The sequence below is a fragment of the Duganella alba genome (assembly GCF_009674495.1).
Classification (GTDB): Bacteria; Pseudomonadota; Gammaproteobacteria; order Burkholderiales; family Burkholderiaceae_D; genus Rugamonas; species Rugamonas alba.
The window spans coordinates 1-56,271 of record NZ_WKJN01000022.1; the positions used below are offsets into that span (position 1 = coordinate 1).

At 64.7% G+C, this 56,271-nt stretch carries 54 protein-coding genes and 1 pseudogene (1 of these 55 only partly in view); 33 read left to right on the forward strand and 22 right to left on the reverse strand.

The genetic code is table 11. The features are described from left to right. The 6 genes and pseudogenes from GJ695_RS29675 to GJ695_RS19910 form a co-directional block, all read left to right on the forward strand. A pseudogene (locus GJ695_RS29675) lies at window positions 1-246 on the forward strand (hypothetical protein); the annotation flags it as partial. Window positions 247-296: 50 nt separating this feature from the next. Further along, window positions 297-629: a hypothetical protein gene (locus tag GJ695_RS19890; protein ID WP_154367770.1), complete on the forward strand. Its 333-nt coding sequence runs from the start codon at window positions 297-299 to the stop codon at window positions 627-629. Continuing rightward, window positions 626-1,294: a C39 family peptidase gene (locus GJ695_RS19895; RefSeq protein WP_154367771.1), complete on the forward strand. Its 669-nt coding sequence runs from the start codon at window positions 626-628 to the stop codon at window positions 1,292-1,294. Before GJ695_RS19890 ends, GJ695_RS19895 begins: the two co-directional genes overlap by 4 nt. A 13-nt stretch (window positions 1,295-1,307) precedes the next feature. Continuing rightward, window positions 1,308-1,724 (forward strand): hypothetical protein, encoded by a 417-nt coding sequence (locus GJ695_RS19900; protein ID WP_154367773.1) that lies wholly within the window; start codon window positions 1,308-1,310, stop codon window positions 1,722-1,724. Window positions 1,725-1,732: 8 nt separating this feature from the next. Next, window positions 1,733-2,797: an acetate kinase gene (locus GJ695_RS19905; protein WP_308493107.1), complete on the forward strand. Its 1,065-nt coding sequence runs from the start codon at window positions 1,733-1,735 to the stop codon at window positions 2,795-2,797. A gap of 62 nt (window positions 2,798-2,859) precedes the next feature. After that, the gene (locus GJ695_RS19910) at window positions 2,860-3,813 is read left to right on the forward strand and encodes an MBL fold metallo-hydrolase (protein ID WP_154367775.1); all 954 of its coding nucleotides are present in this window, start codon (window positions 2,860-2,862) and stop codon (window positions 3,811-3,813) included. 43 nt (window positions 3,814-3,856) lie between these two features. Here GJ695_RS19910 and GJ695_RS19915 read toward each other — a convergent pair whose 3' ends face one another. Next, window positions 3,857-4,912, reverse strand: coding sequence for an alkene reductase (locus GJ695_RS19915; RefSeq protein ID WP_154367777.1), 1,056 nt, complete (start codon window positions 4,910-4,912; stop codon window positions 3,857-3,859). Between the two features lie 17 nt (window positions 4,913-4,929). Then, window positions 4,930-5,220, reverse strand: a complete 291-nt coding sequence (locus tag GJ695_RS19920; protein WP_154367779.1) for an ArsR/SmtB family transcription factor — start codon at window positions 5,218-5,220, stop codon at window positions 4,930-4,932. Window positions 5,221-5,347: 127 nt separating this feature from the next. Between GJ695_RS19920 and GJ695_RS19925 the strand changes: the two genes are divergently transcribed. Next, the gene (locus tag GJ695_RS19925) at window positions 5,348-6,355 is read left to right on the forward strand and encodes a hypothetical protein (RefSeq protein WP_154367781.1); all 1,008 of its coding nucleotides are present in this window, start codon (window positions 5,348-5,350) and stop codon (window positions 6,353-6,355) included. Between the two features lies 1 nt (window position 6,356). Here GJ695_RS19925 and GJ695_RS19930 read toward each other — a convergent pair whose 3' ends face one another. The 5 genes from GJ695_RS19930 to GJ695_RS19950 all read right to left on the reverse strand — a co-directional run bounded on the left by GJ695_RS19930 (window position 6,357) and on the right by GJ695_RS19950 (window position 11,638). Next, entirely contained in the window at window positions 6,357-6,560 is a 204-nt protein-coding gene (locus tag GJ695_RS19930; RefSeq protein ID WP_154367783.1) for a hypothetical protein, read from the reverse strand. Further along, the gene (locus GJ695_RS19935) at window positions 6,557-6,916 is read right to left on the reverse strand and encodes a DUF1304 domain-containing protein (RefSeq protein ID WP_154367785.1); all 360 of its coding nucleotides are present in this window, start codon (window positions 6,914-6,916) and stop codon (window positions 6,557-6,559) included. Before GJ695_RS19935 ends, GJ695_RS19930 begins: the two co-directional genes overlap by 4 nt. Before the next feature lie 75 nt (window positions 6,917-6,991). Beyond that, window positions 6,992-7,951, reverse strand: a complete 960-nt coding sequence (locus GJ695_RS19940) for a M14 family metallopeptidase (protein WP_371866581.1) — start codon at window positions 7,949-7,951, stop codon at window positions 6,992-6,994. A gap of 43 nt (window positions 7,952-7,994) precedes the next feature. After that, window positions 7,995-8,366, reverse strand: coding sequence for a DP-EP family protein (locus tag GJ695_RS19945; RefSeq protein WP_154367789.1), 372 nt, complete (start codon window positions 8,364-8,366; stop codon window positions 7,995-7,997). Next, a complete protein-coding gene (locus tag GJ695_RS19950) occupies window positions 8,366-11,638 on the reverse strand; it encodes an nSTAND1 domain-containing NTPase (RefSeq protein WP_166455257.1) in 3,273 nt (1,090 codons plus the stop codon). Before GJ695_RS19950 ends, GJ695_RS19945 begins: the two co-directional genes overlap by 1 nt. 180 nt (window positions 11,639-11,818) lie before the next feature. Here GJ695_RS19950 and GJ695_RS19955 point away from each other — a divergent pair, with 180 nt between their 5' ends. Both GJ695_RS19955 and GJ695_RS19960 read left to right on the forward strand, forming a co-directional pair. Further along, entirely contained in the window at window positions 11,819-12,442 is a 624-nt protein-coding gene (locus GJ695_RS19955) for a glycoside hydrolase domain-containing protein (RefSeq protein WP_154367793.1), read from the forward strand. A 2-nt stretch (window positions 12,443-12,444) separates the two neighbouring features. Next, window positions 12,445-12,732 (forward strand): hypothetical protein, encoded by a 288-nt coding sequence (locus GJ695_RS19960; RefSeq protein ID WP_154367795.1) that lies wholly within the window; start codon window positions 12,445-12,447, stop codon window positions 12,730-12,732. Here GJ695_RS19960 and GJ695_RS19965 read toward each other — a convergent pair. Continuing rightward, complete coding sequence (locus tag GJ695_RS19965; protein ID WP_154367797.1) at window positions 12,729-13,196, reverse strand: hypothetical protein; 468 nt, start codon at window positions 13,194-13,196, stop codon at window positions 12,729-12,731. The genes GJ695_RS19960 and GJ695_RS19965 overlap by 4 nt on opposite strands. 149 nt (window positions 13,197-13,345) lie before the next feature. On the opposite strand from GJ695_RS19965, the gene GJ695_RS30510 reads away from it, so the two are divergent. Continuing rightward, window positions 13,346-14,935, forward strand: coding sequence for a methyl-accepting chemotaxis protein (locus tag GJ695_RS30510; protein ID WP_308493112.1), 1,590 nt, complete (start codon window positions 13,346-13,348; stop codon window positions 14,933-14,935). A gap of 57 nt (window positions 14,936-14,992) precedes the next feature. Here GJ695_RS30510 and GJ695_RS19975 read toward each other — a convergent pair whose 3' ends face one another. Both GJ695_RS19975 and GJ695_RS19980 read right to left on the reverse strand, forming a co-directional pair. Further along, window positions 14,993-15,862: a pirin family protein gene (locus tag GJ695_RS19975; RefSeq protein WP_154367801.1), complete on the reverse strand. Its 870-nt coding sequence runs from the start codon at window positions 15,860-15,862 to the stop codon at window positions 14,993-14,995. Between the two features lie 48 nt (window positions 15,863-15,910). Further along, on the reverse strand, window positions 15,911-16,510 hold the full coding sequence (locus GJ695_RS19980; protein WP_154367803.1) for an FMN-dependent NADH-azoreductase: 600 nt from the start codon (window positions 16,508-16,510) through the stop codon (window positions 15,911-15,913). 115 nt (window positions 16,511-16,625) lie between these two features. Here GJ695_RS19980 and GJ695_RS19985 point away from each other — a divergent pair, with 115 nt between their 5' ends. After that, entirely contained in the window at window positions 16,626-17,537 is a 912-nt protein-coding gene (locus GJ695_RS19985) for a LysR family transcriptional regulator (RefSeq protein WP_154367805.1), read from the forward strand. On the opposite strand, the gene asd is transcribed toward GJ695_RS19985, so the two are convergent. After that, on the reverse strand, window positions 17,538-18,383 hold the full coding sequence (gene asd, locus GJ695_RS19990) for an archaetidylserine decarboxylase (protein ID WP_371866582.1): 846 nt from the start codon (window positions 18,381-18,383) through the stop codon (window positions 17,538-17,540). A gap of 232 nt (window positions 18,384-18,615) precedes the next feature. Between asd and GJ695_RS19995 the strand changes: the two genes are divergently transcribed. The 5 genes from GJ695_RS19995 (at window position 18,616) to GJ695_RS20015 (ending at window position 24,259) form a co-directional block, all read left to right on the forward strand. Next, window positions 18,616-20,814, forward strand: a complete 2,199-nt coding sequence (locus tag GJ695_RS19995; protein WP_154367809.1) for a TonB-dependent receptor plug domain-containing protein — start codon at window positions 18,616-18,618, stop codon at window positions 20,812-20,814. Between the two features lie 38 nt (window positions 20,815-20,852). Further along, window positions 20,853-21,773 carry a LysR family transcriptional regulator gene (locus GJ695_RS20000; protein ID WP_229260563.1) on the forward strand — a complete coding sequence of 307 codons (921 nt, stop codon included), beginning with the start codon at window positions 20,853-20,855 and terminating at the stop codon, window positions 21,771-21,773. Between the two features lie 179 nt (window positions 21,774-21,952). Further along, the gene (locus GJ695_RS20005; RefSeq protein WP_154357011.1) at window positions 21,953-22,243 is read left to right on the forward strand and encodes an H-NS histone family protein; all 291 of its coding nucleotides are present in this window, start codon (window positions 21,953-21,955) and stop codon (window positions 22,241-22,243) included. 77 nt (window positions 22,244-22,320) lie between these two features. Beyond that, window positions 22,321-23,610, forward strand: coding sequence for a metal-dependent hydrolase family protein (locus GJ695_RS20010; RefSeq protein WP_154367813.1), 1,290 nt, complete (start codon window positions 22,321-22,323; stop codon window positions 23,608-23,610). 34 nt (window positions 23,611-23,644) lie between these two features. Further along, a complete protein-coding gene (locus GJ695_RS20015; protein ID WP_154367814.1) occupies window positions 23,645-24,259 on the forward strand; it encodes an LON peptidase substrate-binding domain-containing protein in 615 nt (204 codons plus the stop codon). Here GJ695_RS20015 and GJ695_RS20020 read toward each other — a convergent pair. Then, window positions 24,256-25,215 (reverse strand): DMT family transporter, encoded by a 960-nt coding sequence (locus GJ695_RS20020; protein WP_154367816.1) that lies wholly within the window; start codon window positions 25,213-25,215, stop codon window positions 24,256-24,258. The genes GJ695_RS20015 and GJ695_RS20020 overlap by 4 nt on opposite strands. A 78-nt stretch (window positions 25,216-25,293) precedes the next feature. Between GJ695_RS20020 and GJ695_RS20025 the strand changes: the two genes are divergently transcribed. After that, entirely contained in the window at window positions 25,294-26,652 is a 1,359-nt protein-coding gene (locus GJ695_RS20025; RefSeq protein ID WP_154367818.1) for an erythromycin esterase family protein, read from the forward strand. Here GJ695_RS20025 and GJ695_RS20030 read toward each other — a convergent pair. Then, a complete protein-coding gene (locus tag GJ695_RS20030) occupies window positions 26,582-26,866 on the reverse strand; it encodes a DUF1294 domain-containing protein (protein WP_371866583.1) in 285 nt (94 codons plus the stop codon). The genes GJ695_RS20025 and GJ695_RS20030 overlap by 71 nt on opposite strands. Before the next feature lie 47 nt (window positions 26,867-26,913). After that, window positions 26,914-27,963 (reverse strand): tryptophan--tRNA ligase, encoded by a 1,050-nt coding sequence (gene trpS / locus GJ695_RS20035; protein WP_154367820.1) that lies wholly within the window; start codon window positions 27,961-27,963, stop codon window positions 26,914-26,916. Window positions 27,964-28,243: 280 nt separating this feature from the next. On the opposite strand from trpS, the gene GJ695_RS20040 reads away from it, so the two are divergent. Continuing rightward, window positions 28,244-28,486 carry a hypothetical protein gene (locus tag GJ695_RS20040; protein ID WP_154367821.1) on the forward strand — a complete coding sequence of 81 codons (243 nt, stop codon included), beginning with the start codon at window positions 28,244-28,246 and terminating at the stop codon, window positions 28,484-28,486. Here the strand turns inward: GJ695_RS20040 and GJ695_RS20045 are convergent, their stop codons facing one another. The 3 genes from GJ695_RS20045 to GJ695_RS20055 are packed head-to-tail and all read right to left on the reverse strand — an operon-like array spanning window position 28,487 to window position 31,209. Beyond that, window positions 28,487-29,296: a substrate-binding periplasmic protein gene (locus GJ695_RS20045; RefSeq protein WP_154367822.1), complete on the reverse strand. Its 810-nt coding sequence runs from the start codon at window positions 29,294-29,296 to the stop codon at window positions 28,487-28,489. It abuts the gene before it with no gap. After that, entirely contained in the window at window positions 29,293-30,531 is a 1,239-nt protein-coding gene (locus tag GJ695_RS20050) for a TCR/Tet family MFS transporter (RefSeq protein WP_154367823.1), read from the reverse strand. Before GJ695_RS20050 ends, GJ695_RS20045 begins: the two co-directional genes overlap by 4 nt. 18 nt (window positions 30,532-30,549) lie before the next feature. Then, window positions 30,550-31,209: an HD domain-containing protein gene (locus GJ695_RS20055; RefSeq protein ID WP_154367825.1), complete on the reverse strand. Its 660-nt coding sequence runs from the start codon at window positions 31,207-31,209 to the stop codon at window positions 30,550-30,552. Window positions 31,210-31,408: 199 nt separating this feature from the next. On the opposite strand from GJ695_RS20055, the gene GJ695_RS20060 reads away from it, so the two are divergent. The 5 genes from GJ695_RS20060 to GJ695_RS20080 all read left to right on the forward strand — a co-directional run bounded on the left by GJ695_RS20060 (window position 31,409) and on the right by GJ695_RS20080 (window position 36,421). Next, complete coding sequence (locus GJ695_RS20060) at window positions 31,409-31,900, forward strand: chemotaxis protein CheW (protein ID WP_154357000.1); 492 nt, start codon at window positions 31,409-31,411, stop codon at window positions 31,898-31,900. Window positions 31,901-31,984: 84 nt separating this feature from the next. Next, window positions 31,985-33,586 carry a methyl-accepting chemotaxis protein gene (locus GJ695_RS20065; RefSeq protein ID WP_154367827.1) on the forward strand — a complete coding sequence of 534 codons (1,602 nt, stop codon included), beginning with the start codon at window positions 31,985-31,987 and terminating at the stop codon, window positions 33,584-33,586. Between the two features lie 46 nt (window positions 33,587-33,632). After that, window positions 33,633-35,150, forward strand: coding sequence for a prolyl oligopeptidase family serine peptidase (locus tag GJ695_RS20070; protein WP_154367829.1), 1,518 nt, complete (start codon window positions 33,633-33,635; stop codon window positions 35,148-35,150). After that, on the forward strand, window positions 35,147-36,166 hold the full coding sequence (locus tag GJ695_RS20075; RefSeq protein ID WP_154367831.1) for a lysozyme inhibitor LprI family protein: 1,020 nt from the start codon (window positions 35,147-35,149) through the stop codon (window positions 36,164-36,166). The genes GJ695_RS20070 and GJ695_RS20075 overlap by 4 nt, the downstream gene beginning before the upstream one ends. A 54-nt stretch (window positions 36,167-36,220) precedes the next feature. After that, window positions 36,221-36,421, forward strand: coding sequence for a hypothetical protein (locus tag GJ695_RS20080; protein WP_154367833.1), 201 nt, complete (start codon window positions 36,221-36,223; stop codon window positions 36,419-36,421). Here GJ695_RS20080 and GJ695_RS20085 read toward each other — a convergent pair. From GJ695_RS20085 to GJ695_RS20100, 4 genes are all read right to left on the reverse strand, one after another. After that, a complete protein-coding gene (locus GJ695_RS20085) occupies window positions 36,418-37,083 on the reverse strand; it encodes a ribonuclease HI family protein (protein WP_154367835.1) in 666 nt (221 codons plus the stop codon). The two genes, GJ695_RS20080 and GJ695_RS20085, sit on opposite strands and share 4 nt — an antisense overlap. Beyond that, window positions 37,083-37,820 carry a YXWGXW repeat-containing protein gene (locus tag GJ695_RS20090; RefSeq protein ID WP_154367837.1) on the reverse strand — a complete coding sequence of 246 codons (738 nt, stop codon included), beginning with the start codon at window positions 37,818-37,820 and terminating at the stop codon, window positions 37,083-37,085. Before GJ695_RS20090 ends, GJ695_RS20085 begins: the two co-directional genes overlap by 1 nt. A 207-nt stretch (window positions 37,821-38,027) precedes the next feature. Then, on the reverse strand, window positions 38,028-38,255 hold the full coding sequence (locus tag GJ695_RS20095; protein ID WP_154367839.1) for a hypothetical protein: 228 nt from the start codon (window positions 38,253-38,255) through the stop codon (window positions 38,028-38,030). Between the two features lie 132 nt (window positions 38,256-38,387). Further along, a complete protein-coding gene (locus GJ695_RS20100) occupies window positions 38,388-38,999 on the reverse strand; it encodes a response regulator transcription factor (protein ID WP_166455258.1) in 612 nt (203 codons plus the stop codon). Window positions 39,000-39,185: 186 nt separating this feature from the next. On the opposite strand from GJ695_RS20100, the gene GJ695_RS20105 reads away from it, so the two are divergent. The 10 genes from GJ695_RS20105 (at window position 39,186) to GJ695_RS20150 (ending at window position 55,632) form a co-directional block, all read left to right on the forward strand. Then, the gene (locus tag GJ695_RS20105) at window positions 39,186-42,482 is read left to right on the forward strand and encodes a penicillin-binding transpeptidase domain-containing protein (protein ID WP_154367843.1); all 3,297 of its coding nucleotides are present in this window, start codon (window positions 39,186-39,188) and stop codon (window positions 42,480-42,482) included. A gap of 82 nt (window positions 42,483-42,564) precedes the next feature. After that, window positions 42,565-43,881: a hypothetical protein gene (locus tag GJ695_RS20110; RefSeq protein ID WP_154367845.1), complete on the forward strand. Its 1,317-nt coding sequence runs from the start codon at window positions 42,565-42,567 to the stop codon at window positions 43,879-43,881. An 11-nt stretch (window positions 43,882-43,892) separates the two neighbouring features. Beyond that, on the forward strand, window positions 43,893-44,474 hold the full coding sequence (locus GJ695_RS20115; RefSeq protein WP_308493121.1) for a hypothetical protein: 582 nt from the start codon (window positions 43,893-43,895) through the stop codon (window positions 44,472-44,474). Further along, window positions 44,475-45,770: a hypothetical protein gene (locus GJ695_RS20120; RefSeq protein ID WP_371866584.1), complete on the forward strand. Its 1,296-nt coding sequence runs from the start codon at window positions 44,475-44,477 to the stop codon at window positions 45,768-45,770. Next, on the forward strand, window positions 45,767-46,903 hold the full coding sequence (locus GJ695_RS20125) for a hypothetical protein (protein WP_154367849.1): 1,137 nt from the start codon (window positions 45,767-45,769) through the stop codon (window positions 46,901-46,903). The genes GJ695_RS20120 and GJ695_RS20125 overlap by 4 nt, the downstream gene beginning before the upstream one ends. 89 nt (window positions 46,904-46,992) lie before the next feature. Next, a complete protein-coding gene (locus GJ695_RS20130; protein WP_154367851.1) occupies window positions 46,993-49,251 on the forward strand; it encodes an SPFH domain-containing protein in 2,259 nt (752 codons plus the stop codon). A 20-nt stretch (window positions 49,252-49,271) separates the two neighbouring features. Continuing rightward, window positions 49,272-51,566 (forward strand): SUMF1/EgtB/PvdO family nonheme iron enzyme, encoded by a 2,295-nt coding sequence (locus GJ695_RS20135; RefSeq protein ID WP_154367854.1) that lies wholly within the window; start codon window positions 49,272-49,274, stop codon window positions 51,564-51,566. Window positions 51,567-51,602: 36 nt separating this feature from the next. Then, a complete protein-coding gene (locus tag GJ695_RS20140; RefSeq protein WP_154367856.1) occupies window positions 51,603-51,944 on the forward strand; it encodes a zinc ribbon domain-containing protein YjdM in 342 nt (113 codons plus the stop codon). Continuing rightward, a complete protein-coding gene (locus GJ695_RS20145) occupies window positions 51,941-52,627 on the forward strand; it encodes a YjjG family noncanonical pyrimidine nucleotidase (protein ID WP_154367857.1) in 687 nt (228 codons plus the stop codon). The genes GJ695_RS20140 and GJ695_RS20145 overlap by 4 nt, the downstream gene beginning before the upstream one ends. A 29-nt stretch (window positions 52,628-52,656) precedes the next feature. Then, window positions 52,657-55,632: a sensor histidine kinase gene (locus GJ695_RS20150; RefSeq protein ID WP_154367860.1), complete on the forward strand. Its 2,976-nt coding sequence runs from the start codon at window positions 52,657-52,659 to the stop codon at window positions 55,630-55,632. Here the strand turns inward: GJ695_RS20150 and GJ695_RS20155 are convergent. Beyond that, window positions 55,614-56,271 carry the 3' portion of an MBL fold metallo-hydrolase gene (locus GJ695_RS20155; protein WP_154367861.1) on the reverse strand. It continues 302 nt past the right edge of the window, so 658 of the gene's 960 nt are visible here — the last part of the coding sequence; its start codon lies beyond the right edge, outside the window — the gene reads right to left on this strand; its stop codon occupies window positions 55,614-55,616. The genes GJ695_RS20150 and GJ695_RS20155 overlap by 19 nt on opposite strands.

A 56,271-nucleotide genomic window follows, 5' to 3' on the forward strand; every position in this document is an offset into this window, starting at 1 on the left:
GGTGGCGCTGGCGGCACGGCGGGCAGCAATACGGCCGGCACGGCCACCGGCGGCGTGGGCGGCGCCGGCACCGGCGGCAATGGCGGGGCGGCGACGGTCGATGCCGGAACGTTCAACCTGTCCAACACCATGACCAGTGTCGGCCAGTCGGCCGCCGGCATCATGACGGCGGCACAGAACAGCGGCATTTCCGCGCTGATCCAGCAAAGCGTGAACGTGCAGTCCAACCTGGCGTTGGGCCAATAAGCAGGAGGGCGGGGCGCCTGCGTCCCGCCTGTTATCCAGGGAGGACAACCATGCACGCATCACCATCCAGATATGCCGCAGCACTGCTGCTGGCCATGTGCGGCGGCGCTGTCGCGGCGCCGGCCGATACATCCGTGTTCGACGGCCCGCCGGTGAGCGACGAACGGCTGGCGGCGCTGCACGCGGGCGCCGATACGGTTAGCAACGACATGCGCGTCAACGGCACGGTCAGCGGCAACAGCACGACGGACGTCGTCAGCGGCGCCAACATCATCAGCAGCGGCGCGTTCAGCAATGCGTCCGGGCTGCCGGTGGCGATCCAGAATTCCGGCTCCAATGTGCTGATCCAGAACGCCACCATCATCAACATCCACATGCAATGAAGACCCTCTTGTTACTGATGCTGGCCGCCGGCGCGGCCACGGCGGCGGACCTGCCGGCGCTGAACGGCGGCGGCAACTACGCGCTGCATGTCACCAGCCTGAAGGAAGCGCGCTTCCGCTCGACGGTGCACCAGCGCTTCGATTTCAGTTGCGGTTCGGCGGCGGTGGCAACGCTGTTGAGCTACCACTACGACCGCCCGGTGACCGAGGAACAGGTGTTCAGCGCCATGTACCAGCAGGGCGACCAGAAGAAAATCCAGCGCGAAGGCTTTTCGCTGCTGGACATCAAGCGCTACCTGGCGCAGCAGGGCTTTACCGCCGACGGCTTTTTCCAGCCGCTGCACAAGCTGGCCGAGGCGGGCCTGCCCGCCATCGTCCGCATCGTCGAGAACGGCTATATGCACTTTGTCGTCATCAAGGGCGTGGATGCGCAGCGCGTGCTGATTGGCGATCCGGCTGGCGGCACGCGCGCCATGCGCCGCGATGCGTTCGACGCGGCCTGGGTCGACAAGCTGCTGTTCGTCATCTACAAGTGGCCGGGCAAGCCGCATTTCAATCAGCAGGTCGACTGGAGCGTCGCGCCGCGCGCGCCGCTGGGCGAGGCCATCAACCGCTCCAGCCTGACCGACATCACCTTACCGAAAAACGGCAGCGGCAACTTCTGAAGGAGGCGCTGCCATGCGCAAGTTTGTATGCACCGCATTCGCCTTGCTGGCCTGCGGCACGGCGGTGCACGCCGATCCCACCGATGACTGGATCGCCGTCGACGACAGCCAGCTGGAGCAGGCGCGCGGCGGTTTCGACGCTGGCAACGGCATGCTGGTGTCATTAGGTGTCGAACGTTTGGTTTCGATCAATGGCACTGTTGTAGCAAATACCCATTTTTCCATCCCCGATATGACACAGTTGAGCGCTGCGGAAGCACAGATGGCCAGCGACACGCTGGCAGCCGTGCTGGTGCAGAACAGTCTCAACGACCAGGCCATCCGCAGCCAGACCACGATCAACACCACGGTCGCCAATCTGGCCTTGCTGAAGGCCGTTAATTTCGAAAGCAGCCTGCGTGACGCACTCAACAGCGCAGTCGGCAGATAGGGGGAACGATGCAACTCAAGATGAGCTGGCTGGCCGCAGCGATGCTGGCCGGCGGAGCCGCGGCGGCCGATGTGCCGGAGCAGGCGGTGGGGACGGCGCCGCCGCAGGATGGCCGGCCGCCGGCGGTGGCGCCGCTGTTCGAGCAGCCGGGCGTGCTGACGCCGCGCGGCAAGATGGTGCTGGAGCCGTCGCTGCAGTTCGGCTATTCGTCCAGCAACCGCGTGGTGCTGGTGGGCTACACCATCATTCCGGCACTGCTGATCGGGCTGGTCGACGTGCGCGAGGTCAAGCGCAACACCACCACCGGCGCCATCACCGGCCGCTACGGCCTGAGCAACCGCGCCGAGCTGGAGCTGAAGGTGCCGTATGTGTACCGCTCCGACTCCACCGTCAGCCGCGAAATTTTCACCGGCACCGGCGTCGACCGCGTGTTCGACACCAGCGGGCGCGGCGTCGGCGATGCGGAACTGGCCGTGCGCTACCAGCTCAACGACGGCGGCCCCGACCGACCGTACTACGTGGCCGGGCTGCGCTTCAAGTCGCGCACCGGCACCGATCCGTTCGAGGTCGTCACCGATTGCACGCAGCGCTGCGTGGGGCCGAACGCCACCGGCACCGGCCTGCCGCTGGAACTGCCGACCGGGTCCGGCTTCTACGCCTTGCAACCGAGCCTGACCTGGCTGTATTCCACCGATCCGGCGATCCTGTTCGGCAGTGTCAGCTATCTGTACAACTTCAAGCGCGACAACGTCAGCCGCCGGGTGCTCGGCGGCGAGCAGGAACCGCTGGGGAAAATCGCGCCGGGCGGCGTGATCGGCTTTAATTTCGGCCTCGGCCTGGCGCTCAACGAACGCGCGCTGATCAGCTTTGGCTACGACCACAGCTCCATCGCCCGCACCAAACAGAACGGCGTGCCGGTGGCCGGCTCCGTGCGCACGCAGCTGGGCACGCTGTTAATGGGTTTTTCGTACCGGATCAGCGACAAGCGCACCATCAACGTCGCGGTCGGCGCCGGCCTGACGCGCGATACGCCGGACGTGCAGCTATCGTTCCGCCTGCCGATGACTTTCTAATCGTGCTCTATGTAAATCTGATGTATTGTAGTGCTCCTGATAATTTAAACATAAGGGGAGCCATGTCCACGAGTATTCTGAAACCCTGGTCCGTCATCGCGGCGCTGCTGGTGACTGTGTCGGCGCAGGCCGGCGCGCCGATGGCGCGCTTCCAGGCGCCGGGTTTTTACCGCACCACGCTGGGCGACTTCGAGGTGACGGTGCTCAACGACGGCACGCTGGACCTGCCGGTCGACAAGCTGCTCAAGCAGCCGCCGGAAAAGACCAACGCCGCGCTGGCCAAGTCGTTCCAGAAAAGTCCGGTCCAGACCTCGGTCAATGGCTTCCTGATCAATACCGGCACCAAGCTGGTGCTGATCGACACCGGCGCCGCCAGCCTGTTCGGCCCGACGCTGGGCCAGCTGCTGACCAATCTGAGGTTGTCCGGCTACAAACCGGAGCAGGTGGATGAGATCTACATCAGCCATATGCATGGCGATCACGTCGGCGGGCTGGCGTCCAACGAACAGCGCGTGTTCCCGAACGCCATCGTCCGCGCCGGCAAGCTGGACGCCGACTACTATCTGAACCCGGCCAACCTGGACAAGGCGTCCGGCGAGGCCAAGGATAATTTCCAGGGGCCGATGGTATCGATCAATCCGTATGTCAAGGCGGGCAAGTTCCAGCCCATCGTCGCCAATACCGAGCTGGTGCCGGGGATTAAGTCGTACTTCAACGGCGGCCATACGCCGGGCCACATCACCTATGTGGTGGAGAGCAGGGGGCAGAAGCTGGTGTTGCTGGGGGATTTGCTGCACGTGCAGGCGGTGCAGTTTGACGAGCCGGGCGTCGGCATCTCGTTCGACAGCGACAGCAAGGTGGCGATTGCCGAACGCAAGGAAGCGTTTGCCGCGGCGGCCAAGGAGGGCTACCTGATCGGCGCGCCGCACCTGTCGTTCCCGGCGCTGGGGCATGTGCGGGCGAACGGCAAAGGTCATTACGTGTTCGTGCCGATCGCTTATACGCAACCGCGCTAGCAACGCGGCATGAGGTTCCCGCGAAGGCGGGAATCCATGCTGATTACGCCAGGGCAGGGTAATCGGTATAGCCTACTTCGCCAGGTGCGTAGAAGGTATCGGCATTCCACGGATTCAGCGGCGCATCGATCTGCAGGCGGCGCACCAGGTCCGGATTGGAAATGTAGTCCTTGCCGAAGGCGATGGCGTCGGCGTTGCCGCTGTCCAGCACCTGCTGCGCCACGACCTTGTTCATCTTCTCGTTGGCGATGAACACGCCGCCGAATTCCTTCTTCAGCAGCGGGCCCAGGCTGTCTTCGCCGACGGCTTCACGCGCGGCGATGAAGGCGATCTTGCGCTTGCCCAGCTCGCGCGCGACGTAACCGAAGGTCTCGGCCGGGTTGGCGTCGCCCATGTCGTGCGAATCGCGGCGCGGCGCCAGGTGCATGCCGACGCGGCCGGCGCCCCAGACTTCGATGCAGGCATCGGTCACTTCCAGCATCAGGCGGGCGCGGTTTTCGATCGGGCCGCCGTACTGGTCGGTACGCAGGTTGGTTTTGCTTTGCAGGAACTGGTCCAGCAGATAGCCGTTGGCGCCGTGGATCTGCACGCCGTCAAAGCCGGCTTTCTTGGCGTTTTCCGCGCCTTTCTTGTAGGCGGCAACCACGCCGGCCAGCTCTTCGGTGTCCAGCGCGCGCGGCACCGGGTATGGACGCTGCGGACGCAGCAGGCTGACATGGCCCTCGGCCGCGATCGCGCTCGGCGCCACCGGTGCGTCGCCGTTCAGGAAGCTCGGGTCCGAAATGCGGCCCACGTGCCACAGCTGGGCGAAGATCACACCGCCCTTGGCGTGTACGGCGGCGGTGACCTGTTTCCAGCCTTCCACCTGTTCGTCCGACCACAGGCCCGGCGTATCGGCATAGCCGACGCCTTGCGGCGTGACGGCGGTCGCTTCGCTCAGGATCATGCCGGCGGTGGCGCGTTGTTCATAGTACCTGGCCATCAGCGCGTTCGGCACGCGGCCGCCGCCGACAGCGCGCGAACGGGTCAGCGGCGCCATGACGATGCGGTTTTTGAGGGTGAGGTCGCCTATGGTGATCGGATCGAACAGAGTTGGCATAATGAGTTTCCCTATATTTACAGTTGCATTTGAGCGATGAAAGCCTGGATCAGTGCTTCATCGCGCTTGAAATAATTCCACTGGCCGACGCGCTGCGACGTCACCAGTCCGGCCTTGACCAGTACCGCCAGGTGGGCCGACATCGTCGATTGCGACAAGCCGGCGCGGCGGTCGATCATGCCGGCGCAGACGCCCAGGCTCAGCGGATGTTGCTGGTCGGCGAAAAAGACGTCCGGCTCCTTCAGCCACGCCAGAATCTGGCGTCGCGTCGGATTGGCGAGGGCTTTGTGAATAGCGTCGATGTCCATGAAAGGTATATGTATCGTGTTTTTCCGATTTCAATATCGCCATCTTACGATATAAAAGAAAAACGTGCTGGCGGCGGAAAAATCCTTTATGTTATGGGAACATTGTTGGAAATTTAATGAGGGTGGCATGTCGAGTCATTACCTGGATGTGACGGTGGGGCTGTCCTACACGTTCCTGGCCGTGAGCCTGCTGTGCAGCGCAACGCGGGAAGCGATCGCCTCGCTGTTCCAGACGCGCGCCAAGGTGCTGCTCGACGGCGTGCTGACCATGCTGCACGAGCCGGCCGCCAAGCCGCGCCTGCGCGGCATCCTGCCGTCGATCCGCCGCCTGTTCCGCATGGACGGCGGCTTCGGACTGGACAAGCTGGGATCGGCGTCGCTGACGGCCGAGGTGATGCGCCATCCGCTGATTACCGGGCTGGCGCAGCAGGGGCGCATGCCGTCGTATATTCCATCGGCGATCTTCGCGCGCGCCTTCGTCGCCACGCTGACCGCCAGGTACGGCAAGGGCCACACCGCCGCCATCCTGCTCAACCACGTCGGCAACGAAGGGCTGACGAAAACACTGCTGGCCATCATGGGCGAGGGGCCGGACGACGCGGCCGCGCTGGAGAGCGCCGTGCGCATCTGGTATGACACGGTGATGGAGCGCATCAGCGGCTGGTACAAGCGGCGCTCGCAGTTCGTGCTGTTTTTGGTGGGACTGTTCTATGCGTGCGCGATGAACATCGACGCGCTGCAATTGTCGCAGCGCCTGTGGAACGACGCGGCGCTGACGGCGCAACTGGTGCAGAAGGCGGAGGACGCCAAGCCTGCGCCGCCTTCGGCCGACGCCAACGCCGCGCTGACGCAGGCCAGGCAGGCCAAGGTGCAGGCGCAGGAAGTGCAGGAGCTGCCGATCGGCTGGCCGTCCGCGCGCTTTGAAAACATCGGCGGCGCGGGCGCGTTCACTGTGGCGCTGGTGTTCGCGTTGATCGGCTGGATCGCGACCGCGTTTGCCGCATCGCTCGGTTCGCCGTTCTGGTTCGACGGCATCGGCTGGCTGCTGGCGCTGCGCGGCACCGGCGCCAAACCGGCGGCGGAGACCACCGCGCCGCCATCGTCCGTCGTCACCTTGCCGGGCTTGCGTAAATAGCCTATTTGCCGCGCTGCGCGCAGCGCGAAGACTGCACCGCGCGCTCGGTAATGCTGCCGATGGCCTTGATCGCCTCCTGCGTGCAGGCGTCATCGTTGACGGCGTGGATCTGCGGCTTGCTGTTCAGCTCCCGGTAGCCGGTGAAGACCAGCGCGATGGTGGCGACGATCAAGAGTATCGTGTTGAGCTTGGTCTGCATGTTCATGCGGCGAAGTGCAGTGCCAGGCCGATCACCGCCGGCAGGGTCTGAATCAGCAGGATTGAACGTTTGACCGTCACGCCGCCCCAGATGCCGGCCACCGCCACGCACGCCAGGCCGAACACGCCAAACGCCGAAGCAATGGCCGCGTCCGGATGCAGCAGGCTGACCAGCAGCGCGGCGACCAGAAACCCGTTATAGCAGCCTTGATTGGACATCGCAGGCTGGACGATCTCCGCCTTTTCCTTGCTGAGGCCGAACACACGGCGGCCGCGCGTATTGAACAGCACTGTTTCCAGCAGGACGATGTACACATGGATCAGCGCCACCAGAGCGGTGACGATCTGCGCTGCTAAATGCATGGGGGCTCCTTGTTGTTATGAATGTTGAAGGAACATTATGACCTGAGCAAGGCGGTTGCGGCTAGAGGCCAACGTTTAAAATGATGGATCAGGGCGGGTCAGGTAGTACCACTCGCTGTTGGCGCCGGCTGCGGCATCGGGGAACAGGATGCGGCCGTCGAACTCCGCCAGCACCGGCGTGCCATCGGCGCGACGGCCGATTTCCTCGCCTTGCCGGACCGGATCGAAGCTGGACCAGTTGCGGCTGAAGGTGTCGTCGGCGTGCTGTTTATCGTAGACGGCGACCATGCTCAGCGCTTCCATCCGCTCCGGCGCGACCGGCTCCGGTGGCGGCGCATCAATCATTCCGAGGAACGCCAGCGTGTTCATGATCGCGCGGTAAGCCACTTCCTGCGCCTGCGGATCTTCGTGCTGCCCGCATTCCAGCGTCAGCGCATAGGCGCCGACCGAGCGCATGTACTCCGTCGTCCCCACGCCATACCGCAGCACCGTCTGCAACGCGCTGCTGTCAGCGATGCGGCGCTGAACGCCCGCACCATAGGTCCTCAACCAACCATCGACAAACCGCCGCACGCCCAGCCGTCGCGCCAACGCGCGCTCCTGCGCTTCATGCTGGAAAGGTTCCAGCGCCCCATTGTTATTGCGCGGACCGACCATGACGAACGGTTCGCCGGCGGCGTTAAACGAATGCAGGTCGAGCAGCACGTCGTGCTGCGCCAGCAAGGGACATAGCCAGTTGGCCACGCGATCCTCGAAATCCTGCGGATCTGGATGGGGAAAGAGATTGCGATTCAAATTGCGCTCGCCGGCCCGCTCGCCTTTGGCGAACGCCAGCGGATTGGTCACCGGCACGAACGTTACGCTGCCGCGCCGGACCGTGAGCATGCCGTCCTCCAGCTGCTGGAGGACGCGCCGGATGGCCTTGGTGCCGCAGGTCTCGTTGCCATGCACGGCACCAGTGACGATCAGGCGAGGGCCCGGCTGCTGCCCGCCGTACTGGCGGCAGGCGAACTGGATGTCTGCCGTTTCTGTCACTGGTGGCCTCATCGGGTTTCAGACTGCGGGCCGAACAGCGCGCTTAGCCTTGCGGGTCGTTGCGGATTTGCGGGTCGTGCGCGAACTTGACGCCGGCTTTGTCTGCAAACTCCAGTGTAACATTGAGCGTCATCTGGGTCGTATTCAAGTCGTTGAAAGTCATCAGCTGGCCATCGACGCTGACGCTTGCCGCGCTGAGCTGACCATTGTCGGCAGGAACGACGGTCATGCCGGTGAACGTGATCGGGTAGCCGCCATCTTCGGCGATCTGATAATTGATGACCGTGTTCTGATTCGTGATGGTCGGGATTTTCGGGATGGTCTCGACGCTGTAGCCGTTAGGGCTGCTTGCATCAGGTTTGACGGAAACCAGGATATTCTGGAACGTGACTGGAATGGAGATCGATTGGGTCATTACGTTGCTTTCTTTGGTTGGTGGGTGGACAAATACTCGAGGTAGGCAGGATCTTTGTAATTCATTTTTTCCAGCTGCTTCATGGCTTGCCTGGCGGCGCCCTGGTCGTTCAGGCAATGGCTGGCCCTGACCCATTGCGACAGCAGGTTGAAGTCGGCGACGCCCTCGATGGAAGGCGGCAGCAGCGCGCGCGCGCGTTGGCAACTCAGGCGGGTGGTGGCGCCGTCGTTGCGGGCCGCGGCGATATCCGCGTCCAGCAGCAGCGCGTCAAACAGATAGTTGCGCAGCAACTGGTCGGTCGGCGCCACCGCATGAATTTTCTGCAGGTCGAGCAGTGCCGGGCGCAACGCGGCCTGGGCGCCCTGATAATTTCCTGCCTGCAACTCGACCGCAGCCTTGCGCTGGATCACGCCGGAAACCAGCATCTGCAGATTGAGCTTGGTCGGTTCGCGTTGCACCAGTGCGGATAAGCGGCTTTCGAGCTGGTTCAGTTCCGCCAGCGCCGCCGACTTGCCGGCGGCCGGTTTTTTCAGGTCGAAGGCCTTGAGCTGGGCGATGTACAGGTCACGTTGCCAGGAGCGGTTGCTGGGGTCCTGACGCACCAAGCCCTCCAGCAGTTCTTCCGCCTTGGCGACATACGCGGCGCTGGTGGCCACGTCGCCCATCACCTGCTTGATCTGCGCCTGATGCAGCCACGCCGAGGCCAGCAGTTTCATGCCGCGCTTATCGTCGTGATTGACATCGTGCAGCGCCTGGAAGATCGACAGTTCGCGCGCGTAGAGCAAGTCCGCTTGTTGCAACTGGCCTAATTGCAGCTTGGCGCTGGCCAGCCAGGAGACGCTGTCGGCCAGGCCGGCCGCGAGCACGTTGTCGCTCGGGCGTTGCGCGGCGGCGCGACTCTTTAACTGAACCGAACGCTCGAACTCCGTGGCGGCTTTCTCCACGTCACCCCGTTGCAGCGCCAGGCTGCCGAGGCTGTTGTGGGCGTAGGATTGTTCGATCCAGCTGTCGGGGTCGCCCGGCGCAATGGCTGCCAACTTGTCGCTATGCAGGCGGTACTCGTTGAAATATTGCTCGGCAGCCTGCCACTCTTTGCGGTCAAAATGGATCTGGCCGAGCCAGAATGCGTTTTCGCCCGCGCTTTTGACCAGTGCGATATCGGCAGGTTTGGCCTTCAGCTGCCGTTGCAGGATGTCGCGCGCGGCAAACAAGGCTGTTTTGGCGCCGACCGGATCGCCGCGCGAAATCTTGACTTCCGAAATCAGCTGCAAAGATCTGACGCGCTGGGCCAGCGCCGCATCGCTATCGTCGACCTTGCTCTTGTCGGACAGATACGTCAGGGCGCGGTTGCTGATGCTGTCGAGCAGGTCCAGCTTGCCGAGCGGCTTGAGCTGGTCTGCAAATTCGCCCAGCATATAGCCCATCAGATTTTCCGCCTCGGCACGGTGTGCTTCGGCCTGGGTTTGGGCGGAACGCGCCGCGAGGCCCAGGCCGCCGGCCAGCAGGGCCAGGCCGGTGACCACGATCATCACCGCCATGCGCACGCGCTCGCCACGGCGCTCGCTTTGGAGCGAGGACTGGATGAAGTTTTGTTCTTGGGGCGTGAGGCCGAAGCCGCTGGTGGCCAGCAACTGGCGCGCCTGGTTGGTCTGGGTGCCGGACGGCAGCAGCATGTCGCGCTTGCGGCCGCTTTCCTGCCAGCGGTTGGCTTGCGCGCTGATGCGGCTGCGCACTTGCAGGGCCTGCCGGTGTTCTTCGATCCATGCCACCACGCGCGGCCAGCGGCGCAGCAGCGCTTCGTGGGCGATGCCGAAGGCCGGCGCGCCGCCTTGCAGGTCGCTGACGAACAGGTGGGCGTCCACCAATGCCTGCACCAGCTTGTTTTCAGCTTCATTGCGCAGCGCCGACCACGGCACGCGGCGCGAACTGACGGTGGCTTCGTCTTCCGCCACCAGCACCAGTTGCGACAGCACGTGGGGCAGGGCGGCGATCTGGGCCGCGCCCAGCGCGGAAATCACCTGCTCGGCGCGGGCGCCGATGGCGCCTTCAAGGCCGCCCATGGCGTGGAAGGCGGCGTGCGTCAGTTCGCCTTCGGGCGTGCGCTGGCGGTACAGCTCTTGCAGGCAGTATTGCAGCAGCGGCAGGCTGTCCGGGCCGGAGCGGGCAGCGTGGCACAGGACTTCGTCCAGGCCTTCGCCGCGCTCGTCGACGGTGTAGCGCAGTTGCGCCACCTGCGCCGGATGGCGCACGATCTGGGCGATGTCGGCGCTGCCGGGCGGCGTCAGGTCGAAGTGACCGCCGCTCAGTTTCAGGTTCATCAGCGCCGGGTAGGACGCCAGATGCGGGTAGAAGTCGTTGCGGCAGGCCAGCACCAGTTGCATGCTGCCCGAGCGCGCCAGCTGGTCCAGCACGTTGATGAAGACCGCGCGCTCGGCATCGCTAATATGCGGCAGCCGGAACACGGCTTCGAAACGGTCGATGAACAGCAGCAGCTGGATGGCCGGCAGTTGTGCCTGCAATTGCTCGATCAGGCCCGGCAGATCGTTGCCCATGCGCTGGGCGAGGGCGGCCGCGCTGGTGTTCTCAAACAGCAGCCTGCCGCCGATTTCGGCATCCAGCAACACGCTGGCCAGGGTTTCCAGCAGGCCGGCCTGGCCCATGTCGGCGCAATCGAGCTGGACGTGCGTGCTGATGGCGATGCCGGAATCAGCCGGCGCGGCGCCGGCTTTCAGCGCCGGAATCAGGCCGGCCTGCACCAGCGAGGTCTTGCCGGCGCCCGACGGCCCCAGCACCAGCACCATCGCGCAGGCGGCCTGGGCTTGCGCCACCACCACTTGCACCAGCTGGTCGACGCTCAGTTTGCGGCCGAAGAAGATGGCGGCGTGTTGTTCTTCAAACGCTTCCAGGCCGCGGAACGGCGAGGCATGCAGCCAGCTCCCCTGGCTGACTTCGTCGTCGTAGCTCAGTTCGGCCAGCAGGCGGTAGCCGCGCTTGCGGATGGTTTCTATATAGCGCGGTTCGGTCGCCGAATCGTCCAGCGCGCGGCGCAGCTGGGTGATGATTTTGTGGATGGCGTTGTCGCTTGGCGAGACGTCGCCCCAGCACGCATCGAGCAGCGTTTCGGCCGACACCACCACGTGCGGATGGCGGCACAGGTACAACAATACGTCCATTGCGCGCGGCTCAAGTTGCCGGTTTAACACCCCGCAACTGAGCGTATTGGTGGCCGGATCGACCCGCCACTCGCCAAAACGAAAACTCTTGTGGTTCACATCCAACCTTCTTTGCGCTCGAATACATTTGTGTAATCAATGACTTAGCAACCGGAAGGTTTTCGGAAGGCCAGTTTTCCATTAGTTGCTTAAAGTCATTACATATAAATACTAACATTATCGACTAAGAAATAGTTGCAGATTCACAGAAACATTTTCAAGCAACCCAGCGGAGAACACATGACTGTTTTAACCGGCGTGAAAGCACCGTTTGAACTGACGCAGTACGCAATAGCAATCAAGCAACAGGGGATCGATTTCGCCATCCGCCATTACACGCATCAGGCGGGCAAGAGTTTGTCGCTGGCCGAGGCGCGTGCGCTGACCGACGCCGGCATCCAGATCGGCGTGGTGTGGGAAACGCCGGATGCCCACCTGAGCTACTTCAGCCGGGCCCAGGGATGTGCCGACGGCGCCGCCGCATATCTGATGGCGCAGTCGGTGATTGCCCAGCCGTCCGGCTCGGCGGTGTATTTCGCGGTGGACTTCCATCCGGGCGAGGCGGAGATTGCCGGCCCGGTCACGCGCTATTTTGAAGGGGTGAACCAGGCTTTCGGCGCCGCCTCGGCGGCCGAGCGCCAGTACCAGGTCGGCGTGTATGGCTCCGGTGCATGCTGCGCTGCGATGATGGCGCAGGGCCTGGCCTCGGTCAGCTGGCTGGCGGATGAGACCGAGGATTACGGCGGCTACAGCCTGCGGCAACTGGACGCCGCGGTGCTGCCGGTCGATGATGGCCAGCGCATCAGCGTGCGCATGGCGTGTAACAGTCCGGAGCGTCCGGCTGGCTTGTTCCGGGTGCTGTAGCGATGAATATCTGCTTTACCGAGACGCCGTCGCGCAAGACGGTCAAACCGTCCAAAACCGTTTTCCTCAACAATACCGGCCAGGATGTGACGCTGAAATTCGTCACCGCGCCGGACCTGGTGCTGAGCGCCTACACGATCAGCACCGGCATCAGCGCCGCCATCGACCACATCCGGCTGGGAATGACGGATTATTACTCCTGCCACAGCCAGAACGTCGCCATTCCAGGCGACTGCACGGCGGTGCTGACCTTGTCCAACAGCGTGCTGACGATGGCGGTGTCCGCCTAATGCATGTCGATCACGTCGAACGGTGACGGGGTGGCGCTGAGAAAGGCGATCAGCGCCCGGGCCCGGTCGCCCATTTCCTCGCGGCGGGTGGCGACGATGGCGTCGCGCAGGCCGGGGATGATTTCGGTGATCAGCGAGTTTTCGTCGTAGGCGGTGACCAGCAGCACGGCCAGTTCGGTGGCGCGGCCGCGGTTGTTGCGCATGCGCTCCTCCAGCACCGCCAGCAGCGCCCGCTGCATGCGCGGCGTCGGATTGGTGATGTAGCCGAACACCAGCGGCGTGTTGCTGATCGCATCGCACAGGCGCTGTTCGATCTGCTCCGGCTTGACGTCGGACGCAATGTCGAAATACGCGCCGTTCCAGCGCGTGCGCTCATACGGGTGACCGGGCGGGAAGGAGTCGGCGGTTTCGAAGCCGAGCATGTGGCTCAGCCGGCGCAGCCATTGAAATAGTATCGGCATCATATGGGTATTTTAACCTGTGTATTGATCCTATCCTTTTGGAAAGGAAGAAATTTCCCCAGTGGAATGAATGTAGAATTCTTCCCAAGCAGGGCGCCCCAAGAATTGCCGCCATTTATCTGACATATCTCCGCAGGAGCAGTGAAATGAAAATGGAAAATTTTAAGATTGGTCATCGGCTGATCGCCGCATTCAGTGTGTTGCTGCTGATGCTGGTGGTCGTGGCGGCATTGGGAGTCAGCCGCATGGCGGCGATCCAGCACGCCATGATCGACATCACCAAGGGCAACGATGTGGAGTCTGCGGCGGCTTCCGCCATGCGCCTCAGCGTCGACGACCGCATGATTGCCCTCCGTAATATCGTGCTGCTGGACGATCCGGCGCAAATGCAGGGCCAAATCGACCGCATCCGCGCGCAGGCGGCGGACTACGCCACTGCCGAGCAAGAGCTGCGGGCCACGTTTGCCGAATATGGGATCGAAGAGGACGAGAGCAAGCTGCTGGCGGATGTCGCCGCGCGCGCGGCGGCGGCGGCGCCGCTGATGGAAAAAGTGCAGGCGCTGGGACTGCGGAATAACAATGCCGAAGCCACCGCATTGCTGATCGGCGACCTGCGCACCATGCAGCAGCAGTGGCAGGGCAGCCTGCAGGCGCTGGTGGAAACCGAAAGAAAGCAAAACGAAGAGGCAACCGCCGCCGCCGACGCCTCCTATGCGATGGCGCGCAATGTCATGGTCGCCATCAGCATTGTCTCGGTGATTTGCGGACTGCTGATCGCCTGGCGCATCACCCGCAGCATCACCGTGCCGATCGGCCGCGCCGTCCACATCGCCCAGACCGTGGCGGACGGCGACTTGTCCAGCGATATCCACGCTCCGGACGGCAGCGATGAAACCAGCATGCTGCTGGCCGCGCTCAAGGCCATGAACGAGAATTTGCGCGTGATCGTCGGCCGCGTGCGCGACGGCACGGATACGATGAAAACCGCCTCGCAGGAAATCGCCTCCGGCAACCTGGACCTGTCGTCGCGCACCGAACAGCAGGCCGGTTCGCTGGAAGAAACCGCCTCGTCAATGGAAGAGCTGACCAGCACCGTCAAGCAGAATGACGACAACGCCCGCCAGGCCAACACGCTGGCGGCGATCGCCACCGAAGTGGCCGGCAAGGGCGGCGCCGTGATCGCCAATGTGGTCGAAACGATGGAAGAGATCAACACCTCGTCGAAGAAGATCGCGGAAATCATCGGCGTCATCGACGGCATCGCGTTCCAGACCAACATCCTGGCCTTGAACGCGGCGGTGGAGGCGGCCCGTGCCGGCGAACAGGGCCGCGGCTTCGCGGTGGTGGCCACCGAAGTGCGCAGCCTGGCGCACCGCAGCGCGGCCGCCGCCAAGGAAATCAAGACGCTGATCAGCGATTCGGTGGACAAGGTCGACACCGGCGCGCGCCTGGTGGACGAGGCCGGACAGACCATGAGCGAAGTGGTGGAAAGCGTGCGCCGCGTCAGCGGTGTGATTTCGGAGATCACGGCGGCCAGCCGCGAGCAAAGCCTGGGCATCGAGCAGATCAACCAGGCGATTATCGAGATGGATGGAGTGACGCAGCAGAACGCCGCGCTGGTCGAACAATCGGCCGCCGCCGCCGAGGCCTTGCAGGATCAGGCCGCCACGCTGTCCGAACTGGTCGGCAAGTTTGTGCTGGCGGTGCCGGTGTCGCGCCGCCTGGCGTTGAGCGCGGCCTGAAACGAAAATAGGCAGCCCCAGGCGCAGGTGGTCCCCGCCTGGTGGCTGTTGTAACTGTTAAACCTGGGCTTCCTCGCCCAGTTTGCCGGCGCGGAAATCATCCACGGCGGCGTGCAGCTCGGCCTGCGTGTTCATCACGAACGGGCCGTATTGCGCAATCGGTTCGTTCAGCGGCTGGCCGGCGATCAGGATGAAGCGGCTGTCCTCGCTTGCCGTGATGACCACGCCATCGGCGTCCTTGGTGTTGGCCAGGATCGCCATGCGGCCGGTCGCCACTGCCTTGCCGTCGATCTCCACCGAACCGCGATAGGTGAAGATGAAGGCGTTATGGCCTTCCGGCAGCTGCTGCTTGAACGGGGCGCCTGCGGGCAGGTGCACGTCCAGATACAGCGGCTCGGTCACTTCGCGCTGCACCGCGCCGTCCACGCCATGGCTGCGGCCGGCAATCACCTTGACCTTGGCGCCTTGCTGCGTTTCAAACGCCGGCACGTCGGCGCCGTTGAAGTCGCGATACCACGGTGCGCGCATCTTGTCCTTGGCGGGCAGGTTCAGCCACAGCTGGAAGCCTTCCATCACGCCGTCTTCCTGCTCCGGCATTTCCGAGTGGATCACGCCACGGCCGGCGGTCATCCATTGCACGCCGCCGTTGGTCAGCAGGCCTTCGTTGCCGGCGCTGTCCTTGTGGCGCATGCGGCCTTCGAGCATATAGGTCACGGTTTCAAAGCCGCGGTGCGGATGGCTCGGGAAGCCGGCGATGTAATCGTTGGCCTGGTCGCTGCCGAAGTTGTCCAGCATCAGGAATGGATCGAGGCGGCGCTGCAAGGTCTGGGTCAACACGCGATTGATCTTGACGCCGGCGCCGTCCATCACGGCCTGGCCGGTGATGATGCGTTCCACGGTGCGTGGGGTATTTACTTGCTCGGTCATATCATTCTCCATTGGTTGGTTGCTGCGCCGCCTGTACTGCCGTGTTGCTTACACCAGGATGGCGTTGATTTCTGCTTCCGCCTGCGATTGCGCCTTGGCCACGGCTTCCGGACCCATGCCCAGACCCTCGGCAAACACGTACTGCACATCGGTCAGGCCCACGAAGCTCAGGAACATCTTGATGTGCGCCAGCTGGGTGTCGGTTGGCGCATCGCGGTGGATGCCGCCACGCGACAGCGCCACGTAGACTTTTTTACCGGTCAGCAGGCCGACCGGGCCGGTTGGGCCGTACTTGAAGGTCACGCCGGCGCGGGCAATCGCGTCGAACCAGGTTTTCAGCTGGGCGGTGATGCCGAAGTTGTAGGTCGGTGCGCCGATCACGACAACGTCGGCAGCTTGCACCTGGGCGATCAGGGCGTCGTCCAGCGCCACGCGAGCGGCCTGGTCGGCGTTGCGCTGGTCGGCCGGGGTGAACAGGGCTTGCAGGGCGACTTCGTCCAGTACTGGATGTGGCTGGGCGGCCAGATCGCGGCGGGTGACGGCGGCGCCTGGATTGGCGGCGCTGATTTTTGCCACCAGAGCATCAGCCAGACGGGTGGATTCGGAACCGTTGCTGCGGGCGCTGGAGTTGATTTGCAGGATGTTCATGGTGTTGCTCCTTGATGTTGGTGAGTGCTGCGTCGATGGAGTAACTTTAACCGTTTCAAATTCGATGCGGAAGCCGTTAAAATGGATAACATTAATCCACTGATGGAACAATCCTATGGAAATCGATCCTGGCGACCTGCTGTTGTTTGCCCGTATTGTGGAATGCGGCAGCTTCAGCCTGGCGGCGGAACGCGTGCAGCTGCCCAAATCGACGGTGTCGCGCCGCATCTCGCTGCTGGAAGGGCAGTTGGGCGAGCGCCTGCTTCAGCGCACCACGCGCAAGCTGGTGTTGACGGAATTCGGCGCCAGCCTGCTGGAGCACGCGCGCAAGGTGGCGGACGAGACCGAAGCGGCCGGCGCGCTGGTGCAGCACCGGCAGGTGGCGCCGAGCGGTTTGCTGCGGGTGTCGATGCCGGCCGACTTCGCCAATGTGGCGGTCAGCGCGGTGCTGGCCAAATTCATGGACCGTTATCCGGCCATTTCGCTGGAGCTGGATCTGTCGCCGCGCCGCGTGGATCTGGTGGCGGAAGGCTTCGACGTCGCCATCCGCATGGGCAACCTGCCGGACGACGCCACGCTGGCGGCGCGGCGCATCACCTTCAGTTCGCTGGCGCTGTACGCCTCGCCGCTGTACACCAATCTGCGCGGCCTGCCCGAACACCCGGATGACTTGTTCAAGCACGATCTACTGAGCCTGCCGCCGCGCCTGAATGGGCTGATACGCTGGAATCTGCTGCGCGGCAAAACCTCGTGGGAGCGCGAGCTGCCGGTGCGGCTGCTGGCCAATTCGCCGGAACTGCTGGTGCGCATGGCCAGCACCGGCATTGGCATCGGCGCGTCGACCGAGGCGATTGCGCGGCCGTATTTGCAGCGTGGGGAGTTGGTGCGGGTGCTGCCCGAGTGGGCGTTCCCGCAGGTGACGGGCTGGGCGGTGTTCCCCGGGCGGCGGCTGATGCCGGCCAAGACCCGGGTCTTCATCGATATGCTGCAGGAAGCGTTCGATACCGGCGCGCCGGGCGGCATGTAGTTACTTCGTCTGCGCCATTTCCTCGCCCAGGCGGACGGGACCGGCTGGCTGCCAGGCGGGATTGAACTTCAGCACATCCTTCTGGAACAGCATGACCACGGTGGAGCCGAGCAGGAAGCGGCCCAGTTCATCGCCTTTTTTCAGCACGATATTCTGGTCGTCGTATTTCCACTCGGTGACCTGCGGCAGGCGCGGTGGATTGACCACGCCGTGCCACACGGTCGCCATGCTGCCGACGATGGTGGCGCCGACCAGGGTCATCACGAACGGTCCGTGGGCGGTGTCGAACACGCACACCACGCGCTCGTTGCGGGCGAACAGGCCGGGGATGCCGCGCGCGGTGGTCGGATTGACCGAGAACAGCTCGCCCGGCACATAGATCATGCGGGTCAGCTTGCCGTCGATCGGCATGTGGATGCGGTGGTAGTCGCGCGGACTCAGGTACAGATTGGCGAAGCTGCCGTGCTGGAACTGCGCGGCCAGTTGCGCGTCGCCGCCGACCAGGGCGGTGGTGCTGAACTTGTGGCCCTTGGCCTGGAAAATCTGGTCGTCTTCGATATCGCCGAACTGGCTGATGCGGCCGTCGACCGGGCAGATATAGGCGGCGTCGGCCAGCGGACGGGCGTCCGGGCGCAGGGCGCGGGTGAAGAATTCGTTGAAGGTCTTGTAGTGGGCGATATTCGGATCGAGCGCCTCGTCCATGTTGACGTTATAGCGGCCGACAAACCAGCGGATCAAGCGGGTGGTATAAGCGCCGCCCTTGGCGCCAGCGACGCGGCCGGCGAAATTGGTCAGCGCTCCCTTGGGGAGCAGGTATTGCGGCAAAACGGCTAAGCGGTCGGACACGGTAGCAATCCATACAAATTGACGATCGCGCATTATAGCGCCCACTCCGGGGTCAGGTCCCCCATTTCAGCATGAGCTCGTGTAGAAATGGGGGACCTGACCCCGGAGTTATCGTTTTCGCGATGAGCGTTTATGAAATTTAGCTAAACACGCGATGTTATTGCTAAATACTGAACATTTTTGTTGGATCAAGGCATAATTTAAGCATCCCAAAACTCGCTCGATCCGTATCATGCCTACTCGTTTGACGCAGATAGCCGCCGCCGTCTTCGCCCTTTGTTCCGCCGCCGTTGCCCATGCCGACATGGAGCAGCCCAAACAGGACGAGATGCAGAAGGTGGAAATCAAAGGTTCCGCCGCCAAATACGACGCGCGCCGCGATGACACCGCCAGCAAGACCGTGGTCAGCAGCGAGGAAATCCAGAAATACGGCGACACTTCGGTCAACGATGTGCTCAAGCGCCTGCCCGGCATCACGATTGGCGGCGCGGCCGGCCGCAGCGGCGGCGAGATCCGCATGCGCGGTCTCGGCGCCGGCTACACGCAGATCCTGATCAACGGCGAACGCGCACCAGCCGGCTTCTCGATCGACAGCCTGGCGCCCGACGTGATCGAACGCATCGAGGTGCTGCGCGCCGCCAGCGCGGAGTTCAGCACCCAGTCCATCGCCGGCACCATCAACATCGTGCTGAAGAAGGCGCTCAAGCCGGCCCAGCACGAACTCAAGCTCACGCAGTCCAGGAGCAGCACCGGCAGCTCACCGGCCGTCAGCCTGCAAATGTCGGACAAGAATGGCGCGACGTCTTATTCGTTTGGCGGCAACGCCTGGCGTTTCAACTATGACCGCACGACGCCGAGCTGGGAAACCGGCAACGGCGCCGATGGCTTGCCGAACGTCGCGCGCGCCATCACCTGGCAGGACATCGGCCATGGCGACGGCTTCAACCTGTCGCCGCGCATCAACTGGAACCTGGACGGCGGCGATACGCTGACCTCGCAATCCTTCCTCAACTACAACCGCTTCGCCAGCACCACCCACAGCCGCACCGAGACCACCCTCGGCGCCGGCCCCGACTACGACCGCATCGACGGCACCTACAGCAACCACAACGGTTTTGGCCGCACCGACCTGAACTGGGTGCACAAGCTGGAGGAGGGCGCCAAGCTGGACGTGAAAGCGGCCGTCAGCGACGCCCGCAACAGCTCGGACTCGCTGCAGGTCGGCGGTAACAATGGCGCGCCGGCGACGCTGGTGCGCACCGTGCATGCGGACAGTTCGGAGCAGGGCTTCAGCACGCAGGGTAAGTATTCGACGCCGCTCACCTTCGGCACGCCGCCCGCCGGCACGGAAGCCACCGAGCACGCGCTGTCGCTGGGCTGGGACGCCGGCGTCACGCAGCGCGACGACAGCCGCGTCCAGCGCGATGCCGATCTGCCGGGCAGCTCGCCGATCAACAGCGACGAAGGTTTCAACGCCAAGGTCACGCGGCTGGCGCTGTACGGCCAGGATGAGTGGAATATCACGCCGCTGTGGTCGGTCTACACCGGCGTGCGCTGGGAAGGCCTGGACACCCGCGCCGACGGCGGCAGCATCGACCCGGTACAAAACCGTTCCAGCGTGCTGAGTCCGCTGATGCAGACGCTGATCAAGCTACCCAACAAGAAAGACCAGGTGCGCGTGGCGCTGACCCGCACCTACAAACCGCCCACCACCGCCGCGCTGATTCCGCGCAAATTCACCTCGACCAACAACAGCCCGACCGAGCCTGACCGTCGCGGCAATCCCAACCTGAAGCCGGAACTGGCGCTGGGCCTGGATGCGTCGTTTGAGCATTACTGGGGCGAGGGCGGCCTGCTGAGCGCTAGCGCCTCGGTGCGCCGCATCGAAAACTATACCCACCAGGGCCTGTTCTTCCAGGACCAGCGCTGGGTCTCGACCGCCATCAACGATGGCCGCGCCGAAACGCGTGGCATTGAGCTGGAAGCCAAGTTTCCGGCCAGCGTGCTGATGGATCACGCGCCCAAGCTGGATCTGCGCGCCAGCGTCAGCCGCAACTGGTCGCGCGTGGAAAGCGTGCCGGGGCCGGACAACCGCCTGGACCAGCAGGTGCCGCTCAGCGCCACGGTCGGCATCGACTACAAGACGCCGGATGGCCAGTTGAGCACCGGCAGCAATTTCAGCTTCCGCAACGGCGGCCTGGCCCGTCTGAGCGGCACGCAGGGCGGCTACACCTCGGTGCGGCGCGATCTGGACGTCTACGCGCTGTGGAAGCTGGACCAGCAGAACAATCTGCGCGTCGCCGTCTCGAATCTGCTGGCGCAGGACTACACCACTGAAAGCCTGTACAGCGACAGCAACGGCACGCTGAACCGCACCACCGTGGCCAACGGCGAAACGCAGTTCCGCGTGACCGTGGAGACCCGCTTCTGACGGTGGTATGATTTCCCGGTGAATTCTTTCGCCGTGGAATGCCCTTGAAGATACCTAAGAGTACGCTGGAGCAATGGCAAGTCCTGCAGGCCATCGTCGAGTGCGGTGGTTATGCGCAGGCGGCGGAAGCCTTGCACCGCAGCCAATCCTCGGTCAGCTATATGGTGGCCAAGTTGCAGGAGCAACTTGGCGTCGAACTGCTGGAAATCGATGGCCGCCGCGCGCGCCTGACCCGCAACGGCGAAGCGCTGCTCAACAAAGCCCGCGAACTGCTGGGCGACGCCTTCCAACTGGAACAACTGGCCGGCAGCCTGGCTGAAGGCTGGGAACCGCAAGTCAGCATCGCGGTCGACAGCCTGTTCCCGGTCGAACTGCTGGTGCAGGTGCTGCGCGATTTCGAACCGTGGGCCAGCCACACCCGCGTCAATCTGGAAGAAACCGTCCTCTCCGGCTCGGAGGACGCGCTGATCGAAAAGCGCGTCGACATCGCCATCGTCAGCCGCATTCCGTCCGGCTTTCTCGGTGATGCGCTGATGGATATCGAATTTGTCGCGGTCGCCCATCCCTGCCATCCCCTGCATACCCTCGGGCGCGAACTGGAACTCGACGACCTTGGCCGCAACCTGCAAATCGTGGTGCGCGATTCCGGCACCTTGAATCCGCGCGACCACGGCTGGTTAAACAGCAATCAGCGCTGGAGCGTCACCAGTCCGCACACCCGGCTGGAAATGATTTGTAATGGAATCGGTTTTGGCTGGCTGGCCGAACACAAGATTAAAAACCAGCTGGAACAAGGCTTGCTCAAGCCTTTACCCTTGCGCGTTGGTCAACGGCGTAAATTGTCTTTATCGCTGGTGGTGGCGAATCCTGAATTAGCCGGACCGGGCACGTGCCGGCTGGCTAATTTAATTCGCAAAGTGGTGGTGGATGGGATACAGTTGCGCCCGTTGTGCGAATGAACCGGCATTTATATTCCCTAAACAGTTGTGGAAAATATCCGTTTTTATAGCTATATTGGTATTTGTTAGGATATATGTGGAATATCTCTGCAAACTTATGGTAAATTGCGCCTATCAAATCTCACACATTGTCACTTGTGGTTTTTTTAAATCCAACCCACCGATAAGAAGGAAATAAGATGACGACTTACCAGGAATACAAAGCGAAGATCGCTGAACTGGAAAATCTGGCTGAAACCGCCCGCAAGGACGAAATTGCGCAGGCAAAAGAGAAAATTGCCACGATCATGCGTGATTATGGCCTGACCATTGCCGATCTGGGCGCTGTAGCCAAAGTCAAGACGTCGAAACCACGCGCTCCGGTGCCAACCAAGTACCGTGACGACGCGACCGGCCAGACCTGGACCGGCCGTGGCCGCGCGCCAAAATGGTTGGAAGGCAAGAACAAAGATGATTATCTGATTAAGTAATTCTTCAGCAAAAGCTGGTAGCCGGGGTTTATATCGATAAACCCGGTACCAGCTTTTTTCTTTTTGGGGCGCACTCCATGCAGCGTAGCCGCTTTGCAGTCTTATTCTCCATCTTAATCGGCGTATTCTCGCCGCCGGCGCAGGCGGCCGATACCCTGTTAAGCCCGGCGCGGGTGTGGACCGGAGAAGGTGCGGCGCACGCGAATTGGTCGGTGCTTATCAGCGGCGGCAAGATCGCCGCAGTCGGCCCCAGCGATAAAATGAATATCCCGGCCGGCGCCGAGCGTATCAGCCTGCCGGACGCGACGCTGATCCCCGGGTTAATGGATTTGCACTCGCACGTGCTGCTGCATCCATATAACGAAACCGCGTGGGATGACCAGGTGTTAAAGGAATCGGTGGAATACCGGACCTTGCTGGCCAGCCGCCACGCGGCCGCGACTTTACAAGCCGGCTTTACCACCTTGCGCGACCTGGGCACGGAAGGCGCGCTGTATGCGGATGTGGCGATTAAAAAAGCGATTAACGACGGCGTGATTCCCGGCCCGCGTTTGTTTATCGCCACCCGCGCGATTGTCGCCAGCGGCAGCTATGGACCGTCGCCGCGCAGCTACCGCGACGACGTCGACCTGCCCCAGGGCGCACAGGAAGCCAGCGGTGTTGACGAAGTCGTCAAGGCGGTGCGCGAGCAGGGCGCGCGCGGGGCGGACTGGATCAAGGTCTACGCCGACTACCGTACCGGCGTCGATGGCAGCTCGCGCGCCACCTTCACCCAGGCCGAACTGAACGCGCTGGTGCAGACCGCGCACGAATCGGGCCGCAAGGTGGCGGCCCACGCCAGCACCGACGAGGGCATGCGCCGCGCCACGCTGGCCGGCGTCGATACCATCGAGCACGGCTACGGCGGCAGCGAAGCCACGTTCAAATTGATGGCCGAGCGCCACGTGACCTATTTCCCGACGCTGACGGCGCCGGAAGCCACCAGCGAATACTTCCAGAAATACCAGCGCAGCAACTGGCAAACCGCGCCAACGCCGGCCATGCAGGCCGCCGCGCGCGCCTTCCAGCTGGCGCGCAAGCTGGGCGTCACGATCGGCAACGGCAGCGATGTCGGCGTGTTTGCCCACGGCGACAACGCGCGCGAGCTGGAGTGGCTGGTGCGCCTCGGCATGACGCCGGTGGAAGCCTTGCGCGCCGCCACCATGGTCAACGCGGCGGTGCTGGACCAGTCCGCCACGCTGGGACAGATCCGCGAGGGCTATCTGGCCGACGTGGTGGCGGTGCAGGGCGATCCGACGCAAGATATCGCCGCACTGCGCAAAGTGCAATTTGTGATGAAAAGCGGAACGATTTTCCGCCGCCCGTGAACCGGGGCCAGCCATTTCGTGCGATGATAGCGAAATGCCATCCATCCCCCTTTTTCCGCTGAAAACGATCCTGTTCCCTGACGGGCATCTGCCGTTGCAGGTGTTTGAAGTGCGTTATCTGGACCTGGTGAAGCGCTGCATCGCCAAGGGGGAAGAGTTCGGCGTGGTCTCGCTGCTGGACGGCAGCGAAGTGCGCGTGCCGGACCAGCACGAAACGCTGTCCGCCGCCGGCACCATGGCGCGCATCATCGACTGGACCGCGCCGCTGCCGGGCCTGCTGCAAATTTCCTGCATCGGCACCACGCGCTTCCAGGTCAAGTCCGCCGAACAGCTCAAGCATGGCTTGTGGATGGCCGACGTGGACGAGGTGGCCGAAGACATGGTCGTGCCGATTCCGAGCGAACAACAGGACGTGGCCAACGCGCTGGGCGCGCTGATCCGATCACTACAGAAAAAACAGATTTCCACCGCCAATATGTCGCTGGCGCCGCCGTACCGGCTGGACGAAGCCGGCTGGGTCGCCAACCGCTGGTGCGAATTGTTGCGGCTGGATCTGGAGGAAAAGCAGCGCCTGCTGCTGCAGGAAAATCCCGTGCTGCGCCTGGAACTGGTGCAGGACGTGCTCAGCGAAAACGGCCTGCTGGATTAACCGGCATGCGCCTCGCTGGCGTCTTCCAGCGCATGGATACGCACCGACCACATCACGCCCGCCGCCAGCAGCACCATGGCGGCGATCTCCAGCCCGCGCGGCAGCTGCTGCTTGTAGATGAAGCCGTACAGCAGCGCGAACAACGTCTCGAATAAAATCAACTGACCGGACAAGGTCAGCGGGACCTTGCGGCTGGCCACATTCCACAGATGGTTGCCGATGGCCGACGCGCCCAGTGCGATCACGCCGTTGACGATCCAGAACAGCCCCCAGTCGCGTCCGCTGGCGGCGCCGGCCGCGCCGGTCACTTCGCCATGGAACAGCGCGAAGGCCACCAGCGTGATCACCAGCGCAATGAGGCCGCTGGAAACGCCGTACAGGGCCGACCACTCGCCGCTGCTGAAATGCGGATTGCGCTTCAGGTAGCGCGCATTATCCACCGAGTACCAGGTCCAGCAGGCCAGCGCGCCGGCCGCGCACGCCACGCCCAGCAGCTTGCTGGCCAGCGGCAGGCCATTGCCGGCGTCATGGGTGAAGACATCGACATTGATGCAGGCGATGCCGGCCGCGACCAGCAGCAAGGGCAGCAGCAACTGCCGCAGCGGCACCGAGCCGTGGTCCTTGTGGCCGATCAGCGTGACCGAAATCGGCAGCACGCCGATGATCAGCGAGGTGGCCGCCACGCCGGCGAATTTCACGCCCAGCGCCAGCAGCATGTAGTAGACGATGTTGCCGGCCAGCGCATGCTTGACCATGGCGACGAGGTCGGCGCGATCCAGCCGCCGCAGCAGCGCCGGCAGCCGCGAGGACATCATGACGGCGGCGATCAGGCCATAGCAGAGATAGCGGCCGCATGCCATTTCCAGCGGCGTGAAGGCGTTCAGGAACACCGGCGCCACGAACACCATGCCCCACAGGGCTCCGGCCAATAAACCGCACAACACGCCACGCCACATCGCACACTCTTTCCAAAGCACAAGTTTCAAAATAACCATAGAGTGTCGCATATCTGCGTACATTTTGGAGGATTTATCATGTCCGACCAAACGACTCTGGAGGTGCTGCGCACGCATGCGCTGCCGCTTCGCACTGACGACGACCTCGACGCGGTGGTCGATCATATCGGTGATGCGCCGCTGGTGCTGATGGGCGAAGCCAGCCACGGCACCAGCGAGTTCTACCAGTTGCGCGCGGCCCTCAGCAAACGCCTGATCGTCGAGCGCGGCTTCGACGCCATCGTGGCCGAGGCCGACTGGCCCGACGCCTTGCAGGTCAGCCGTTTCGTCCAGCTCAGCGGCGGCGACCAGACCGCCGACCAGGCCATGGCCGGCTTCGAGCGCTTTCCGCAATGGATGTGGCGCAACGTCGACATCGTCCGGCTGCTGTACTGGATGCGTCTGCACAACGAGCATGTGCATGCGCCCAACCGCCGCATCGGTTTCTACGGCATGGACCTGTACAGCCTGCAAAAATCGATGCACGAGGTGGTGCGCTACCTCGACCGCGTCGATCCGGAAGCGGCCAACCGCGCACGCGAGCGCTACAGCTGCATCGACCACATGGCGGCCGATCCGCAGTTCTACGGCCAGGCCGCCGCGCTGGGCCTGCGCACCGATTGCGAGAGGGAAGTGGTGCACCAGCTGGCGGACATGAATTCCCAGGCGGCCAGGCACCTGAGCACCTCAGGCGGCGTGGTGCCGGACGAACTGTTCTACGCCCAGCAGAACGCGCGCGTGGCGCAGAATGCCGAGCGCTACTACCGCACCATGTTCGGCGGCCGCGACGAATCGTGGAATATCCGCGACACGCACATGGCCGACACGCTGGAAGCCTTGCGCATGCACCTGAGCGTGCGCAAGGGCGGTCCGGCGCGGCTGGTGGTGTGGGCGCACAATTCGCACCTGGGCGACGCGCGCGCCACCGAGATGGGCCGGCGCGGCCAGCTCAATCTGGGCCAGCTGATGCGCCAGCGCTGCGGCGCCGACGCCGTCTACCTGCTGGGCTTCAGCACCCACGACGGCACGGTGACGGCGGCCAGCCGCTGGGATGGCGCGGCCGAGCTGAAGCGGGTGCGGCCGTCGTTGCCGGGCAGTGTGGAGGCGCTGCTGCATCAGTTGAGCGCGGTGGAGCCGCAGCGCCTGGCGCGCTTCATGTTGCCGCTGCGCGAGCGGCCGGAGGTGGTGGCGGCGTTGCCGAAGTCCTTGCTGGAACGCGCGATCGGCGTCATCTACCGGCCGGAGACCGAGCGGCTCAGTCATTATTTCGAGGCGGACGTGGCGCGCCAGTTCGACGCCGTCATCCACGTCGACCACAGCAGCGCGGTCAGGCCGCTGGAGTCGTCACCGCACTGGGTGCTGGATGAATTTCCGGAGACATATCCATCTGGATTGTAGCGGCCAGCACCAGCGCCACGTTGAGCAGCACGGTCAGGCCGAACTTGATCTGGAAGCTGGTCTTGCTGGATTTGTGGCGCAGCAGCTGCTGCGCCAGCAGGCCGCCGGGCCAGCCGCAGAACAGTCCGAGCAACAGCAAGGTGCGTTCGGCGATGCGCTGGCGGCGTTCGACGGCGGCCGCCTTGTCGAGCGCGTAGGCGATGAAGCAGGCCACGCTGGCGACGCCGTAGAACGACGCCAGCCACAGCAGGTTGAGCGCGATCAGAAGTAGCGCAGGCCGAGGGCGGCCTTGACTTCGTCGGCGGTCTGCGCCGCCACTTCGCGCGCTTGCATGGTGCCTTCCTTCAGCAGCTGCATGATGTAGCCCTTGTCTTTTTCCAGCTCTTCGCGGCGGGCGCGGATCGGCGCCAGCATTTCCTGCAGCACCAGTTCCAGGCGTTTCTTGACGATGGAATCGCCCAGGCCGCCGCGCACGTAGTGGGCCTTCATTTCTTCCAGCTTGTCCTTTTCAGGATCGAAGGCGTCCAGGTAGATGAAGGCGACGTTGCCTTCCAGGTGGCCGGGATCTTCCACGCGCAGGTGCAGCGGGTCGGTGTAGACCTTCTTGACGGCGGCGGTGATTTCGGCCGCGCTGGCGCCCAGGTTGATGGTGTTGCCCAGCGATTTGCTCATCTTGGCCTTGCCGTCGATGCCCGGCAGGCGGCCCAGGTCCGGCACCAGCGCCTTGCACTCGACCAGGATTTCCTTGTCGGCGATGCGGTTGAAGCGACGCACGATTTCGTTGGTCTGCTCGATCATCGGAATCTGGTCTTCGCCGACCGGCACCAGCGTGGCCTTGAAGGCCGAGATGTCGGCGGCCTGCGAGGCGGGGTAGGTCAGGAAGCCGGCCGGAATGTCGCGCTCGAAGCCGCGCAGGGCGATTTCGGTCTTGACGGTTGGATTGCGCTCCAGGCGGGCCACGGTGACCATGTTCAGGTAGTAGAAAGTCAGCTCGGCCAGTTCCGGGATCTGCGACTGGATCAGGATGGTGGACTTGGCCGGATCGATGCCGACCGCCAGGTAGTCCAGCGCCACTTCGACCACGTTGCGGTGCACCTTGTTGGTGTCGTCCATGTTGTCGGTCAGGGCCTGGGAGTCGGCCAGCATGATGAATTGCTTGAACTGGTGCTGGTATTCGACACGGTTGCGCAGGCTGCCGACGAAGTGGCCGAGGTGCAGCGGACCGGTCGGACGGTCGCCGGTCAGGATGATTTGCGGGCCTTTTGGTGCGGTCGGTACGGCGGCGGTTTGTGGCTGGTCAGGCAGACTCATCAGGGTTCCTTTGCGTTGCCCAGGTCCGGCGCTTGGATGTAAAAACGCCACCAGACGAGGGCGGCGTTGATAAAAATATCACATCACTATGGGTAGACAGTGGCCGCTCGCGCTAGGAGCGGCGCCAATACGTGCGGGTGTGAAGGAGGGCGTAAAAAATCATGGCCGTATGGTTGCAGTTTGGTGGCGGTCTGTCAAGGTCAGGAACCAATTTGTGCGGGAGGCGGTCTAAGCTGAAAAGGAGAATAAGATAGCTAACAATTTCAACATGGTGGCGTTCATGGACTCACTGGTGGAAGGCGGATTTACCGAGCGGCAGGCGAAAGCGCTCGCCACGGCCCTGTACCATTTAATTGATAGCCATCTGGTCACCAAAGATTATCTCGACGCCCGGCTGGCCGAATTCCGTATCGACTTCAAACTGGAAATGGCGACGATGAAATCCGATTTGATTCAATGGATGTGCGGCGTCGTCATCGTCCAGACCGGAATGACAGCAGTGCTGTTCAAGCTGTTGCATTAGCTATTGGCGCGGCCGCACGCTGTCGGTCAGCACTTCCGGGCGGAAGTAGTGCAGGTAGCCTTCCATCACGTGGTTGGACTTGCCGGCTTTCTCCAGCGCGTCGCGCAGGATGGCGAAGTCTTCCGGCTTGAGCGCGTTCGACAGGTAGGCGCCGCTCTGGCGCCATGGCAGCTCCGGTATCGCCTCCGTGCGCAGCTTTTCCTGCAAGCCTTGCACCCGGTGGTCGCGGCGGATCGCGCCGGCCATCAGGCTCGGTCCCATGATGGTGAGGTCGGCCGATCCCATGTTCAGCAGCCGCGCCACGCCGATCACGTCCACCTCGACAAACAGCCGGCCCTGTTTCTGCAGCTCCTCGATCAGCGCCGAATACTGCTCGCCATAGTCGAAGCCGCGCACCACCGCCACGCGCAGCTCGCGCCGCGCCAGCAGCTCCTGCGCGTTGGCGATCGGCGCGCGGCTGGACTTCACCGAGATCAGCATCGCCCGGTGGTTAATCATCGGAATGAAGGTGCCGATCTGGTCGCGGTCCGCCGTGCGCGACGCCGGTGCCAGCAGGTCGGCGGTGCCGCTCTTGAACATCGCCACCTGGCGCGCGCGCGGCACCACCACGAAAGTAAACTGGCAGCCGATCTTCGGCGCCATGCTGCGCAGCAGGTCCGGATAAATACCTTTCACATGCGTGCCATCGATAATCACGCTGGCGCCGTTGGCCGACACCGGCATGGCGATTTCGCGCGAGCAGCCGGTGGCGCCGGCGCTGTGGGCGGCAAGACTGGCGGCACAGGCCGCGATGATGACGCGCAGCTTCATGCCGCTACCTCGTGTTGGTTGAAATAACGCTGCGCCACCAGCACCGCCACCGCCTGCATGGCGGCGCACAGATAAAACGTGCTGCCGACGCGCCAGTCGCTGGACGCCAGATGGCTGACCTCGCCCAAAATCGCCGAGCCGAGCAGCGGCATGAAGATCACGCCGACGCTGCTGATCGATTGCAGCGATCCCATCAGCTCGCCCTGCTGGTCGGCCGCCGTGTCCTTGGAAATAATGCTTTGCAGGGCGGGGCCGATGGCAAACGACAGCACATTGCACAGGATCAGCACATACATCATCCAGCCATGCGTGGCCAGGCCGTACAGCAGATAGGTCACGCAACCGGAGAGCATGCCCAGCTGCGCCAGCCGCACCTCGCCGAAGCGCTTGATCAGCAGCCCCAGCAGCCCGGCCTGCACCACCGCCGCCGTCAGGCCGACGCAGAACAGCGCCGCGCCGTTCTCGCCCGGCGTCCAGTTGAAGCGGAAGGTGGTGTACAGCACCCAGGTGGTTTGCAGCATCATGGCCGCCAGCGTCACCAGCGTGTAGGTGACGATCAGGCCGCGGATATCGGTACGCCGCGCCAGCTTGACCAGCGCCGCCAGCGGATTGATCTTCGACAGCCTGAACGGCGCGCGGCGCCCGGCCGGCAGCGATTCCGGCACCGCGAAATAGCCGTACACGAGGTTGGCGGCCGACAATCCGCCCGCCACATAGAACGGCAGGTGCAGGTCCACCGTGCCCAGCAGCCCGCCCAGCATCGGCCCGCAGATAAAGCCCAGGCCGAAAGCGGCGCCGATCTTGCCGAAGCTCTTGGCGCGGTTTTCCGGCGTCGACACGTCCGACGCGTAGGCCGACGCCACCGACATACTGGCCGACGACATGCCGCCGATCACGCGGCCGATGAACAAACAGGCCAGGTTGGGCGCCCAGGCGGTGGTCAGGAAGTTGACGCTCATGCCGGCCATCGAATACAGCAGCACCGGGCGGCGGCCGACGCGGTCGCTGATGGCGCCCAGCATCGGCATGAAGATGAATTGCATCAGCCCGAAGACGGCGCTCATCATGCCGTACCAGTAGGCCTGGTTTTCGCGCGTGCCGGCGAACTCGCCGACCAGCGCCGGCAGTACCGGCACGATCAGGCCGATCCCCAGCATATCGATGAAGACGCAGATCAGGACAAAATTCAGGTTGCCGGCGGCCGCCGGCGCCGCAGGTGCAGCAGGTGTGTTCATGGGGACTCGATCGACGTGTTACGGCGCGGCCGGGCTGGCGGCCCACTCGGCGATGAAGTTGTCGCGGAAGGCGATCAGTTCGTTGAGCCGGTTCTCGGCCAGGCGGCGGCCGGCGGCGGTCTGCATCTTGCCGGGCAGGGTGGCCAGCTTGGTGTCGATGTGGTCGAGGGCGTAGGCTTTTTCGTCGAGGTCGCGGTGCAGCGCCATCGGATCGTCGGCGTGCGCCAGCGCCGTGCCCATGCGGCCGGCCGTGTAGAACAGCCGCGCCAGGCCGACCGCGCCCAGCGCATCGAGCCGGTCGGCGTCCTGCACGATCCTGGCTTCGATGGTTTCCGGCCGGATGCCGGCGGAAAAACTATGGCTTTCGATGGCGTGGGCGACGGCCGACAGCTTGTTCGGCGGGAAATCCAGCTCGGCCAGCTGGCGGCTGGCCAGCAGCGCCGCCTTGCGCGAGGCCAGATGGCGTTCGGGATCGTTCTTTGGCAGGTTGACCAGGTCGTGCAGATAGCAGCCGGCCAGCACGATCAAGGCGTCGGCCTCGGGATAATCGTCCAGCAGCAGGCTGGCGTTACGCCAGACGCGGTGCAAATGGTTGGTATCGTGGGCGCCATCCATCCCCTGCGCCGCGGTGGCCAGGGCGACCAGGCGCGGATGCCAGCTACTGAGCAAGCTATTCATCTATTTCCCTGAAAATATACGACGATTTAGTGCAAATCATACATGCTTGGCGAAGCTTGTGCAGAGGAAAAACCATGGCAGAACTGGCAATCTAGAAATTGCCATAAGTCTATTTGTTGCTTGACTGCATTTTTTTGGTGCTATTGATCTTGACTTGCGGTAACATTAGGCATAGTCACTACGCATTGAAGGAAAACCCATGTCTAACGTAAGCGAACTGCACGCGACGTCCCCTGCCGGCGAATATCTGGCCTTTACCCTGGGCCAGGAAGAGTACGGCATCGACATTCAAAAAGTCAGCGAAATCCGCAGCTACGAAACCCCAACCCGCATCGCCAACGCCCCGGAATTCGTCAAGGGCGTGGTCAATCTGCGCGGCATCATCGTGCCGATCGTCGATATGCGCATCAAGTTCAACCTCGGCACCCCGACCTACGACCAGTTCACCGTGGTCATCATCCTCAACATCGGCCACCGCGTGGTCGGCATGGTGGTGGACCGCGTGTCGGACGTCACCACGCTGTTGCCTGAACAGATCAAACCGGCACCGGAAATCGGTTCGGCCCTGAATACCGATCACATTGTTGGCCTGGGCACCATCGAAGAGCGTATGCTGATCCTGGTCGATATCGACAAGCTGATGTCCAGCGCCGATATGGGCCTGATCGAAAGCACGGCCCTGGCCGCGTAAGCGCCAGCGTCCATCGCGCCGGGCAGGACCCGATGCTGATCCCGTTGTTTTGTTTTTGATTTACTCCGAGAGGTAGGTGCAAGAATGAATATGTTGGCGAATATCAGTATCGGCAAACGCCTGGCGCTGGGTTTTACCGTCATTTTGGCGTTTGCGGTGCTGATTACCGGCATCAGTGTGTGGCGTCTGCAAGGCGTGGCCTCGGCCACCAGCGAAATGATGCAGAACCCGCTGGCCAAGGAACGCATGATTTCCGACTGGTCCGGCAAGATCGACAGCGGCATCCGCCGCACCACCGCCATCGCCCGCAGCAGCGACCAGTCGCTGGGCACCTATTTCGCCGAAGAGTCGAAGGCCTCGTCCGCCGCTTCCAGCGAACTCCAGAAGAAAATCGAAACCCTGATCACCGATGCCGATGAAAAGGACCTGTTCGTCCGCATCGGCGAACAGCGCAAGGTTTACCTGTCGTCGCGCGACCAGATCAACAAGCTGAAGACCGCCGGCGAACTGGACGAAGCAACCAAGATTTTTGAAAACGTTTTCCGTCCCGGCACCGCCAAGTACCAGGAACTGATTGTCGAACTGCTGAAAATGCAGCGCGCGAAGATCGACGCCGCCGCCCAGCACATCGAAGACATCGCCAACAGCAGCCGCCGCCTGCTGTTCATCCTGGCCGCGCTGGTGCTGGCCTTCGGCGCCACCGCCGCCTGGCTGCTCACCACCGGCATCGTCCGTCCGCTGCAGGAAGCGGTGGAAGCGGCGCGCCGCGTCGCCAGCGGCGACCTGACCGGCCAGATCGACGACAGCGCCAAGGATGAAACCGGCCAGCTGCTGTCGGCCCTGAAGGAAATGAACACCAGCCTGCTGGGCATCGTCACCGAAGTCCGCACCGGCACCGACCACATCACCACCTCCTCGAGCGAAATCGCCCAGGGCAACCAGGATCTGTCGCGCCGCACCGAGCAGCAGGCCGGCGCGCTGGAGGAAACCGCCTCGTCGATGGAGGAACTGACCTCCACCGTCAAGCACAACGCCGACAACGCCCGTCAGGCCAACCAGCTGGCGGCATCGGCCGCGCAGGTGGCCGTGAAAGGCGGCGCCGTGGTGGCGCAGGTGGTGGGCACCATGGATTCGATCAACCAGTCGTCCAGCAAGATCGTCGACATCATCGCCGTGATCGACGGCATCGCCTTCCAGACCAACATCCTGGCGCTGAATGCCGCCGTGGAAGCGGCGCGCGCCGGTGAGCAGGGCCGCGGCTTTGCGGTGGTGGCGTCGGAAGTGCGCAACCTGGCGCAGCGTTCCGCCTCGGCCGCCAAGGAAATCAAGGCGCTGATCGGCGACTCGGTGGAGAAGGTCAACCAGGGCAGCAAGCTGGTGGCCGACGCCGGCGTGACGATGGACGAAATCGTCGCCAGCGTGCACAAGGTCAGCGACATGATCTCGGAAATCACCGCCGCCAGTACGGAACAAAGCGCCGGCATCCACGAAGTCAATCAGGCCATCGGCTCGATGGACGCGGTGACCCAGCAGAACGCCGCGCTGGTCGAGCAGGCCGCTGCGGCGGCGGAGTCCATGCAGCAGCAGGCGGCCGCGCTGGCGCACGCCGTCAGCGTGTTCAAGGTCGACGGCACGCCGCGCCTGTCGCAGGCGCGCAAACCGCTACAAATAGCTCGCAGCGTCTGAGCTTTTCACGTAACATTGCCTTTTTGGCTATGTGCGTGGGAGCGTGATGCGATATTTTCTGTTGGTGTTGCTGGCGGCCCTGGCGCCGCTGGTCCGGGCCGAAACCGGGTTTGCCAATCTTGAACGGGGGCCGCACAGCGTCGGCTTCCGCCTCGTCCAGCAATACGATTATTCGCGCAGCTATCGCGAGAAGAACGATGTCGTCAACGGCCAGCCGTTCGCCGGCGAACGCGCCCGGCCGGTGCAGACGCTGATCTGGTATCCCGCCGCTTCCGGCGCCGGCACGCGCCTTCCTTATTCCGACTATATCCGCACCGAGGCGACCGACATCGACTACGGCCGAGCCAAGTCCGACGTCGACGCCTTCATGGCGGCCCAACTCAAATCGGCCAGTGCGGCCATTGGTGAGGCACAGGCCCGGGCCAAATTCTCCCAGCGCATGTGGGCGGTGCGCGATGCCGCGCCGCTGGCGGGCAAATATCCGGTGGTGGTGTATGCGCCCGGCGGCGGCAGCCCCGCGCACGAAGCGGCCGATGTCGGCGAGTACCTGGCCAGTCATGGCTATGTGGTGATCGTCAGCCGCAACCTGGGCACGCGCAGCTACCTGATGACGGTCGACCGCGAAGGCGCCGAAACGCAGGCGCGCGACATCGGCTTCCTGGTCTCCTACGCGCATACGCTGCCGTTTGCCGATACCGCGCATATCGCGGCGGCCGGCTGGAGCTGGGGCGGCATGACCAATCTGTTTGCGGCGGCCGACGACAACCGCATCGCCGCCGTCATCAGCCTCGATGGCACGCGCGAGCCGGACCTGACCAGGATGCTGCCGGTGTCGCGCCTGACGATTCCGTGGCTGTACATCTCGCGCAAGCTGGCCACCATTTCGGAGCTGAACAAGCGCGGCATCGAGAGCTCATTCAGCCTGCTGAACGCGGCGCGCCACATGCAGCTGTACCAGGTGGTGATGCAGCCGATGGTGCACGTGGATTTTTCGCCGGAAGCGCTGCGCTTCCAGCCGCCGTCGCACTTCGAGGACTACACGCGCGAGGAGGTGGAGCAGGCCTACTACTGGACCGCGCGCTACATGCTGGCGTTTGTCGATGCCTATCTGAAGAACGATGCGGCCGGCCTGGCCTTCGTGCAGCGCTCGCCGACGCAGAACGGCGCCCCGCGCCATATGGCCTTGTACGAACCGCGCGCAGCCGATACTGGTCCGGTGGCCACGCGCGCCGGCTTCGCCGCCGAACTGGCGAAGCGCGGCTTCGATCACGCGGTGGAGATCTACACGACGCTGCATGGCCGTGACGGCACATTCGTGTTGTCCGAGTCCGACATCAACGCCTGGGGCTACGAACTGCTGCGCTCCGACAGGCAGGCCGCCGGCGTGGAGATCTTCAAGCTGGGCGTAACGCTGTACCCGAACGCCAGCAATCTGCACGACAGCCTGGCCGAAGGCTACGAAGCGCTGGATAACAAGCCATTGGCCATCGCCAGTTACCAGCGTTCGTTGGAACTCGATCCCAGCAACGGCCACGCGGTAGCACGGCTGAAAGCGCTGAAATGAAAACGTATCGCGCTGCGTGCGCCGCCATCGGTCTGCTGATCGCCAGCGCCGGCCTGGCCGCGCAGCAGTATCCGAACACGTCCACTTTCGGCGTGCCGTTCTCCAAGGACGAGCCGTGGTATCAGCAATGCATGCGGGTTGCCGACCTGGGCGAAACGCCGCCCAAGACCGCTGGCGGCTGCCACGCCGGCGAGCTGTATTACGCCAGGCGCAGCCAGGCGGTGACCTCGCAGGGCGAGTGGGACCAGGTGCGCGCATGCGCCGTTGCCGGCTCGGACAACGCAGTGCTGATGATGTTGTATGCGAATGGCTTCGGCGTGCAGCGCAATACCGACATCGCGCTGCACTACGCCTGCCAGCTCGACTTCATCGCCAAGGCCGAGATGGAGGCGCGGGTCGAGCATCTCACTTCGGGCAGGACCGGCAAGGCGCCGTTCGACCAGTGCGACGACATCACCAGCGGCTACATGGGCGGCATTTGCGCGTCGATCCGCGAAGACCTGAACAAGCAGGTGCGTGATGCGCGCCTGGAGCGCGTGACGAAAAAGCTGACGCCAGCCGGCCAGGAGGCCTTCACCAAACTGCGCGCTGCGGCGGAGCGCTATCTGGACGCCGCCCATGATGAAGTGGACGGGCGCGGCACCGCCGCCAACGCCATGGCGTCGCAGCATATCGGCAAGCTGCGCGAGCAGTTCATGCAGGCGGTCCTGGACGCCGCCGGCGGCAAGCTGCCCGCCGCGTCGGCCGCCGCCTACGCGGAGCGCGACGCCAGATTGAACGAGGCCTATAAAGCCGTCATGGGGATTTCGTCCACACAGGAGGGATGGCCGGACCGGATCGGCGACTCGACCATCAGCCACGCGGCGGTGCGCGACACGGAACGCCGCTGGCTGGCCTACCGTGACGCCTTTACCGCGTTTGCCGCCAGGCTGCCATCACCGCCCGGCGCCGCCGCCGTCAAACTCCTGCTGACCAACCAGCGCATCGCCCAATTGAACAGTCTCGCACGGAATTAGTGCATCGTCGGCGCGATTGAGGTAGAGTGGCTGCAGGTGGTCGGGGAGACGATAATGTCGATTATCATTCACACAAAACGCAGCGCCGGCATGGTCCTGGGCGATTTTTTCGCCCTGGTCGGCATCATGGCGGCCATGACCGGCAGCCAGACCTTCGGCGGCTTCATGCTCATCAGCGGCATCGGCATCTACGCCACCACGGCAGCGACCCGCTGGGCCATTGCGAAAATAGCCTCGCTCTGGCGCGGCAGCTAATTGTGAGCGTCGATGGCCTGTTGCGACAGGCGGTCCGCATCGCCGTTGCGGTGACGCGGCACCCAGCGTAGCGAAACATCTCCCAGCATTGCCATCAACGCCGTCACCCGCTGACGGTGCTCTTCCAGCCCCTTGGCGCCGCGCGCCGCGCCGAGATTCACATCATTGATGACAACCTGGCTGTCGCCGTGCACCGCCAGCGCCGTCGCGCCGTTGTCGCGGGCCGCTTCCAGCAACGCCGTCAAGGCCAAATACTCCGCCTCGCTGCTGTTGCCGTGTCCCGCGCGGCGGCTGATTTCCACCCGCTGCCCATCCGGCCCGCAGAGCAGGGCGCCGATGCCGATCTGGCCGGGATTCGGATGCGCCGAGCCGTCGAACCACCCGCGCCAGCCCGCCGTGGACGGCTGCATGGCGGCCTTGCGCGCCGCCACCCTGTGCGCGCTGACCGCCAGCCTTGCCTGCCGGCGCTCCTCGTCACGCAGACGCAGCGCCTCGCGCTCGGCCAGCAGATGCGCCAGTCCCAACGCACCGGCGGCCAACGTCAGCACCTGCAACAGCGCCTGCGGCTCGCTCAACTGCATGCGCGCCGCCAGACGACGCGCGGCCACGCGCTCGCCCTTGAAGGCGGCCGTGGCCAGCGTTTCAAACTCCGGATTGCTCATCAATCGCGACGACGGTTGTCGGGATGCTGGTCGTAGCGGTTAGGCACGCCGTCGCCATCGCGGTCGCGGTCATAGCGGTTCGGGATGCCGTCATGGTCCTTGTCGCCGCGGCCGCGATTGTCGCCACGGTTGTCGTGACGGTCGTAGCGGTTGGGGATGCCGTCGTGATCGCGGTCGCCGTTCGGGCCACGGTCCCAGCGCGCTTCTTCGCGATACCAGTGGCCATCGCGTTGCGTCCAGCGCGGCGCGTTGTAGACATAGCCCGGACGCGAGGCGATCCAGCTGCCGCCTATCCATTCGTGGCGGTTGCCGCGCCATGCCCAGTAACCCGGAGCCCAGATATAGCCTGGACGCGGCGAAGGAATGCGCTCATAGCGTGGCGGCGGCGGTGCGACGGTGATGTAGTCCACGCGCGATGGCCCGCCGACGACCACCCAGCCGCCCGGATCGAAACGCCAGCCGCCGCCGTCGCGGATCCACTCGGCCTGGCGCCAGCTGCTGCCGACGCGTTCACGCTCCCAGTGGCCGCCCAGCCATACGTGGCGGTGGCCGTCCCAGTTCCAGTATCCCGGCGCCCAGACGTAGCCGCGGCGCGGCGCAGGCAGGCTTTCAAAACGCGGTGGCGGTGGGGCGTTGCCGATGACGACGCTGACGCCGACTTGTGCGGAGGCGATGGTTGGCACGAACGCTGCGGCGCTCAGCGCAAGCAGGGCAGTGGCGAAAATTGGCTTGATCATGATGAAGTCCTCCGTTTTTGTAATCGCGCTGCTTACTGCGCATGGGATGAACTATATCAAGCGGAAAAACGCGTGGTGCTGAATGATGCAACTTTTTACATATGACACAAAGCTGTGTACAGTCATTGTGCGATGGCGAACAGAGAGCCGCCGGAGAGTGCTTCGCCTGTTACGCGGCCGGCGTACAGGCGAAGGGGAGGCGGGCGTTCAAATTTTGCTCTCTTTGGCGCTGGTGTCGGCGGCCATGGTGGTGGCGCGTTCTTCCAGGACCGATTGCAGTTTCTGCTCAGGCGTGAGGCGCTTGGCGCTGACCACGACCACTTGCATGTTGGCGTCGGCGGCGTTGACCGGCGTGGTTTCCAGTGCGTAGGTGGCGGCGCATGCCAGGGCGGCGGTCACGACGAACACGGCTTCAAAGTTTTTCAGGACGTTCATTTTAATCTCCTTGCGGTGGGTGAATTGGGCTTCGATGTAGTCACTGTATGCCAGGGCCCCGCAAGGCGCACCGGGATTGCGACGAGCCGCCATTTCGGCGGCGCGAAATGCATTCTGGCGCGATGGTCGTGATTAAGACGAGCTGTTTTCCGTGATCAGGCCGCGGTGTATGGCTGTCACCACCGCCTGGGTCCTGGTGGTCGAATCCAGCTTCAGCATCAGCGCCTTGACGTGCACCTTGGCGGTGTTCAGCGCGATGTTCAGGCGCGTGGCGATAGTCTTGTTGCTGTAGCCTTGCGCCAGCAGATGCAAGGTGTCGAGCTCGCGGGTGGTGAGTGTCGACTGGCTCAAACTGGTCACCATCTCCGCTGCCACGGCCGGCGCCACATAGCGCAGGCCCCTGGCCAGCTGTCTTACGCTGTGTATCAACTCCTGGGGCGTGCAGTCCTGCAGAATGTAGCCATGTACTCCTGCCTCAAGGGCTGCGCGAACCTTCGATCCTCCCCTGGCGTAACTGATGATCAGCACCGCGGGGCCGTGCCCGCCGAAATCCGTCTTCGTCAGCTGATGCAGTGCGAGCCCATTCCTGTAATCCGCCACCACGATCTTCGCATGGCGCAGGCACTCGCGTGATATGGGCGGTTGCAGAACCAGGATTTCCTCGTTTTGACTAAATGTGGCGACGATGCCGGCCACCAGCAATGGGTCGGTGTGCGTGACGTAGACGGTGATTGGGCTCTTCATCCCTCTCTCCCAAAAGTGAGACTTCCTTACATCGGGCATAGTGTATTAAAAAAAGCCGTGTAGATAATCCCTTGAGATGGCCCACACACTGTTCACATGTTGTGAACAAAGCGTGCTGCTGTCGCCGGTTTTCCTTGCCCCTCTGCTAAGTAGCGGCAGATACCGTTCACCTAGCGCGAGGGGCCTATGCCGCGATTCTTCAGCACCATTTTGCAAGCCTGGACCGAGCGTCGCCGCGCCCGTCGCCGCAGTGCCAATCTGCGCGCCGGACGGCGTTCCGGCCCGGCCGTGACGCTGGTGTCGTCCGCCCGCAAGCCATCGCCAACATCTGATGAGAGCCGCCGTGCCGTCCCCGCGCGCGCCGTGTGGCTGACGTTGGCCGGCGCGGTCGTGGTGCTGGGCGGCGGCGCGCTGATCGCCGGGCATGCGCGCCATCTGGCCGCCGCCACCGCCAACACGCCGCAGGCCGCCGCCAATATCCGTGCCGCCAACGCCTACCAGTCGGTGTTGCCGGGCGTCGCCTTTACCGTGCCTGAACAGCCGGGCATCAGCGCCAGCCTGCATGCGGGCGGCGCGCTGCTGATCGCCTCCAATCTGCAAGCCGCGCCGCCGGTGCGGGTGGACCTGTGCAGCCAGATGCGCAGCCCGACCGACGCGCGCCTGTTGCCGCTGCGCCTGGGCTACCGTTTCGACGACGTCAAACGCTGGGTCGCCCGCAACCAGGACGCCAACGTCCAGATCTCGCTGCGTAATGTGCTGCTGGTGGCCGACCGCACCAGCGCCGCCGACGCCGTGCCGGAAATCGACATCGAAGGCAGCGCCCGCGCCGACTTCAGCGATCCGTTGAGCGAACCGCTGCAACTGAGCTGGCACACCAAACAGGGCGACGCCCGCTGGCTCAGCGACGCCAGTCTGGGACAGATCGAGCGGGGCGCCAGCGGCCAGGTTGCGCTGCGCCAGCAAGGCTGGCTGCTGTGGGGCGCCAACTCGGCCCTGCGCATCGAGCGCCGCGCCAACGCCATGTGTCCGCAGGCCGGCGAGCTGCTGGTGCAGATGTATCGCCCGGCCGCGCCGAACGCCATCGCCAGCCCGGCGCTGGTCACCGCCTTCCCGGCGCGCGGCCGCGCTGTCAGCGCCTATTTCGCGCCAGGCCAGTACCAGGTGCCGCAAGCCGCCGCCGGCGAACTGGAAGACCAGTCGCTGTTCGAAGACCTGCAAGCCAAGGGCCTGATCCGCCTCACCGCCAGTGGCGCCATCGAACTGGCCCCGCGCGACCTGCCGCAGTGGCAGGCCGCCGACGGCGCCGAACGCGCGGCGGAACTCGGCGACTGGAAGCAGATCCAGCCTGGCGCCGCCACGCACAAACTGTTCAAGCGCCTGTATTACCAGGCAGACGGCGCCTACGTCCGCCAGCAGATCGACATCTATAACAGCGAACGCCGCCTGCTGGCGTGGCGTATCAAGGCGCCGGACAAGCTCGCGCTGGACTGGACCGCCAGCACCGGCGGCAGCGCCGCCAACGGCAACGCGCCGGTGATGATCGCCACCACCAGCCAGATGCCGGTCGCCGCGTCGCGCCTGTTTGCGTCGCTGCCGCAAGGCTGGCAGCCCTGGACCCGAGTCGCTCGCTGGCCCCAGGCCGGCGAGGGCAATGGTGGCCGTCCGGTGCTGCACCTGACGTTGAACCTGCCGCACGCCGCCAGCGGCGGTGAGGTGGTGCACCTGCTGATCGCCGGCCGTGCTGGCAGCGGCATCAGCGGCGCCAGCGCCGACTTCGCGCCAGCCTGCACCGGCCGCGCCTGCGCCAGCGCCAACGACGTCCAGCAGATTGCCCTGACGCTGCAAGCCGGCGCCCGCAGCATCCAGCTGGATGTGCAGCCGCTCGACTTCAACGCGCCGGAAGACCAGAAATACCGCCACCTGCGCGTGGCCAATGGCCGCCTGATCTGGCAAGCGCTGGCGCAGAGCGACAACACCGTCGCCCGCAACGCCGCGCCGTCGCCGGTCCAGCTGCAGGACCGCAATGGCACCGTGCTGTGGACCGACGGCGCGCCGAGCGAACCGGCGGCGGAAGCGGGTCTTGCGCCGCTGTTGGGCGTCAGTACGGAACACGCCAACAGCATTGCCGGCATGCTGGCGCGCCTGCCTGCCGCCAAAGGCGCCGTCAACGCCACGCTGACGCTGGATCTGCCGTTGCAGGCGCTGAGCCAGCGCGTGCTTGAATGCGTCGCCATGCATCGCGGACGCTGGGAGTCTGGCCGCTGCACCGGCAGCCAGCCCGCGCCGGACGGCCGCCACGCCGGCCTGGTCATGCTCGATACCGAAACCGGCGACGTCCTCGCCGCCGCCGGCGCAGGTGCGGGCGAAGTCACCGCCGCCAACTGGGCGGAAGTACGCGATTTCGACCGCACCAGCCCCGCGCGCAGCCCCTTGCGCCTGCCGGCCTTGCAGCACGACGGCGGCGCGCACCAAAGCCCGGGCTCGACGTTCAAGGTGGTCAGCGCATTGGGGCTGGAATTGGCGGCCCAGAACGATCCGCAGATGGATGCGCTGTTGGGCGGCATGCCGCTGCCCGCCATCAACCGCGTGGCGGCGCAGCGCGGCTACGGCTTCCAGACCGATGCCGCCACCTATCCGCTCAATCCGCGCCTGGCCCACATCACCAACTACCGTGAGCAAAGCCTGGACCGCCGCGCGCAGGAAGGGCGTCTTGGCCTGGCGCAGGCGTTGACCTACAGCCTGAATACCTGGTTCGCCTGGTCCGGCGAGATGAGCGACCGCAGCCTGTTCGGCCGTCCGGACGGCGGCGCGCCGGATTTGCAGGCGTTGGACGCCGACGCGCTGGATTCGGTGCGCCCCATCGTCGCCGCCGCGCACCGGCTGGGATTCGAGCAGGCGCAGAAGCTCGATGGCGGCCTGCTGCCGGCCGATTTCAACTGGCGCGCCTGGGATGCGCTGCAATCGACGCCGGCCCATATGGACCCGATCCATACCCGCCATGAGCTGCGCCAGATGTCGATCGGCCTGCGCATGCAGGTCACGCCGCTGCAAATGGCGTTGGCGTCGGCGGCGGTCGGACAGGGCAGGGTGGTCACGCCGCGTTTGCTGCTGTCGCTGGACGGTCGTGACGGTGCAACGCCGTCCGCGCCGCCGCTGGGCATCCGCCTGGACCGCATCAAGGCCGGGATGAAGGGCGTTGTCGATGTCGGCACCGGCGCCGGCGCCTTCCGTGGCGTGGCGCTGGCCCATGTGCGTCCTGGCCTGTACGGCAAGACCGGCACCGCGCCGAGCGGCGAAGACACGGCCACCGTCTGGTTCACCGGCTGGCTGGAAGCGGGCAGCCTGCCCGGCCAGACCCACCGCCTGGCCATGGCGGCCTTCGTCAGCCACTCGGACGCCACCGGCGGCGAGCATGCCGCGCCGGTGATTGCCGCCATCCTGTCCACGCTCGCGGTGCAGAATGGTGAACAGAAGGGGAAATAGCCTTGTAAACGGGATAATGCAAAGGGCTGTTTTATGGCATTCTTGAGAAGGCTTTTTGATTCACTTTCACACACAGGATTTTATGCGCTTGCCAGGAACCCGGTATCAGGAGCACGGCTGGGAACAAGTGCGCAAGCTGCTGGGACATTGCTCATTGCAGGCCTTCCGGCAGATTGAGATGCACCAGGTGCTCGACCCCGGGCAGCATGCCTCGCTGCTCGACGCCTATACCGATGCGGTAGCCGCATCGCTGCGCGCCAACGCCCACAGCGCGCGCGGTGAGGCGGAGGGCAACAGCTACGGCGAGAGCGTCTATGAATTGTCGCTCGGCCTGTTGTACGAATTGCAGGCCCAGCCTGCGTACTGGTCGGCGTTTGCGGCCGCCATGGCCAGCGAACATGCGCGCAGTGGCGCTTTCTGGCGCGATGCCGCCGCCGAGGGCGTGCTGCGCAAGAAGGTCAACGATATGTACGCCACTTTGCGCGACAAGGTCGATGCGGACAACTATATCGTCGCCACGGGGCGCGACTGTTCGCCCAACAAAATCTACACCTATCGCATGCTGGATACCGCCTACCGCGAGATATCCGGCCTGTTCGCGGCCTGGGAACAGCATGCGGCGCAGGTTGGCGCGATCCTCGGGCGTCCGCTGGCCGGCACGCCGATCGAGGTGCGGCAGATGAAGTCCATCGGCGGCTGCAAGGCCGAGTGGATCATCCGCTGGAGCGAGACGCTGGAGCAGTTCGGCGGCTCGCCGGGGCCTTTGCATACCAAATCCAAGCGCTTCGCCAGCCTGAAAAACAGCGTGGACAAGATTGCGGCGCTGCTGGCGGAAATCGGCGATTATGAGGAGCTGTCGGCGAATATGGACAGCGCCGAGGACTGGCAGGGCGAAGCCGGCGAGGCCGGGCTGTGGATGGAAGACTACTGGCGCGTGCTGGGCGAGTCCGAGCAGGCGGAGGCCAGCGGGTTGCCGCAGGGCGCGGACCGCATCCTGGCCGCGCCGGAGGACGACGTGGCCGACGAAGCGCCTGACGAAGCAGGTGGCGTCTTCGACGACACGCCCGCGCCCGACGAGGCGCAACTGGCCGCCGAACAGTCCCGCGCCGAGGAGCTTTCCCTGCCCCTCCGCTATCTTGAAATGGCGCGGGCCGCACAGGAAGCCGGCAGCTGGACGGTGCGCATGCTGCGCGACGAATCGCTGCCGATCCGGCTGGCCGTGTACCACAAGCTGCTGGGCGTGGCGGACGATACTTATCCCGACGCCTGGCTGGACCCTGCCACCGGCGAGCTGCCCACCTTGCAGCAGCTGGCGGCGCTGGATCAGATTTCGATGCCGACGCTGCGCAAGCGTCGTAATGAAGCAATCGCCAGGCTGCAAGCGGCGGGCGCGCGATGAAGGAGAACGATTTGAACTCAACACAAGATGACCTGGATGCACGTCTGCGCGAGCGTCTGCTGCTGGCGCGCGCCGCACCGGGCGACCGCCTGATGCTGGCCGACGCCACGCTGCTGGCGGCGCTGGACGGCGTGCGCCCGTTGACGCCGAACGAGCGTCAGGCGCTGTCGTCGTCGCCGCTGACCTTGCGCCGCTTCCGCCAGTTGTCGCTGGAGCGTCATGCGGTGGCTGCGCCGCCGCAGGCCGCCAACGATCCGGTGTGGACCGGCAGCAGCGGCATGCTGCGCGCGGCATCGACTGCCGAGGCGCTGGAAACGCTGGTGACCGATGATGGCTACTGGACCTTGCACTTCCTGCCGCAGGATGGCGGCTGGCAGGTGATTCTGAGCCTGTCGGCGGAAGCGCCGTTTGCCGCGCGGCTGTTGCAGGAGCAGCCGCAGTTGCGGGTGATCGACGGTGGTGGCGCGATCGTGCTGCAGGGGCGTCTGGATGCGGATGGCGAGTGCGAGCGTGTGTGGCCGTTCGCCACTGCGCCGGCGTCGCATTTTCAACTGTATGGGGCCGGCTTTGCCGTTCAACCGGTAGCGCCGTAGATGATGGGATTATTCAGCCTCCGCCACAAGCCGGCCGCCGATACAGGCGGCCTTGGCGACACGTTGATCGCGCTTCGGCTTGAGGCGGGTGATGTAGCGCCTGCGCAGAGCGTGGTCGTGGTGTTCAACGCCGGTGGTCATTCGCGCCGTGTGGCTGCGGGGAAGGTGGCTTGCGAGCAGGGCGAGATGGCGTTCTGTTTTCATCCGGGGCCGTACACGGTGGACTTGGTGCCGTTTGCGTCGGCGCCGGAGTGGGGCTTGCGGCTGCGGTTTGTGATCGATGCACCGAATCCGCGTGTGTCGCAGCAGCGGTTTGATTTGTATTTGTACAGCGAGACGGCGGGGCGGCTGGGGTTGGCCGATTTTGCCGCCGCCGCTGGCATGGCCTTGCAGGCGGAGTTGGCGCAAGGGGCGCTGGATCTGCCGCCATGCACGTCGCTGGAGGAGTGGCATGCCTTCCGCGCCGGGCTGAATCAGCTGATGTACACGCGTTACGGCGTGACGGTGGACGATTGCGTGCCGGTCGACCTGGGCGATCAAATCGACTTCGCCACCATCCTCCAGTCCCGCGCCCAGCAAGCCGCCGAAGCCGAACGCCGCGCCGCCGAGCAGAAAGCTGCTGCCAATGCCGCTGTCAGCGCGACCCCGACCGCTCCCATCGAGCCGCACATCGGCACCGCCACGCCGCCCGCCGCGCCAGCCGGCCCGCAAAGCGCGCAGCACGCCGCAACCACCGTCAATGCCCCTGACGTCGCCAATGCCGCTTCGTCCACCGACACAATCGCCGCCTCGACGTTCGTTGCCGCTACTGCTAGCGGCCGTGCTGCGCCGACCACCGCCACCGCCAGCACAGCGGGTGGTCAGGTGCCGCGTGTCGTCACGGCGGCGGAGCAGGACGCGCGCGGGCTGCGTCGCCTGTTCATCGAGCTGCCGGTATTGAGCGCCGAACTGCGCCTGCTTACGCTGCCCGACGGCCTGCCGATCTTCCAGCAGCATCAATCCCTGCTGCTGCGCCTCGGCATGGCCGCGTTGAACGTCAACACCATGCCATCGCTGGCCTGGGCCGCGCCAGACCAGCCGCTGCCCGCCGCGGACCAGGTCCGCCGCAGCGCGCAAACGATGATCGCCCAAACAGCGCTGGACGAAACCTGGTCCCTGCTGGCTCGCCTTCAGCTGGCAGACCACCAGCAATGGCCGCAGTTGCTGGACGAAGCAGACCGCATCTGCGCCAACCTGGAAACCGGCCTGTCCCTGCGCCGCGCCGCCTACATCGAACGCACGGAACCCTCGCTATGACAACCATCTCAATCAGCGCCGTGCCCACCAACGCCGAATGCCGCACCACATTGGCCGACGGCCGCACGCTGACCATCACCGCCAGCCGCCGCCCGCGCGCCAACCGCGCCGACGTCAAATGCTCGGCGCCGAATGCCCCGACGATCGCGGAACACATGCAGCAAGTCGTCCGCCTCGCGCGCCATACCGAGGCGCGCCTGGACAGCCGCGACCAGGTCGTCCTCAGCATGGATATCGCGCCACCCGTCACGGAGCGCGACTGGGAACTGGCCGCTGTGCTGGCCGACCGCATGGTGCGCGGCCTGCACGCCGTCAAGCCAGGAACAACGACCACCGCCCAAGGCAGCTCCGACGCCTGGCATCTCGGCCGCGTCACCGGCACTGTGCGTACAGCCGCGCCGCTCATCACCGACGCACGGCCAGATGGCTTCAACGCTACGCCAACCGGCGCCGGCATCCGGCCGGCAGGCACCAACGCTGCGTCGCTCAACGCCGATGTCTCGCAAGCTGCTGCAAACGCCGGCCAAGGCGAAACGCTGCACATCACCCACCTGGGCGCCCTGAGCGGCCACGCCGATCCGTCGGCCGCAGTGTCCATCGTGCGGACCTGGTTCCCGCTGCACAGCGGCGGCATCAACGACACCCTGGGCTGGCTCGAAGTCAGCGTCTTTCCGCTGGAAGCGCCGGCCGCAAGCGAAGAAGACAGCATCGCCGCACCAGGCCTGGACCTGACCGCCCAGCAGGAAGTCAAACAGACACTGGCCGCCGCCCGCCATTTCGACGGCAAAGGCCTGAACCGCTGGCGCAGCGTGGTGCGCTTCGGCCAGCCGCGCTTCCAGGGCGGCTCCTACCAGCTGGCGCTGGTGATGGCCGACCGCCTCGCGCGCGGGAGGGAATTCGTCCCGCGCGGCCGCATCATCGCCACCGGCTGCTCCAGCGCCTGGCACGCCGGCCGCGTGGACACCGTCGACGGTCGCGAACCCAAGCTGGAATTGATATTCAATCAAGTAAACCACGGCGACCGCGTGCTGCTGCCGAAGGACTGGCAAGACCAGTTGCCGCCCGGATTTGCGGCCGGACTGCGCCAAAAAGGCGCCACACTGGCCTGCATCGACAAGATTGGCATGATTTAAACCGTGCGCAAGAAGCAAATCGCGCTCGCCCTGCTAAAATCTGCACATCGCAGGGGAGCCTGGAAGATGAATCGTAGAAGGAGTCTGGCATGTTCCAAATGTTTGGTTTTGGCGGCGTCAAATGCCCGCGTTGCGAGCACAAAAACGACGGCCAGTCGGGCTACTGCAAGCATTGCGGCCTGACCTTGGGCGCGCCGCGCAATGAGCCGGTCCTGCGCGACAACCGCTGGGTCCCCGGCGACAATGAACTGGCCGTGTATTTCGGCGTCAGCACGCTGTCCGGCATCTTCACCAAGACGCTGCGCGTGCCGGCCACCACGCGCGCCTACATCCTGCAGGCCGACAAGGCCACCGAAGTGCCGCAGGGCGAGTACGAAATCGAAGGCTTCTTCACCCGCCTGAACCACCTGCTGCGCAACCAGCACGCCGAAATCCTGATCACCCGCACCTTGCCGCTGCCGGTGGAGTTTTCGTTTAGCGACCTGCACACCGCCGAGCACCTGAAGATCTCGGCGCGTTTCACCGTCGTCATCCGCATTGAAAACGTGCCCGCATTCGCACAGCACTTCATGACCGTGCCGGGCGTGGTCAGCACCGCCAATCTGCATGAGCTGCTGGAGCCGTCGGTGCGCCAGTTGGCGTCGGAATTCGTCGGCAGCCGCTCGATGCGCGAAATGGCCGGCAACGCCGACCTGCGCCTGCAACTGAACGAACGTCTGCAAGCCGCGCTCAAACAGCGCCTGGCCACTTACGGCTTGGCGGTGGACGGCGTGGAAACCGCCGCGCTGCGCCACGATAAGTTCGACCATAACCGCGAACGCATCGGCACCCTGTGGCTGGTGGCCGATGAACGCCACGTTCAACTGGAACATGTCAAGCAGCTGGACCAGATCTACAACGAAGAGGAATGGCAGACCATCTGGCGCGAAGAGCAGAAGATGCATTCGGAGTTCCGCCGTGCCGAACTGCGCCAGGACGCGAGCGTCAACAAGGCAGAACTGACGCTGAAGGAAGCCGAACGCGTACAAGCCCTGCGCGCACGCGAGGTGGAACTGTACAGCCGCGTGATGGACTCCAAGACGCGCAAGGTGGCCATCGACAAAGGCGCCGGCACCGTGCTGGCGGACCTGGAGCACGAACTGGCGAGGAACAAATCCCACCGCGTAGGCGAGCAGGCCGACTGGGATCATGTGCGCCAACTGGCGCAGATCCGCATGCGCACCGAGCTGGAAGTGCACCAGCAGACCGCCGCCGAACAGCGCCAGTTGGCGCAGCAGCGCCTGTCCCACCAGTTGAAGCAGCAGGCGATTGAAAACCAGATCGCGCAAGCCTTGCTGATCGAAGACGAATCGCACAAGCGCAGCGAACTGGCCGCGCTGCGCCAGCGCGAAAAGGACGAGAAAGCGCGCGAGCTGCAAATCGAGGCGGAAGCCCATGCCGCCCGCATTCTCGGCATGACGCTGGCAAACGCCGCGCGTCAGCGTGAAGCCCAGCGCGTGCAGGAGTGGGAGGATCAACTGGCGCTGGCCCGCCAGCGCGACCTGCTGCGCGGCGACGCCGTCAAGGACGCCAGCAATGCTGTCGAAGTGGCGGAGATCAACCAGAAGATCGAAGACCTCAAGCGCTCCGGCGCGCAGGCGGATTCGGTGGCCCAGTACGAAAAGCTGCTGCGCACCATCGAGGCGGACGGCATTCACGCGCGCCAGAACCAGGCCAACGCCAAGCAGGCCATGCTGGACCAGCTGGCGGTGGACGAACAGCGCCAGATGCTCAAGCAGCAGGAGCAGGAGGCCGCGTGGCAGCGCGAACTGAAGAAATTCGAGCAGGAACGCGCGGCCGCCTTCAGCACCCAGCAATCGCAGCAGGACCACGAAATCCGCCGCATGGAAACCATGGGCCGCCTGAGCGACATGGCGCTGGCCGCCGTGGCCGCGCCATCCAATGTGGAAGCGGTGGCGCAGATCATGAAGCTGCAGATCCAGGGCGGCATGACGGCGGAGCAGATCCAGGCGCTGTCGCAGGTGGTGGCGGCCGAGCAGGGCATCACGCCGGCCGAAGCTGCGAAGCTGGCCTACGAGCGCGTGGTGGAAGAACGCGCGCACCGCGATGCGGAGCTGGACAAGGACCGCCGCCACCAGGTCGACCTGCTGAATATCCAGAACACCGCCAGCGCCAGTGCCTTGAGCACGCAGAGCCAGTTGGGCGTTGGCGTGGCGCAGGCCGGCGCGCCGGTGCATCATCACCATGCCTCGGCAGCCGTGCACCGTTGCGCCAACGGCCACGTGGTGCCGTCTGGTCGCGAGCATGACAAATTTTGCGCCGAGTGCGGCGCGCCCGTAGTTTCGTAGGGAACGGTATAGTTCGAGTAATGATGCAGACAGCAAGAGACAAGATCCGCGAACTGCGGGCCTTACATGATGACGGTTTGTTGAGTCTCCAAGAATTCGACCGTCGCAAGAACGCCATCCTGGACGCGGAGTACGCGCCGCCGGGAGGCAGTGCTTCGCCTGTGCCGATGCCGGCGCGCCAGGGCACGGAACTGGGATTGATGACGGGCCAGGAGATCGGCCCGCAGAACCGCCGCTACCGGCTGGAACGCCTGATCGGCATGGGCGGCATGGGACAGGTGTGGCTGGCGACCGACCTGGCAACGCACGCGGAGCTGGGCCACAGCGCGCAGGTGGCCCTGAAAATCCTGCCGCCGCAGCTGACGCAAAGCGCCACCCACGCCAAGCTGCTGATCGAGGAATCGACGCAGGCGCGCAAGCTGGCGCATGAAAATATCGTCCGCGTCTACGAGTGGGCGCAGGATCCGGCCACGTCCAGCTACTTCATCATCATGGAGTATCTGGAAGGCCAGGATCTGGATGCGTATCTGGCCGAACAGGGGCCGCTGCCGCTGGAGTCGGTCTACAAGCTGCTGGAACCGGTGGGCGACGCGCTGCAATATGCGTGGGACAAGCACAAGCTGGTCCACCGTGACATCAAACCGGGCAATGTGTTCCTGACCCAGCGCGGCGAAGTCAAGCTGCTGGACTTCGGCATCGCCTCGCGCGCGCGCAGCGCCGGCAGCAGCCTCGGTTTGCAGACGCCCAACGCCGGCACCGCCGGCTACCGCGCGCCGGAAGCCGGCACGCACCAGCGTCAGCCTGCGCCCAAGCTGGATGTGTATGCGGTGGCGGTGATGATCTACCAGCTGCTGGAAGGCCGCATGCCGTTTGATGATATGCGGCCGGCGGATTTCCATCCATCGCCGCCGCGCGGCTTGAACGAACGTCAATGGAAAGTGCTGCAGCAAGGCTTTGCGTATCTGCAGGAGCGTCGCCCGGCATCGGTGAACGAGTTGCTGGCGGAGCTGCGCCGCGCGGCCGGCCCGACCGATGCCGAACTGGCGGCGCAGGCCGAGCAGGCCGCGCGCGAACAGGCGGCACGCGAGCAGCAGCGCCAGAAAGAACAGGCGGCGCAGGCCGAACAGGCCCGCCTTGCGGAAGAAAAGCGCAAGGCGATGGTGGCCGAGCTGACTGCGCGCCGCCAGGCCGAGATGCAGGCGGCTGCGGTCGACAAGCAGCGCCAGGACCAGCAACGCCGCGCGCTGGAAGCCAAACAGCGCGCCGAAGCGGAAGCCGCCGCACAGGCGCGCAAGCAGGTGCTGCGCGAGCAGTTGCAGGCGCGCCGCGAGGCCGACGCCAAGGCCGCGCGCGACGCGCAGGAAGAACAGCAGCGCAAGGTCGCGCAGCTGAAGGCGGAAGTGGCCTACCGTCAGGAGCAGGAACGCCATCGCAAGCAGCAGGCCGAACGTCACGCGGCGGAGCTGGCTGCGCTGACCGCCAACGCGCCGGTGGCCGACGCCAACGGCGTGCTGCGCGACCGCTTCCTCGACGGCACCGGCGCCGGGCCGGACCTGGTGCTGATACCGACCGGCCGCTTCCAGATGGGATCTCACGAGCATGAGCAGGCGCTGGCCGTCAAAGCCGGCGCGCAGAAGAACTGGCTGGACCGCGAACTGCCGCAGCATTGGGTCGGCATCGATTATTCGTTCGCCATGGCGCGCTTCCCGGTCACGGTCGGGCAGTGGCGCCGCTTCGTCAAGGACACCGGCTGGGAATCGCAGTCCGACACCGACTGGCGTGCGCCAGGGTTCGCGCAGAACGACGAGCATCCGGTGGTCGGCGTCAGCTGGGCGGACGCGCAGCTGTACCTGCGTTGGCTATCGGAGAAAACCGGCCATGTTTACCGCCTGCCGACCGAGGCGGAGTGGGAGTACGCCTGTCGTGCCGGCACCAAGACCGCGTTCAGCTTCGGCGACACCATCAGCACCGAGCAGGCCAACTACGACGGCCACTACACCTACAACGGCGGCCCGCGCGGCGCCTACATCCAGGGCACCAGCAAGGTGGGCGCGTTCCAGCCCAATCCGTGGGGCCTGTTCGACATGCACGGCAACGTGTGGGAATGGACCCAGGACGTGGTGCACGACAACTACGGCGGCGCGCCGGCCGACGGCAGCGCCTGGGAAGAGGGCGGCGATCCGGTGCGGCGCGTGCTGCGCGGCGGCTCGTGGCTGTACAACCCGCGCTACCTGCGTTCGGCGGTGCGCAACGGCTTTTCGGCGGTGCTGGCCAACGATATCGTCGGCTTTAGAGTCGCCCGCAAGCTCGCATAAGGTATACTGCCGGGCTTTGAGAAGTCAGGATTATCCATGAGCGCTTTGCCACCATGCCCCAAATGCAGTTCCGAATACACCTACGAAGACGGCGCCAATCTGGTATGCCCTGAGTGCGCGCACGAATGGACCGCCGGCGCGGCGGCCGATGCCGACGACGGCCCGCGCGTGTACCGCGACTCGGTCGGCAACGTGCTGCAGGACGGCGACACCGTCACCGTCATCAAGGATCTGAAGCTGAAGGGCGGCGGCGGCACCGTCAAAGTCGGCACCAAGGTCAAGAACATCCGCCTGGTCGATTCCGATCACGATATCGATTGCAAGATCGACGGCTTCGGCGCCATGAGCCTGAAAACCGAATTCGTGCGCAAGGTATGACGCACAAGCTTTTCCTGTTCGACCTGGACGACACGCTGCTGGATTTCAAGGCGTCCGAGGAGCTGTCGTTCGCGCGCACCTTGCAGGCGCTGGGCATGGATGGCGACCTGGCCGAGCTTTTCCTCGGCTACCAGGCCATCAACCTGGCGCTGTGGCGCGCGTTTGAAACCGGGACGGTGTCCAAGGACTTCCTCAAGGTGGAGCGCTTCCGCAAGACCTTCGCCGAGAATGGCCTGGAACTGGACCCGGAGGCGGCCAGCCGCCTGTACCTGGAATCGCTGTCGGATACCGTGGTGCTGATCGACGGTGCGCTGCATCTGTGCGAGACGCTGGCCGGCCTGGGCGAGGTGGGCATCGTCACCAACGGCGTGGAAGCGATCCAGAACCAGCGCATCGCCAAGTCCGGGCTGCGCGAACATATCTCGTTCGTGGCGACCTCCGAGGCCTGCGGCTACGCCAAGCCGGATGTGCGCTTCTTTGAATACGCGGCGCGCATGGCGCGGCCGTTCGAAAAAGAAGACGCGATCATCATCGGCGACCGCCTGGACGCCGACATCCTTGGCGCCAACCGCTACGGCATCGACAGCTGCTGGTTCAATCCGCAGCGGCTGAACAACGCGTCGGAAGCGATTCCGACTTATGAAGTCAACAATCTTACCGATATCCTGCGTTCGCTGTCATAATCGGCAGTCCACCTGCCGAGGATATCCGCATGATACGAAGCGCACGCGCGTTTGTTTTGGTCTTGCTGGCGACATTCTGGGGCGCCTCCGCAAGCGCGGCCGCCGCCAGGGGGCCTGACCTGGCCGATTACAGCCGCACGCAATGGACCGCCGCCGAGGGCGCGCCACCGGGCGTGGTCAGCATGGCGCAGACGGCGGACGGGTGGCTGTGGTTCGGCACTGCGGATGGCCTGTACCGCTTTGACGGCCTGCAGTTCAGCCGCTACCGCCTGCCGCCGCGCCTGGGGTTGAACCGCGACCGCATCAACATGGTGCGCGCGGCGCCGAACGGCGACTTGTACATCACTTATTACGCCGAAGGCTTTTCGGTGCTGCATGCGGACGGCCGGCTCGAAGCGCTGCCGCCAGCGCCGGCCGCACGCAATGGCATCGGCGCCGTCATCGTCGATGGCGACAACAGCCTGTGGATCTTCGCCGGTAACATCCAGCACTTCAAGGACGGCCGGTGGACCGTGGTCGAGGAGGGCCCCGAATGGGCCAGCCCGATCGGGTTCAGCATGGTGATCGACCAGCGCGGCGATCTGTGGGCCGCCAACGACCATGGCGTATGGCGGCTGGATCGCCAGGCCGGCCACTTCATCAAGTTGATGGATGGCAGTGGCCCGCTGCTGTTTTCTCCAGATGGGCGCTTGTGGCAGAAGCGGGATGGTGGCGCGTTGCGGTTGCTGGCGCAGTCGGGCACCCTCTGGCCGGACGCCTACGCGCATTCGGGAAATCGCTGGGGCGCCATCTTCGACAGCGATGGCGCGGTCTGGCAGACCATGGATTGCGCCGCGCTGGTGTGCCGCATGCAGCCGTCGGCGCCGCCGCCCGGACCACAGCCGGCCGGCACGGAGGTGAGTCTTGCCACCTTGGGCGAAGTGCGGCAGCTGTCAGGTCAGGAAGCGCGCGGCATTCTGCAAGACCGCGAAGGCAATATCTGGGTCTCGACCGAAAACGGTATTGATCGTTTCCGGCGCAACCGCTTGCTGAGCAGCGGCCTGGTTGGCACCGGCATCCGATACAGTCTGTCCACCGACGGCGCAGGCAATATGTGGGCCGCCGATATGGACAGCAATACCTTGTGGCGGCTGACCGCCGATCGTCCGCCCGAAGCGGTGGCGCGCACGCCGGTGACGCTGGTGGCGAACGGCCGCCAGGGCGCGCTGCTGATCGGCGACAAGCGCAATATCGAACGCGTCGCGCAAGGCCGCAAGGAGGTCATTCCGCTGCCGCCCGGCCCGGACGGCAAGCCGCGCGATCACCATATGATCGGTATTCTGGACGACGGCAAGGTGCTGTGGACCGCCACCATGGAGACCGGCTTGATCGGCTGGCGCGAAGGCAAATGGCTGCCGGCGACGGCGTTCACGCTGCCGGCCAAGATTTTCCAGTCCGGTCCCGCCGGTGTGGGACAACTGTGGCTGGCCACCGGCGACGGCACGCTGGTGTTTTACGACGACGGCAAGCTGACCACCACCGACATTCACCAACTGGGCATGGTCACCAGCGTGTTCCTCAGCGGCGAGCCGATCGTCAGCGGCGCCGACGGCACCGGCGTGTTCAAGGACGGCAAGCTGACGATGTGGCGCGCCGCCGATCCCGAAGTGCTGCGCAACGTCTCCGGCCTGGTGGCGACGCGCGACGGCGACCGTTGGCTCAACGGCGCTGCCGGCCTGGTACACGTGCGTGCCGCCGACTGGGCGCGCAGCATCGCCGATCCGGCGCAGCCGCTGCGCTACGAGTTGTTCGGCGCGCTGGACGGCTATCCTGGCCGGGCGGTGATCGAAACGCGCTGGCCGAGCGCCATGAGTCCGGACGGCCGCCATCTGTGGCTGCTGGCCACCGGCGGCGTGGTGTACGTCGACACCGCCGGACTGCCGCGCAACCGCGCAGTGGCGCAACCGGTGATTCAGCGCGTCTCAACCGATCAGAATGTGTATCCGCCGGACCGGGCGTTGCGCCTGCCGCCGGGCAGTGGCCACTTCCGCATCGACTTCACCGCGCCGCTGCTGCGCGCGCCGGAAAGCGTGCGCTTCGAATATCGCCTCGATGGCGTCGATACCAACTGGCAGAACGCCGGCAGTCGCCGTTCGACGTCCTACACCAACGTCGGCGCTGGCGATTACGTGTTCCGCCTGCGCGCGTTCAACGAGGACGGCACGCCCAGCGAAAACGAGACCAGCCTGCGGGTGACGGTGGAGCCGACAACGGAGCAGAGCCTGTGGTTCCGCGTCAGCTGTGTGCTGGCGCTGGTCTTTCTGGTGTTTGCGCTGTACCACTACCGGATCCGCCAGCTGTCGTGGCGCATGGCCGAACGGCTGCAGGTGCGGGTGGCCGAGCGCGAACGCATCGCCATCGAGCTGCATGACACGGTGCTGCAGTCCATGCGCGGCGTGATCCTGCATGCGGAAAATGCGGTGGAGCGGATCGAGGGCCAGGCGGAGACGCGGGACAAGCTGGTGCGGGTGATCGAGCACGCCAACAACGCCATCATCGAGGGGCGCGAGCGGGTACAGAGCCTGCGTCATGGCAGCGACGACGAGTTGATCGACCTGTTCGACGCGCTGGTCGAACGCGAAGGCGCGGCGGTGCCGGTGCGCGTTGAACAGCAGAGCGTTTCACGCGCACTGCATCTGGTGGTGAAGGACGAGCTGTATGTGGTGGGCCGCGAGGCGCTGCGCAATGCGATCCGCCATGCGGGCGCCACCCAGGTCACGCTGACGCTGGCCTATGCGGCGAAGGAACTGGTGCTGGAGGTGCGCGACGACGGCGTCGGCATCCCCGCCGATGTCCTGGCGTCCGGCGGCCGCCCCGGGCATCTGGGAATGGACGCCATGCGCCGCCGCGCCGAACAGATCGGCGGCAAGTGCAGCATGGCCTCGCGGCCGGGCGAGACGGTGGTGCGGGTCTCGATTCCGGCGCGGCTGGCCTATCTCAGCGACACTCAGGGACGCACGGTGTAGTTGGCCGGGGTCCAGGTCCAGCTTTTGCCGTTGGCGCGGATGTAGCCCAGGCCTGGGAACTGCAGGTGCGCGGCCGCCACCAGGTCGTCTTCCTTGGCGATCATCGAGAACGCTGCGGTGCGCGCGGCGTAGGCCTGTTTCGGGTCGCTGTCGAAGCCGATGGTCACGGACGGCGCGTCAAACTGCACCGCGCCGACGTGTATCAGGTCGCCGAGGATGACCAGTTTCTTGCCCTTGCTCTCGACCACATACGAGGTGTGGCCGGCCGTGTGGCCGTAGCTGGACAAGGAGCTGATGCCGGGTACCACTTCGCCGTTATGCTCGAAGGGCTTGAACTTGCCGGCCTTGACGTAGGGCGTGAGCGACGTCATCGCGCCCTGGAAAAAGCCGGTGAAATCCTTGGGCGCATGCGCCATGTTTTCCTGGCTGAGCCAATAGTCGGCGTCGCGCTTGTCGGCGTGGACGGTGGCGTTGGGGAAGGCGATTTTCCCGTTCACCATCAGGCCGCCGACGTGGTCCGGGTGGAAGTGGGTGATCAGGATGTCGTCGACCTGCTCCGGCTGATAGCCGGACGCCTTCAGGTTGTCGGCCAGTTTGCCCAGGGTCGGGCCGAACAGGGCGCCGCTGCCGGTATCGACC

Coding starts and splice junctions, on each gene's coding strand:
- GJ695_RS20015 (WP_154367814.1), top strand. CDS start 23,645: ATGCCATCCATCCCCCTTTTTCCGCTGAAAACGATCCTGTTCCCTGAC.
- GJ695_RS20025 (WP_154367818.1), top strand. CDS start 25,294: ATGTCCGACCAAACGACTCTGGAGGTGCTGCGCACGCATGCGCTGCCG.
- GJ695_RS20005 (WP_154357011.1), top strand. CDS start 21,953: ATGACGACTTACCAGGAATACAAAGCGAAGATCGCTGAACTGGAAAAT.
- GJ695_RS19925 (WP_154367781.1), top strand. CDS start 5,348: ATGTCGAGTCATTACCTGGATGTGACGGTGGGGCTGTCCTACACGTTC.
- GJ695_RS20020 (WP_154367816.1), bottom strand. CDS start 25,215: ATGTGGCGTGGCGTGTTGTGCGGTTTATTGGCCGGAGCCCTGTGGGGC.
- GJ695_RS20000 (WP_229260563.1), top strand. CDS start 20,853: ATGCCCTTGAAGATACCTAAGAGTACGCTGGAGCAATGGCAAGTCCTG.
- GJ695_RS20130 (WP_154367851.1), top strand. CDS start 46,993: ATGTTCCAAATGTTTGGTTTTGGCGGCGTCAAATGCCCGCGTTGCGAG.
- GJ695_RS19905 (WP_308493107.1), top strand. CDS start 1,733: ATGCAACTCAAGATGAGCTGGCTGGCCGCAGCGATGCTGGCCGGCGGA.
- GJ695_RS20085 (WP_154367835.1), bottom strand. CDS start 37,083: ATGAGCAATCCGGAGTTTGAAACGCTGGCCACGGCCGCCTTCAAGGGC.
- GJ695_RS20060 (WP_154357000.1), top strand. CDS start 31,409: ATGTCTAACGTAAGCGAACTGCACGCGACGTCCCCTGCCGGCGAATAT.
- GJ695_RS19955 (WP_154367793.1), top strand. CDS start 11,819: ATGACTGTTTTAACCGGCGTGAAAGCACCGTTTGAACTGACGCAGTAC.
- GJ695_RS20090 (WP_154367837.1), bottom strand. CDS start 37,820: ATGATCAAGCCAATTTTCGCCACTGCCCTGCTTGCGCTGAGCGCCGCA.
- GJ695_RS20125 (WP_154367849.1), top strand. CDS start 45,767: ATGACAACCATCTCAATCAGCGCCGTGCCCACCAACGCCGAATGCCGC.
- GJ695_RS20105 (WP_154367843.1), top strand. CDS start 39,186: ATGCCGCGATTCTTCAGCACCATTTTGCAAGCCTGGACCGAGCGTCGC.
- GJ695_RS20010 (WP_154367813.1), top strand. CDS start 22,321: ATGCAGCGTAGCCGCTTTGCAGTCTTATTCTCCATCTTAATCGGCGTA.
- GJ695_RS20100 (WP_166455258.1), bottom strand. CDS start 38,999: ATGAAGAGCCCAATCACCGTCTACGTCACGCACACCGACCCATTGCTG.
- GJ695_RS20080 (WP_154367833.1), top strand. CDS start 36,221: ATGTCGATTATCATTCACACAAAACGCAGCGCCGGCATGGTCCTGGGC.
- GJ695_RS20150 (WP_154367860.1), top strand. CDS start 52,657: ATGATACGAAGCGCACGCGCGTTTGTTTTGGTCTTGCTGGCGACATTC.
- GJ695_RS19995 (WP_154367809.1), top strand. CDS start 18,616: ATGCCTACTCGTTTGACGCAGATAGCCGCCGCCGTCTTCGCCCTTTGT.
- GJ695_RS19900 (WP_154367773.1), top strand. CDS start 1,308: ATGCGCAAGTTTGTATGCACCGCATTCGCCTTGCTGGCCTGCGGCACG.
- GJ695_RS19890 (WP_154367770.1), top strand. CDS start 297: ATGCACGCATCACCATCCAGATATGCCGCAGCACTGCTGCTGGCCATG.
- GJ695_RS19920 (WP_154367779.1), bottom strand. CDS start 5,220: ATGGACATCGACGCTATTCACAAAGCCCTCGCCAATCCGACGCGACGC.
- GJ695_RS19945 (WP_154367789.1), bottom strand. CDS start 8,366: ATGACCCAATCGATCTCCATTCCAGTCACGTTCCAGAATATCCTGGTT.
- GJ695_RS19960 (WP_154367795.1), top strand. CDS start 12,445: ATGAATATCTGCTTTACCGAGACGCCGTCGCGCAAGACGGTCAAACCG.
- GJ695_RS19975 (WP_154367801.1), bottom strand. CDS start 15,862: ATGACCGAGCAAGTAAATACCCCACGCACCGTGGAACGCATCATCACC.
- GJ695_RS20050 (WP_154367823.1), bottom strand. CDS start 30,531: ATGAACACACCTGCTGCACCTGCGGCGCCGGCGGCCGCCGGCAACCTG.
- GJ695_RS19895 (WP_154367771.1), top strand. CDS start 626: ATGAAGACCCTCTTGTTACTGATGCTGGCCGCCGGCGCGGCCACGGCG.
- GJ695_RS20110 (WP_154367845.1), top strand. CDS start 42,565: ATGCGCTTGCCAGGAACCCGGTATCAGGAGCACGGCTGGGAACAAGTG.
- GJ695_RS20065 (WP_154367827.1), top strand. CDS start 31,985: ATGAATATGTTGGCGAATATCAGTATCGGCAAACGCCTGGCGCTGGGT.
- GJ695_RS20075 (WP_154367831.1), top strand. CDS start 35,147: ATGAAAACGTATCGCGCTGCGTGCGCCGCCATCGGTCTGCTGATCGCC.
- GJ695_RS20120 (WP_371866584.1), top strand. CDS start 44,475: ATGATGGGATTATTCAGCCTCCGCCACAAGCCGGCCGCCGATACAGGC.
- GJ695_RS19980 (WP_154367803.1), bottom strand. CDS start 16,510: ATGAACATCCTGCAAATCAACTCCAGCGCCCGCAGCAACGGTTCCGAA.
- GJ695_RS19910 (WP_154367775.1), top strand. CDS start 2,860: ATGTCCACGAGTATTCTGAAACCCTGGTCCGTCATCGCGGCGCTGCTG.
- GJ695_RS20095 (WP_154367839.1), bottom strand. CDS start 38,255: ATGAACGTCCTGAAAAACTTTGAAGCCGTGTTCGTCGTGACCGCCGCC.
- GJ695_RS19965 (WP_154367797.1), bottom strand. CDS start 13,196: ATGATGCCGATACTATTTCAATGGCTGCGCCGGCTGAGCCACATGCTC.
- GJ695_RS20140 (WP_154367856.1), top strand. CDS start 51,603: ATGAGCGCTTTGCCACCATGCCCCAAATGCAGTTCCGAATACACCTAC.
- trpS (WP_154367820.1), bottom strand. CDS start 27,963: ATGAGTCTGCCTGACCAGCCACAAACCGCCGCCGTACCGACCGCACCA.
- GJ695_RS20040 (WP_154367821.1), top strand. CDS start 28,244: ATGGACTCACTGGTGGAAGGCGGATTTACCGAGCGGCAGGCGAAAGCG.
- GJ695_RS19935 (WP_154367785.1), bottom strand. CDS start 6,916: ATGCATTTAGCAGCGCAGATCGTCACCGCTCTGGTGGCGCTGATCCAT.
- GJ695_RS20055 (WP_154367825.1), bottom strand. CDS start 31,209: ATGAATAGCTTGCTCAGTAGCTGGCATCCGCGCCTGGTCGCCCTGGCC.
- GJ695_RS19930 (WP_154367783.1), bottom strand. CDS start 6,560: ATGAACATGCAGACCAAGCTCAACACGATACTCTTGATCGTCGCCACC.
- GJ695_RS20045 (WP_154367822.1), bottom strand. CDS start 29,296: ATGAAGCTGCGCGTCATCATCGCGGCCTGTGCCGCCAGTCTTGCCGCC.
- GJ695_RS19985 (WP_154367805.1), top strand. CDS start 16,626: ATGGAAATCGATCCTGGCGACCTGCTGTTGTTTGCCCGTATTGTGGAA.
- GJ695_RS20135 (WP_154367854.1), top strand. CDS start 49,272: ATGATGCAGACAGCAAGAGACAAGATCCGCGAACTGCGGGCCTTACAT.
- GJ695_RS20070 (WP_154367829.1), top strand. CDS start 33,633: ATGCGATATTTTCTGTTGGTGTTGCTGGCGGCCCTGGCGCCGCTGGTC.
- GJ695_RS19915 (WP_154367777.1), bottom strand. CDS start 4,912: ATGCCAACTCTGTTCGATCCGATCACCATAGGCGACCTCACCCTCAAA.
- GJ695_RS20145 (WP_154367857.1), top strand. CDS start 51,941: ATGACGCACAAGCTTTTCCTGTTCGACCTGGACGACACGCTGCTGGAT.
- GJ695_RS30510 (WP_308493112.1), top strand. CDS start 13,346: ATGGAAAATTTTAAGATTGGTCATCGGCTGATCGCCGCATTCAGTGTG.